This is a genomic window from Actinocorallia libanotica (assembly GCF_039525175.1).
GTDB lineage: Bacteria > Actinomycetota > Actinomycetes > Streptosporangiales > Streptosporangiaceae > Actinocorallia > Actinocorallia libanotica.
In genome coordinates this window covers 1-55910 of record NZ_BAAAHH010000042.1, presented here as the reverse complement: position 1 = coordinate 55910, position 55910 = coordinate 1, and the positions used below count along the sequence as shown (strand labels likewise).

Annotated in this window: 43 protein-coding genes and 1 tRNA gene; 15 read left to right on the top strand and 29 right to left on the bottom strand. The window is 72.1% G+C overall.

The features are described 5' to 3' along the window. Positions 1-252: hypothetical protein (locus ABD140_RS34030; protein WP_344245988.1), on the bottom strand; the 252-nt coding region annotated here is incomplete at its 3' end. Between the two features lie 1187 nt (positions 253-1439). Between ABD140_RS34030 and ABD140_RS34025 the strand changes: the two genes are divergently transcribed. After that, complete coding sequence (locus ABD140_RS34025; protein WP_344245986.1) at positions 1440-2936, top strand: TnsA endonuclease N-terminal domain-containing protein; 1497 nt, start codon at positions 1440-1442, stop codon at positions 2934-2936. Positions 2937-3493: 557 nt separating this feature from the next. Here ABD140_RS34025 and ABD140_RS34020 read toward each other — a convergent pair. The 3 genes from ABD140_RS34020 to ABD140_RS34010 form a co-directional block, all read right to left on the bottom strand. Continuing rightward, a tRNA-Gln gene (locus ABD140_RS34020) sits at positions 3494-3565 on the bottom strand. A 118-nt stretch (positions 3566-3683) separates the two neighbouring features. After that, positions 3684-4451, bottom strand: a complete 768-nt coding sequence (locus ABD140_RS34015) for a fumarylacetoacetate hydrolase family protein (protein ID WP_344245984.1) — start codon at positions 4449-4451, stop codon at positions 3684-3686. A gap of 31 nt (positions 4452-4482) precedes the next feature. Further along, positions 4483-5442, bottom strand: coding sequence for a cellulose binding domain-containing protein (locus ABD140_RS34010; protein WP_344245982.1), 960 nt, complete (start codon positions 5440-5442; stop codon positions 4483-4485). A gap of 314 nt (positions 5443-5756) precedes the next feature. Between ABD140_RS34010 and ABD140_RS34005 the strand changes: the two genes are divergently transcribed. Beyond that, a complete protein-coding gene (locus tag ABD140_RS34005) occupies positions 5757-6122 on the top strand; it encodes an antibiotic biosynthesis monooxygenase family protein (protein ID WP_344245992.1) in 366 nt (121 codons plus the stop codon). A gap of 48 nt (positions 6123-6170) precedes the next feature. On the opposite strand, the gene ABD140_RS34000 is transcribed toward ABD140_RS34005, so the two are convergent. The 7 genes from ABD140_RS34000 to ABD140_RS33970 all read right to left on the bottom strand — a co-directional run bounded on the left by ABD140_RS34000 (position 6171) and on the right by ABD140_RS33970 (position 15691). Next, complete coding sequence (locus ABD140_RS34000; RefSeq protein ID WP_344245980.1) at positions 6171-6449, bottom strand: GNAT family N-acetyltransferase; 279 nt, start codon at positions 6447-6449, stop codon at positions 6171-6173. Positions 6450-6467: 18 nt separating this feature from the next. Beyond that, entirely contained in the window at positions 6468-8042 is a 1575-nt protein-coding gene (cimA, locus tag ABD140_RS33995) for a citramalate synthase (RefSeq protein ID WP_344245978.1), read from the bottom strand. A gap of 280 nt (positions 8043-8322) precedes the next feature. Beyond that, on the bottom strand, positions 8323-9414 hold the full coding sequence (locus tag ABD140_RS33990) for a branched-chain amino acid aminotransferase (protein ID WP_344245976.1): 1092 nt from the start codon (positions 9412-9414) through the stop codon (positions 8323-8325). 151 nt (positions 9415-9565) lie between these two features. After that, entirely contained in the window at positions 9566-10615 is a 1050-nt protein-coding gene (locus tag ABD140_RS33985; protein WP_344245974.1) for a 3-isopropylmalate dehydrogenase, read from the bottom strand. A gap of 71 nt (positions 10616-10686) precedes the next feature. Beyond that, a complete protein-coding gene (locus tag ABD140_RS33980; protein WP_344245972.1) occupies positions 10687-12747 on the bottom strand; it encodes an AAA family ATPase in 2061 nt (686 codons plus the stop codon). Positions 12748-13253: 506 nt separating this feature from the next. Beyond that, a complete protein-coding gene (serA, locus tag ABD140_RS33975; protein ID WP_344245970.1) occupies positions 13254-14843 on the bottom strand; it encodes a phosphoglycerate dehydrogenase in 1590 nt (529 codons plus the stop codon). A 92-nt stretch (positions 14844-14935) separates the two neighbouring features. Beyond that, positions 14936-15691 (bottom strand): hypothetical protein, encoded by a 756-nt coding sequence (locus ABD140_RS33970; RefSeq protein ID WP_344245968.1) that lies wholly within the window; start codon positions 15689-15691, stop codon positions 14936-14938. Positions 15692-15822: 131 nt separating this feature from the next. On the opposite strand from ABD140_RS33970, the gene ABD140_RS33965 reads away from it, so the two are divergent. From ABD140_RS33965 to ABD140_RS33950, 4 genes are all read left to right on the top strand, one after another. Beyond that, the gene (locus ABD140_RS33965; protein WP_344245966.1) at positions 15823-16398 is read left to right on the top strand and encodes a PadR family transcriptional regulator; all 576 of its coding nucleotides are present in this window, start codon (positions 15823-15825) and stop codon (positions 16396-16398) included. After that, positions 16376-17089: an ABC transporter ATP-binding protein gene (locus tag ABD140_RS33960; RefSeq protein WP_344245964.1), complete on the top strand. Its 714-nt coding sequence runs from the start codon at positions 16376-16378 to the stop codon at positions 17087-17089. Before ABD140_RS33965 ends, ABD140_RS33960 begins: the two co-directional genes overlap by 23 nt. Next, a complete protein-coding gene (locus tag ABD140_RS33955) occupies positions 17086-19050 on the top strand; it encodes an FtsX-like permease family protein (protein ID WP_344245962.1) in 1965 nt (654 codons plus the stop codon). Before ABD140_RS33960 ends, ABD140_RS33955 begins: the two co-directional genes overlap by 4 nt. A 157-nt stretch (positions 19051-19207) precedes the next feature. Then, positions 19208-20335: a hypothetical protein gene (locus ABD140_RS33950; RefSeq protein WP_344245960.1), complete on the top strand. Its 1128-nt coding sequence runs from the start codon at positions 19208-19210 to the stop codon at positions 20333-20335. Positions 20336-20394: 59 nt separating this feature from the next. Here the strand turns inward: ABD140_RS33950 and ilvC are convergent, their stop codons facing one another. The 10 genes from ilvC to ABD140_RS33900 form a co-directional block, all read right to left on the bottom strand. Continuing rightward, positions 20395-21378, bottom strand: a complete 984-nt coding sequence (gene ilvC, locus ABD140_RS33945) for a ketol-acid reductoisomerase (protein WP_344245958.1) — start codon at positions 21376-21378, stop codon at positions 20395-20397. 35 nt (positions 21379-21413) lie between these two features. Then, complete coding sequence (gene ilvN, locus ABD140_RS33940; RefSeq protein WP_344245956.1) at positions 21414-21944, bottom strand: acetolactate synthase small subunit; 531 nt, start codon at positions 21942-21944, stop codon at positions 21414-21416. Further along, a complete protein-coding gene (locus ABD140_RS33935; RefSeq protein ID WP_344245954.1) occupies positions 21944-23758 on the bottom strand; it encodes an acetolactate synthase large subunit in 1815 nt (604 codons plus the stop codon). The genes ilvN and ABD140_RS33935 overlap by 1 nt, the downstream gene beginning before the upstream one ends. Positions 23759-23947: 189 nt before the next feature. Further along, positions 23948-26626 carry a putative bifunctional diguanylate cyclase/phosphodiesterase gene (locus ABD140_RS33930; protein ID WP_344245952.1) on the bottom strand — a complete coding sequence of 893 codons (2679 nt, stop codon included), beginning with the start codon at positions 26624-26626 and terminating at the stop codon, positions 23948-23950. 436 nt (positions 26627-27062) lie between these two features. Next, positions 27063-28559, bottom strand: a complete 1497-nt coding sequence (gene gatB, locus ABD140_RS33925) for an Asp-tRNA(Asn)/Glu-tRNA(Gln) amidotransferase subunit GatB (protein WP_425544181.1) — start codon at positions 28557-28559, stop codon at positions 27063-27065. Then, complete coding sequence (gatA, locus tag ABD140_RS33920; RefSeq protein ID WP_344245950.1) at positions 28556-30040, bottom strand: Asp-tRNA(Asn)/Glu-tRNA(Gln) amidotransferase subunit GatA; 1485 nt, start codon at positions 30038-30040, stop codon at positions 28556-28558. The genes gatB and gatA overlap by 4 nt, the downstream gene beginning before the upstream one ends. Continuing rightward, entirely contained in the window at positions 30040-30336 is a 297-nt protein-coding gene (gene gatC / locus ABD140_RS33915; protein ID WP_344245948.1) for an Asp-tRNA(Asn)/Glu-tRNA(Gln) amidotransferase subunit GatC, read from the bottom strand. Before gatC ends, gatA begins: the two co-directional genes overlap by 1 nt. A gap of 118 nt (positions 30337-30454) precedes the next feature. Next, positions 30455-32518: a putative bifunctional diguanylate cyclase/phosphodiesterase gene (locus ABD140_RS33910; protein ID WP_344245946.1), complete on the bottom strand. Its 2064-nt coding sequence runs from the start codon at positions 32516-32518 to the stop codon at positions 30455-30457. A gap of 179 nt (positions 32519-32697) precedes the next feature. Continuing rightward, positions 32698-34854 carry an NAD-dependent DNA ligase LigA gene (ligA, locus tag ABD140_RS33905; RefSeq protein ID WP_344245944.1) on the bottom strand — a complete coding sequence of 719 codons (2157 nt, stop codon included), beginning with the start codon at positions 34852-34854 and terminating at the stop codon, positions 32698-32700. 94 nt (positions 34855-34948) lie between these two features. Continuing rightward, entirely contained in the window at positions 34949-35947 is a 999-nt protein-coding gene (locus ABD140_RS33900; protein ID WP_344245942.1) for a methionine synthase, read from the bottom strand. Positions 35948-35983: 36 nt separating this feature from the next. Between ABD140_RS33900 and ABD140_RS33895 the strand changes: the two genes are divergently transcribed. Continuing rightward, positions 35984-36541 carry a hypothetical protein gene (locus tag ABD140_RS33895; protein WP_344245940.1) on the top strand — a complete coding sequence of 186 codons (558 nt, stop codon included), beginning with the start codon at positions 35984-35986 and terminating at the stop codon, positions 36539-36541. Between the two features lie 104 nt (positions 36542-36645). Next, the gene (locus ABD140_RS33890) at positions 36646-36957 is read left to right on the top strand and encodes a SemiSWEET family sugar transporter (protein WP_344245938.1); all 312 of its coding nucleotides are present in this window, start codon (positions 36646-36648) and stop codon (positions 36955-36957) included. On the opposite strand, the gene mnmA is transcribed toward ABD140_RS33890, so the two are convergent. Next, entirely contained in the window at positions 36897-37964 is a 1068-nt protein-coding gene (mnmA, locus tag ABD140_RS33885) for a tRNA 2-thiouridine(34) synthase MnmA (protein ID WP_344245936.1), read from the bottom strand. The two genes, ABD140_RS33890 and mnmA, sit on opposite strands and share 61 nt — an antisense overlap. A 67-nt stretch (positions 37965-38031) precedes the next feature. Here mnmA and ABD140_RS33880 point away from each other — a divergent pair, with 67 nt between their 5' ends. Together ABD140_RS33880 and ABD140_RS33875 are read left to right on the top strand one after the other, a co-directional pair. Next, positions 38032-39045: a DUF695 domain-containing protein gene (locus ABD140_RS33880; protein ID WP_344245934.1), complete on the top strand. Its 1014-nt coding sequence runs from the start codon at positions 38032-38034 to the stop codon at positions 39043-39045. A 226-nt stretch (positions 39046-39271) separates the two neighbouring features. After that, complete coding sequence (locus ABD140_RS33875; protein WP_344245932.1) at positions 39272-40261, top strand: DUF6879 family protein; 990 nt, start codon at positions 39272-39274, stop codon at positions 40259-40261. Here ABD140_RS33875 and ABD140_RS33870 read toward each other — a convergent pair. Continuing rightward, on the bottom strand, positions 40221-41408 hold the full coding sequence (locus ABD140_RS33870; protein WP_344245930.1) for an NAD(P)/FAD-dependent oxidoreductase: 1188 nt from the start codon (positions 41406-41408) through the stop codon (positions 40221-40223). The two genes, ABD140_RS33875 and ABD140_RS33870, sit on opposite strands and share 41 nt — an antisense overlap. Before the next feature lie 22 nt (positions 41409-41430). After that, the gene (locus ABD140_RS33865; RefSeq protein ID WP_344245928.1) at positions 41431-42582 is read right to left on the bottom strand and encodes a cysteine desulfurase family protein; all 1152 of its coding nucleotides are present in this window, start codon (positions 42580-42582) and stop codon (positions 41431-41433) included. 108 nt (positions 42583-42690) lie between these two features. Between ABD140_RS33865 and ABD140_RS33860 the strand changes: the two genes are divergently transcribed. After that, positions 42691-43206 carry a TetR/AcrR family transcriptional regulator gene (locus ABD140_RS33860; protein ID WP_344245926.1) on the top strand — a complete coding sequence of 172 codons (516 nt, stop codon included), beginning with the start codon at positions 42691-42693 and terminating at the stop codon, positions 43204-43206. Positions 43207-43812: 606 nt separating this feature from the next. Beyond that, entirely contained in the window at positions 43813-45006 is a 1194-nt protein-coding gene (locus ABD140_RS33855; RefSeq protein WP_344245924.1) for an MFS transporter, read from the top strand. A 72-nt stretch (positions 45007-45078) separates the two neighbouring features. On the opposite strand, the gene ABD140_RS33850 is transcribed toward ABD140_RS33855, so the two are convergent. The 5 genes from ABD140_RS33850 to ABD140_RS33830 form a co-directional block, all read right to left on the bottom strand. Next, the gene (locus ABD140_RS33850; protein WP_344245922.1) at positions 45079-46023 is read right to left on the bottom strand and encodes an electron transfer flavoprotein subunit alpha/FixB family protein; all 945 of its coding nucleotides are present in this window, start codon (positions 46021-46023) and stop codon (positions 45079-45081) included. Between the two features lie 13 nt (positions 46024-46036). Further along, positions 46037-46816 (bottom strand): electron transfer flavoprotein subunit beta/FixA family protein, encoded by a 780-nt coding sequence (locus tag ABD140_RS33845; RefSeq protein WP_344245920.1) that lies wholly within the window; start codon positions 46814-46816, stop codon positions 46037-46039. A 187-nt stretch (positions 46817-47003) separates the two neighbouring features. Then, positions 47004-48929 carry a serine/threonine-protein kinase gene (locus ABD140_RS33840; protein WP_344245918.1) on the bottom strand — a complete coding sequence of 642 codons (1926 nt, stop codon included), beginning with the start codon at positions 48927-48929 and terminating at the stop codon, positions 47004-47006. Positions 48930-49058: 129 nt separating this feature from the next. After that, on the bottom strand, positions 49059-49991 hold the full coding sequence (locus ABD140_RS33835; protein ID WP_344245916.1) for an acyl-ACP desaturase: 933 nt from the start codon (positions 49989-49991) through the stop codon (positions 49059-49061). A 184-nt stretch (positions 49992-50175) separates the two neighbouring features. Continuing rightward, positions 50176-50943 (bottom strand): SDR family NAD(P)-dependent oxidoreductase, encoded by a 768-nt coding sequence (locus ABD140_RS33830; protein ID WP_344245914.1) that lies wholly within the window; start codon positions 50941-50943, stop codon positions 50176-50178. Between the two features lie 66 nt (positions 50944-51009). Here ABD140_RS33830 and ABD140_RS33825 point away from each other — a divergent pair, with 66 nt between their 5' ends. The 3 genes from ABD140_RS33825 to ABD140_RS33815 all read left to right on the top strand — a co-directional run bounded on the left by ABD140_RS33825 (position 51010) and on the right by ABD140_RS33815 (position 55789). Beyond that, on the top strand, positions 51010-54330 hold the full coding sequence (locus ABD140_RS33825) for a DEAD/DEAH box helicase (RefSeq protein WP_344245912.1): 3321 nt from the start codon (positions 51010-51012) through the stop codon (positions 54328-54330). Further along, a complete protein-coding gene (locus ABD140_RS33820) occupies positions 54330-55142 on the top strand; it encodes an SWIM zinc finger family protein (protein WP_344245910.1) in 813 nt (270 codons plus the stop codon). The genes ABD140_RS33825 and ABD140_RS33820 overlap by 1 nt, the downstream gene beginning before the upstream one ends. Positions 55143-55246: 104 nt before the next feature. After that, on the top strand, positions 55247-55789 hold the full coding sequence (locus ABD140_RS33815; protein WP_344245908.1) for a SigE family RNA polymerase sigma factor: 543 nt from the start codon (positions 55247-55249) through the stop codon (positions 55787-55789). Positions 55790-55910: the final 121 nt, after the last annotated feature.

Sequence of the window (55910 nt, the reverse complement as noted above, 5' to 3'; positions counted from 1 at the left end):
GATCGAGCCAAAATTAAACACCTTCCGGACAATCCCATTGTAGTGGGACCACTGTCCGGAACCTTCGGGGCGCTTCATGTCGATGGCGTGCAGAGCCAGCTCCGCCATCGGATAAACCCGCGCGTCCGACCAGGTGACGAGGCCCTTTCTCTCATCGAGCTCATGCAGCGGCCGGGTGAGCGCCAACGCCTTGACCCTCTCGCTGAAGCTCCGATCAGATGATCCACCTGATTCCACGACATCTTCCGTCACGGCAGAAACTGTAACTATCAGAGCCGAGCGCAGCATGGTCATCTTTACTTTTGGCATCCAGCACCTCATGGAATTTTGCTGAGTGAGCGTTTTATCCCATTTCTGCCGTCAGCTCCTGAGGCCGGTGTGACACCAGATGGGATTGATGCCTCTGTGAGTTGGCAAGCCGCTCGGCTATCCCCGGCCAGCCCTGGCGAGAAGCACCAAGATCGGCAATTTTGGATCAAACAGACTTAAGGTACATAGCGATACCTCGGCAATCCCAAGATCCCCTCAAGGCTACAGATACCTCTGTCGCCATGCTCCAGGACACTTCTCCTGGTCGCGAAAATCGCCATTTAATACCCACACAGGGATCAAACACCCACCCAATGCGTGCTTGACAGGTGATCGCGATGAGATGGTTGAGTCGGGTATGGGCGATAGGAGCATGCTCCTACCTATCCTTCGGGTTTGACCGATGAGCAGTGGGTGTTGATCGAGCCATTGCTGTCGCCCGAGGGGCGTTAGCAGGCCGCGTTGGCGTCCTGCCGTTCGCGGAGATGTTGGGCGCGACGCGCAACCACCAGCGGACGCCAACACTCGGCTGCGCCTCAACCCACAGGCCACTGGGATCAGTCTCGACTTCCCCCACCATGACGACTTCGCCCCGTTTCGCAACTCACTTCATCTTGGCACCGACGCTCTTGATCGTCACGCTGAGCCGGTCCTTTCCCGGCAACTCACAGTGGCTCGCATCACCCGGTTGACGACGGGATCCGTCTGGCAGACCAGGCTGGCGGTCTCCGCCTCGACCAACGAGACGGTCATCAGCCGTTTCCCGCCCACAGGCGTCGCCGTGGCTACGGCCGGGGACTTCGAGTTCCCGGTGACAACCGGGCCTGGTCGACCGTTCGGTCGACCACTACAACCAGCCAGCAACATGCCCCGGCACAGAAAGCGACCACCCCGAAGACTCGATCTTCAAGACCCGACACAACTCCCAGACGGCATGGAAACCGGCCAAAGATACCAGGGTGTGCTCACCAGCTCCACACGCCCATATGGCCGCTGACGGACCCCATACCAGGCCAGGAAGTCAGCAAAGTCACCATTGCTCTGTATAAAGTGCATTGGGTCTTCTAGAGACTCAGAACGAGCCAGGTGAGGAAGCCGACAGAATCCAAATCCTTTCCCAGGAGGAGTGAATGCAGACCGATGGGGAGCTCGAACCTCAACCCGTGGGACCCTCCGCGAACGTAGACCCCCTGGCGTCGGGCAACGGTTTCCGGCCGCGCAAGAGTCGAAGCAAGAGGCCTATCGACCCCCTGCCGGTGCTGGCCGCCTGGCAAGAGGTCACCGGGACCACACTGAACGAGCAGCATCGGGTCGAATTCCTGAGTCGGCCCGCGACCTCGGTGCTGGCCGATCAGCCTCTGAACGTCCTCCAAGAGGCAGGGCAGCGGCTCTGGCAGAGACGGGGTCGGCTCGACTTGCTGACATGGGTGCTCGAAGCCGATTGGCCGGGCCTACCGGATGTGACGGTCCGTGCCGCTGACCTTGTCACCTCTTCATCCGAGGCCGGTCTGGAATTGCGCGAACTAGTCGCTGCGGCGCTCTCCGGTCTGCGCCTGGCCCGAGACCGACGGGTTCTGGCCGCCCGGCTGGGGCTGGATGAGAGGGAGTCCTGGCGAACCTTGCAGGAGATCGGCGAGGAGTTGGGCGTCTCAAGGGAGCGGATCAGGACTCTGCAGGACAGAGCGCTGGAGACTCTGGGAACCAAGCGCAGTGTCGCTGTTCCGCGAGCCGGGGACTACTGCCGTCAGATGTTGGACGACCTGCTGACGGAGATCGACTCCAAGCATCGGGGCCGACGAGTCGAACTCTTGCTGGATGCGGCCGAGTCGGCCTTTCCCCAGGTGCCGCCCGGTCTGGCCGTCTCCGCCTTGGTGCGCTTGGCCGGCCGCGGCAAGAACGCGGGGAAGCAGGCGAAGTCTGAAGTATCCGACCTGATCAAGACCCGGAAGCAAGAACAGAAACGCGTTGACCGGGAGAAGGCCGCCCTGCAGCGAGCCGATGGCCGGGTGGTCGCGATCCTCGGCCACGTCGAATGGTCCGGCTACCGGGTAAGCGCCGAGACCATCGAGGGCTTCGTCCCACAGCGGACCGCCACCGAGGGACGTTGGTACTCCGGCAAGCTCGCCAGGGAGGTCTCCTATGACTCCGGATTGGAACTCTCCGTCATGCAGCTACTGGATCGATGCAGCCAGGTGGTCCAGTACTGCGAGCAGCCACTCACCGTCGAGTACGAAATAGACGGCAAGACCTACCCGTACTACCCAGACCTGCTCCTGCTGACCGACACCGGCGATGTGATTCTGGTGGAGATCAAACCGCTCGTCGACATGGGCTTTTTTGCCAACCGGGTGAAGTGGGACGCAGCGAGGCGGGAGTGCGCCCGCAGAGGATGGGGCTTCCTGGCGACCGACGGCTACCGAAGCTTCGCGACCGTCGCCGGGTTCCAGGTGCCGGACGAGATCCGGGACCGCTTCCGGCAGCGGCTGCAACAGGGCACCATGTACTGGCCAGACATCCGTTCCCTGCGAGGCGACCAGGAGCAGCGGTACCTCACCCTGCCAGCACTGGTGATCCAAGAGGGGTGGGATCTTCGCCGAGGCCCCTACCGACTATCTCTGGGGAGCTGAATCGGGAGCAGGCGAACCCCCACAAGCATCAGCGAGAGCCGGCCATAAACAGCCAGGTAACGATGCCACGGCCAGACGGATCGACGCACCGATCCGCCTGGCCGTCCAAGTTGCGCGGCCTAGAGCGCTTAGCTTCGGTTCAAGGTTCGTGGTGTCGCTGGCCGGATCAACGCGGACGAAGAGGTCTTGGCCATCAGCGCTGCGGACCAGCAGGTCTTCTCGGCCGTAGGGCCCGCCACGGCCCCCAGGACTGCGCCTGCCGGTCCCACGGCAAGAAGTCCAGGCCAACCCCCTACCAATCCTTCGGCGACGCCGACGGTCGGTGTCAACCACGCCGTTCGGTCGCCTCGGGTACGTCGTCCGGCAATGCCGGCTCCCTCTCGTCACGATCGCTGATCCGGGTCCGATCGTTAGGATGAAGGCGGCGAACTCGGGGTGCCAGGGCTGACGTCTGCCAGACCACTCACACCGGTCATTCCCCATGTGTTCCCAAACCTGGCTGGAGAAGACGAAAGGCGGGGTCTCAGGGAGACTCCCGCCGCAGGTCAGGCTACTTGCTGGGGTACCAGGACTCGAACCTAGAATAACTGAACCAGAATCAGTCGTGTTGCCGATTACACCATACCCCAAGGCGCTTCGGGTCTTTCCCTTTCGGGTTGTTCCCTGGCGACTTCGAGAAGCTTACAGGACTTCCGCGGCACTAGCCAAAACGATTGCCCGAAGCGCCGGAGCGGTGGTCGGGCGGGGTCAGTCGCGGGGGACGACGCGGTTGCGGAGTTCGCCGATGCCCTCGATCTGGACGCTCACCATGTCGCCGATCTGCAGGGGGCCGACGCCCTCGGGGGTGCCGGTGAGGATGACGTCGCCGGGGAGGAGCGTCATCACCTCGCTGACGTGGGCGATGAGGCGGGGGATGTCGTGGATCATGGCGGAGGTGCGGGAGACCTGGCGGACCTCGCCGTTGACGAGGGTCTCGATGCCCAGGTCGGACGGGTCGAGGACGGTCTCGATCCAGGGGCCCAGGGGGCAGAAGGTGTCGAAGCCCTTGGCCCTGGTCCACTGGCCGTCCTTGCGCTGCAGGTCGCGGGCGGTCACGTCGTTGGCGCAGGTGTAGCCGAAGACGACCTCGTGGGCGCGGGAGACGGGCACCTCGCGGCACAGGCGGCCGATGACGACGGCGAGCTCGCCCTCGTAGTCGACGCGCTGGGAGAGCTTCTCGGGGTAGCGGATCACGTCGTTCGGGCCGGCCACGGCCGTGGAGGGCTTCATGAAGAACAGCGGTTCCTCGGGCGCCTCCGAACCCATCTCGCGGGCGTGCTCGGCGTAGTTCCTGCCGATCGCGATCACCTTGCTGGGCAGGATCGGCGCCAGCAGGCGCACCTCCTCCAGCGGGTGCCTCGCCCCCGTGAAGCGGATCTCGCCCAGGAACGGGTGGCCCGAGACCTCCGCGATCTCCTCGCCTTCGACGACCCCGAAGGACACTTCCTCACCTGCGGAAAACCTTGCGATACGCACGATCTCAGCCTCTCACACCGGCGCCGCGCACTCAGAAGCCGCAGGCCGCGCCGTTCACGGTGCAGCCCTGCGGCCGGGACGGCGTCCCCGAGCCGCCGAACCGCACGCTCACCCACGCGCCCGCCGCGACCGGCGTGCTGTCCCCGTTCCCGGTGACGACGACCGTCCCGTCCTCCCGCGTCCGGAAGTCGCCGCCCCACACGTTCCGGATCACGGCCCCCGGATAGGTGAAGGACACCGTCCAGGCGGGCAGCGGCGCGCCCGTGGCGTTGACGAACCGCACCTCGCCCTCGAAGTACCCCTCCGCCGTCTCGACCGTCCGGTACGTCACCTCGATCCCCTGCGGCGTCCTCCCGGACAGCACCGGCCCGCTCCCCACGGCCCCCGGATCAGGCCCCGCGGGATCCACCGCGTCCGCGGGGCTCCCCGGGCCCACCGGATTCCCCTGTCCCGCGCGATTCCCGGGATCCGTGGAATCCGCCGGCTTCGCAGGATCTCCCGTGCCGGGATCCGGCTCCGCGCCATCTTCCGGGACCGCCTGCCGCGGCGCGTCCGGCCCGTTCCCGGGCCCCGCCCCCGGCTGTGCGGCCGCCGGAGCCGACGCGGTCTGCCGGACCCTCCCGTCGCTTCCGGACGGCCACACCGCCACCGCCACCAGCGCCACGACCAGCGCGCCCGCCAGCACGACCGCCGCCAGCAGGGCCACCCTCCGCCGGTGCGCGCCCCCGTCCTCGGAGACCGCGACGGGCCGTTCCGTGAACGCCGCGTCCACCACGGGCTGCGGCCCCGTGACCTCCCCCGCCCCCACCGCGCCCCCCGGCGCCTCGACGGGCTCCCGTGACGCGGGGGCGACCGGTTTCGGAGCGCCGAACATCACATCGGGCAGCGGCCGGGACGACAGGGTGAGCGGCGTGGGCGTCCACTGCTCCTCCGACGGCCCCCCGTCCCGAGGCCGCCGTACGAAACCCGCCTGCTCTTCCTCCGCGTCCAAGACGTTCCCCTCCACCGGCACGAACGATCACTCGGTTCGGACGTCGCGATCACGCCTCCGGTTCACCCCCACCGGTGACCCCGGGTGATCCGCTCCGGACCGACCGCGGCCGCTCCGCGCACTCCGCTCGTCCACAGCCCCTCTTCCCCCACCCGTCCCGCTGACACAGGAACCTCCGCGGCCATCGAACGCATCGGTGGCCGCCGACGGCCGAGCGGGGCGGGGCGAAGGTCATCTTCCTCGGTGTCCCAGTACCGTGGGAGGTCCGAGACCGACCTGATCGACGTCAGGTCCTGATGGAGGAGGCGGTAACGATTTCGGTCGTGAAGATCAACGCGCTGACCGTGCCCGAGGGCATGGGGCCCGAGCTGGAGAAGCGCTTCGCCGCCCGCGCCGGGCTGGTCGAGGGCTCGGAGGGCTTCGAGGGGTTCGAGCTGCTGCGGCCCACGGACGGCACCGACAGGTACCTGGTGTACACCCGGTGGAGCAGCGAGGAGGCGTTCCAGGCCTGGACCAAGAGCCAGGCCTTCTCCCAGGGGCACGCCAAGGCCGCCGCGGACGCCCAGCAGAACGCCGGGCAGGGCGCCGGGCACGGGCACGGCCACGGGCACGGCGGGCCCGCCGCCTCCGGGGCGGAGCTGTGGGGCTTCGAGGTGATCCAGAAGGTCGAGCCCAAGTAGGCGGCGAGGGCAAGGGCCCGCTCCCGCATGGCGGGGAGCGGGCCCTTGTCACGCGCGCAGGCCGTCGAACTCCAGGTGGCGTTCCAGGTACTCCAGCACGTACGGGCAGCGGGGCACGACCTTCAGGCCGCGGGCGCGGATGTCCTCCAGCGCGCCGCGGACCAGCGCGCCGCCCAGGTTGTGGCCCTCGAACCCGGCGGAGATCTCCGTCGTCCAGAAGACGAGGTGGTCGTCCCGGCGGGTGTAGGTGGAGAAGCCCGCCAGGGCGCCCTCGTCGGTGAAGATCTCGTACCGGGACTCGGCCGGGTTGTCGGTGATTCGAGGCATCACCCCTGGTCTACCCGGTCAGGACGGGTCGTATCCGGCGCGCAGCAGGCTGTAGGTGACCGCCTCCTCCAGGGCCTGCCAGGACGCGGCGATGACGTTCTCGCCGACGCCGACGGTGCCCCACTCGGCCTTGCCGTCGGAGGAGTCGATGAGCACCCGGGTGATCGCGTCGGTGCCGTGCGAGCCCTCCAGGATGCGGACCTTGAAGTCCACCAGCTCCAGGTTGGCCAGCTCGGGGTAGAGGCGCTCCAGCGCCACCCGCAGCGCGGTGTCCAGCGCGTTGACCGGGCCGTTGCCCTCGCCGGTGGCGATGATCCGCTCGCCCTTGGCGTGCACCTTGACGGTCGCCTCGCTGATCTGCGTGCCGTCGGGGCGCTGCTCGGCGATGACCCGCCAGGACTCGACGGTGAAGTAGGACGTGCGGGCGCCCGCGAGCTCCTCGCGCAGCAGCAGCTCGAAGGAGGCGTCGGCGGCCTCGAAGGTGTAGCCCTGGGACTCCAGGTCCTTGACCCGGGAGACGACCTCGGCGGCCTTCTCCCCGGACAGGTCGTAGCCCAGCTCCCTGCCCTTGAGCTCCACCGAGGCCCGGCCGGACATGGACGAGACCAGCATGCGCATGTCGTTGCCCACGACCATCGGGTCGATGTGCTGGTACAGGTCGGGGTCGACCTTGATCGCCGAGGCGTGCAGGCCGGCCTTGTGCGCGAAGGCCGAGTGGCCGACGTAGGGGGTCTGCGAGCTGAGCGTCACGTTGGTGACCTCGGAGACGGCGTGCGCGATCCGGGTCATCTCCGCGAGCTGCTCGTCGCCGACGAGCTGCATGCCGCGCTTGAGCTGGAGGTTGCCGATGACGGTGAAGAGGTTCGCGTTGCCCGACCGCTCGCCGTAGCCGTTGGCGCAGCCCTGGACGTGCGTGGCGCCCGCCCGCACCGCGGCCAGCGAGTTGGCGACCGCGCAGCCGGAGTCGTCGTGGCAGTGGATGCCGACCCGGGCGCCGAGGTCGACGACCTCGTGCACGACGTCGGCGAGCTCGTCGGGGAGCATCCCGCCGTTGGTGTCGCACAGCGCGACGACGTCGGCCCCGGCCTCGGCGGCGGCCCGGACGACCTCCAGCGCGTAGGCGCGGTTGGCCTTGAACCCGTCGAAGAAGTGCTCGGCGTCGACGAAAACGCGCTGGCCCTCCGCGCGAAGGTGGGAGACGGTGTCGCGGATCATCGCGAGGTTCTCTTCCAGCGTCGTGCGGAGGGCCAGCTCCACGTGCCGGTCGTGGCTTTTGGCCACCAGGGTGACGACCGGGGCACGTGATTCGCGCAGGGCGGCCACCTGAGGATCGTCGGCGGCCTTCAGACCGGCCCGGCGGGTCGCGCCGAACGCGGCCAGCTGCGCGTGCTTGAGGTCGAGTTCGGTGCGGGCGAGCCGGAAGAACTCGGTGTCCTTGGGGTTGGCGCCGGGCCATCCGCCTTCGATGAAGCCCACGCCCAGCGAGTCCAGGTGCCGGGCGAGGACCAGCTTGTCCTGAACGCTGAGGTTCAGGCCCTCCTGCTGGGACCCGTCCCGCAGGGTCGTGTCGTAGACGTGGAAACCGTCGCTCATGGAGATGCCCCTTCGCGAAGAGCCCGGCGAAACAAAAAGACCCCTCACGGACGTGAGAGGTCTGCGCGCCGGCGATGCCCTTTAGCCGACGCGCCGTCTGATAATGATCAGGCCGGTGCTCATAACAGAGTCAGTGTGCCACAGCTGTGACACTCCCGTCACACGGCCGTCACGTGATCTGGGTCACCGGGGCCCCCTCGGACACCGGAGGTTCCGGGAGCACGCCGAGGGCACGGGCCCGGCCGCGGACGGCCGGACCCGGGTGCCCGGAGCGCGGCTCTCAGGCCAGCCGGGTGATCCAGCCGTACGGGTCGGGGCGCCGGCCGTACTGGATGCCGACCAGCTCCTCGCGCAGCCGCATGGTGACGGGGCCGCCCTCTTCGGAGATGGTGAACTCGCCCTCCTCGCCCTTGACCCGGCCGACCGGGGTGATCACGGCCGCGGTGCCGCAGGCGAAGACCTCGGTGAGCGCGCCGGAGGCCACGTCGTCACGCCACTGCTCGACGCTGATCGGCTCCTCGGAGACCGGGACGCCGAGCTCGGGGGCGAGCTTGAGCAGCGAGTCGCGGGTGATGCCCGGCAGGATGGTGCCGGCGGTCGGCGGGGTGACCACGCGCGCGTCGGGGCCGGTGCCGTAGACGAAGAAGAGGTTCATGCCGCCCATCTCCTCCACCCAGCGGTGCTCGGCGGCGTCCAGCCAGACGACCTGGTCGCAGCCCTTGGCGACGGCCTCCTGCTGGGCGACGAACGCCGCGGCGTAGTTGCCGCCGCACTTGGCGAACCCGGTGCCGCCGGGGGCCGCGCGGGTGTAGTCCCGCGACAGCCAGACCGAGACCGGCTTGATCGCGCCCGAGAAGTAGGAGGCCGACGGCGAGGCGATCACGCAGAAGAGGTACTTGGTGGAGGGGTAGTTGACGCCCATGCCGGTCTCGGTGGCGATGATGAACGGCCGCAGGTAGAGGCTGTGGCCCTCGCGGGTGGGCACCCAGTCGCGGTCGGCGTCGACCAGCAGCTCCAGCGCCTTCACGAAGGTCTCCTCGGGCAGCCGGGGCATGGCCATCCGGTCGCAGGAGGTGTTGAAGCGCGCCGCGTTGGCCTGGGGGCGGAAGCTGACGATCGAGCCGTCGGGCTGGCGGTAGGCCTTGAGCCCCTCGAAGAGCTCCTGGGCGTAGTGGAAGACCTTGGTGGCGGGGTCGAGGGAGAGCGGACCGTAGGAGCGCAGCTTCGCGTCATGCCAGCCCCGGTCGGCGTCCCACTCGATGGTGATCATGTGCTCGGTGAAGACCTGCCCGAAGCCGGGGTCGGCCAGCAGGGCCTCCCGCTCCTGGGCGGACTTGCGCTGCTCGGCGAGCTGGATCTCGAACTCGATCATGTCTGTACCTCTCCCGGATCACCGGTAAAGACCCTACCGGCTTCTCTCCATTGTGTGCTCTGAATCACGTTGGGGCGACGCGGCGCACACAAAAAAACGGGCACGCCGCGTCGGTTCGCGGCGCGCCCGTCACTCACCGGGTGGCTGCCGCCTACCCGGCTACTCGCTTGGCTATGTCGTCGCCGACCTGCTGGGTCGAGCGCGGGCCGGTGCGCTCGGTGAGGTCCTCGCCGACCGCCTTCTCGATCTTGCGCGCGGCCTCGGGCAGGCCGAGGTGGTCCAGCAGCATGGCGACCGACAGGATGGTGGCCGTCGGGTCGGCCTTGGCCTGCCCGGCGATGTCGGGGGCGCTGCCGTGGACCGGCTCGAACATCGACGGCACCGAGCGGTCGGGGTTGACGTTGCCGGAGGCGGCCAGGCCGATGCCGCCGGCGATCGCCGCGCCGATGTCGGTGATGATGTCGCCGAACAGGTTGTCGGTGACCACGACGTCGAACCGCTGCGGGTTGTTCACGAAGAACATCGTGGCGGCGTCGACGTGCACGTAGTCGGTGGCGACGTCGGGGAACTCGGCGGCGACCTTCTTCAGGGTCCGCTGCCACAGGTCGCCGGCGAAGGTCAGCACGTTGTCCTTGTGGACGAGCGTGAGCTTCCTGCGCGGGCGGGTGGCGGCGATCTGGAAGGCGTACCGGATGACGCGCTCGGCGCCGAAGGCGGTGTTGACGCTCTCCTGGGTGGCGACCTCGTGCGGGGTGCCCTTGCGCAGCACGCCGCCGACCCCGGTGTAGGGGCCCTCGGTGCCCTCCCGGACGACGATCATGTCGATGTCTTCGGGCGTGACGTCGGCCAGCGGGGACTTCACGCCGGGGAGCAGCTTGACCGGACGCAGGTTCACGTAGTGGTCGAGCTCGAAGCGCAGGCGCAGCAGCAGACCGCGCTCCAGCGTCCCGGAGGGGACGGTCGGGTCGCCGATGGCGCCCAGCAGGATGGCCTCCTGCCCGCGGATCTCCTCGATCACGGACTCGGGCAGCACCTCGCCGGTGCGGTGCCAGCGCGCGGCGCCCAGGTCGTAGGCGGTCTTCTCGATCGTCAGATCGTACTGACCTGCGATCACGTCAAGGACTTTGAGACCCTCGGCCACGACCTCGGGGCCGATACCGTCACCTGCGATGACGCCGAGTCGGATGTTGCGGGAAGCCATGGGGGCATCGTAGTGCATGTGTCTCACACACCGGGCATCCATCTCACATACCAGGACGGAAGCCCGGTGGATCACGGTCCGGGCGCCAGCAGCACGGCCAGCCGCTCGGGTCCGGAGACCCCGAGCTTGGCGCAGATCTCCACCAGCTGGTCGGCGACCGTGCGGACCGGCAGCGACATCAGCCGGGAGATCTCCGCCTCGGGCGCTCCCCCGGCGACCAGCTCGGCGATCTCGTACTGGATCCGGGTGAGGTCGGGCACCGCGGCGGTGCGCAGTGCCGGGGTGCGCACCTGGTCGCAGCGCTGCACCATCACCCAGGCCCGGGTGCCGGCCGCGGCCGCCTGCTGCTTGTCCCAGTGCACCTCGGCGGCCTGGGCGGCGGCCTCGGCGGCGTGCAGGGTCATGCCGAGCCCCTCGAACTCCAGCGACACCCCGATCAGCCCGGACCAGTCGCCGGCCGCGGCGGCCTCGGCGTGCCGGGCGCACAGGGCGGCCAGATCGCCCTCAGCGTCCTCGGCGAGCCGGCACAGCCGGTCGACGACGACGCCCGCCGCGCCCAGGCGCACCACGTCGTGCAGCGCCGCCACCGCGTACGGGCGCAGCTCCAGTGCCTCGGCGGCGGCCGCGGCGTCGAGCAGCCCGTGCACCGCGGCGCCGACCGCGCCCTGGGCGACCAGCAGCCACGGCCGGGCCAGCGCCACCGGGAACCACAGCGCCCGCAGGGTGGGCAGGGCCCGCCGGTCGGCCTCGGCCAGCGCGTCGCGGGCGGTGGCCAGGTCCCCGGCGAGGGCGGCGGCGTGGGCGAGCTCGCCCAGGCACGGCCCGGCGAACAGCGAGTGGCCGCGGTTCAGCAGGCGGGCGCCGTCCCAGCCCTCGCGCAGCGCCGCCTGGATCAGGCCGCGGGCCTGCAGCAGCCGCGCCTGCGCGGCGGCGTGCGCGACCGGGTCGGCGGCGGGCGCGCCCTCCTCCCCGGCGGCGTCGGGGTCGCCGACCGACAGCCACACCCCGGCGCGGGCGAACTCCAGCAGGGGCGCGCACTCGGGCGCCCGGGGAAGCCAGTCGTCCAGCTCGCGCAGCCCGGCGCGGACCTTGTCCAGCGCGGCGGAGGCCTGGCCGGTCAGCGCGGCGGTGACGGCCTGGACGGCGGCGATCCGCGCGTCGGACGACGGCTGGGCGCCGCCGGTCGAGGCGGCGTCGTCGGCGAGGTCCAGCGCCGGGCGGCAGTCGGCCCGGTGCAGGGCGAACTCGGCGCGCTGCGCCAGGATCCGGCGGCGCTCGGCGGGCCGCGAGACCGTCTCCAGCGCGATGCCCAGCACCCTGTCGGCGTCCTCGGCGCGGCCCAGCCCGTAGGCGAGGTTGGCGGCCCTGGCCCGGGCGAAGGTGGCGCGGGCCCGGTCCTCGGGCCGGCGCGGCGCCGTGGCCAGCAGCTCCTCGGCCTCCTCGGCGCGGCCGAGCGCGGCCAGCAGCGCCGCCTGGGCCAGCGCCTCCTCCAGGGAGGCGGCCTTCTCTCCGGTGCGCGCGGGCGGGTCCTGCCAGTGGCCGCCGGCGAGCGCCCCGGTGGACCGGCCGACGCGCACCAGCTCGTACAGCAGCCGCAGGTCGCCCTGCGCGGCCTCGGCCAGGTAGGCGGCGGTCGGCTCGTCGACCTCCTCGAACAAGGTCACGTCGGTGAGCGGGGCCAGCACCACCGGGACGGGGGTGAGCGCGGCCAGCGGCTCGGGCAGGCACTCCCCCGCCGCCAGCAGCCGCATCCGGCCGGTCCCGGTCAGCGCGTGCAGCAGGAGCGCCGAGCGCTCGTCGAGCTCGTGCACGTCATCGGCCACCAGGAGGAACTCGCCGGGCCCGGCCTTGGCCAGGACCGCCTCCACCGCGGCCGCCGCCTCCCGCGCCTGGGAACGGACCGGCAGCAGGTGGGCGAAGGCGCCGAACGGCACGGCGGGCGCCTGCCCGGCACGCGCCTCCACGACGGGCAGGCCGCCGGCGTGCCGGAGCGCCACCTCGGCGAGCAGCCGGCTCTTGCCCGAGCCGGGGGCGCCGCTGACCAGCACCCCGGGTGCCTTCCGGTCTCCGAGCGCGGTCTCGATGGCGGCCGCCTCGGCGTCCCGCCCTGCGAAAGGCCAAGCCGTTCCCACACCAGGAGCGTAGATTCCCCACCGCGTCACGACCAGCCCTCAACTTTCCGCTGTCTCTTGGGGTCCGCGCCCCGCACCGGCACCGACGGCTTCGGATCTTCTGACGCCCGTCCCGCGGCGGCGGTTCGGAATTCCCGACCTTAGGGCTTGCAACTCTCCTTTTCGATCACCGACAAACCCCGCGGCGTACTCCCAGACCAGCTCATCGCCCTGGCTTTCCCCAGGTCAGGGCTTTTCCTGGTCCCGCCGCCGGCCCGGCCCCCGGCCATGGCGCCGCCCGCCGCCCAGACCGACCGCATTTCCCCCTCGGGGTATCCCTTTTCTTCCCCGCCGGAGATATCCCTGCAATTCCCACACCAATGGTCCCTCCCAGCACAAATGCCACCCGCGGCACCGGCCACCCGGCTCCGGGAAAGCCGAAACGCCCTCCCGGCGAGCCGGGAGGGCGTTCGTGTACTGGCTGTGTTCAGGCTACCCCGGGCGGGGTCCGGCCCGTCCCGGCCGTCTCAGTCGGCGAGCTCGATCTGGCGGACCAGGCCGGCGCCGATCTCGGTGGCGATGGTCTCCAGGTCGTCCTGGGCGATCGCCGAGTCGACGGTCAGCACGGTCAGCGCCTTGCCGCCCTTGGCGTCGCGGCCGACCTGCATGCCCGCGATGTTGACGCCGCGGTCGCCCAGCAGCTTGCCGATGACGCCGATGACGCCCGGCTTGTCGACGTAGCCCAGGACCGCCATGTGCGGGGCCGGGGTGAGCTCCACGTCGAAGCCGTTGATCTCCACGACGCGCTCCAGGTGGCGCGGGCCCGACAGGGTGCCCGAGACCGAGATGACCTCGCCGTCGGCCATGGTGCCCTTGACGGTGATGACGTTGCGCCACACCGGGGACTCCTCGCTGGTGGTCAGCGAGACCTCCACGCCGCGCTCGCCGGCGAGCAGCGGCGCGTTGACGAAGGTCACCGACTCCTCGACGACGCCGCTGAACACGCCCTTGAGCGCCGCGAGCTCCAGCACCTTGACGTCGTGGGCGGTGATCTCGCCGCGGACGATCACGTCCAGGCGGACCGGCACGCCCTGGGCCAGGGAGGTGAAGATGCGGCCGAGCTTCTCGGTCAGCGGCAGGCCCGGCTTGAGGTCCTCGGCCACGGCGCCGCCCTGGACGTTGACGGCGTCCGGCACGAACTCGCCGGACAGGGCGAGCTTCACCGACTTGGCGACCTGGGTGCCGGCCTTCTCCTGGGCCTCGTGGGTGGAGGCGCCCAGGTGCGGGGTGATGACCACGTTGTCGTGCTTGAACAGCGGGCTGTCGGTGCACGGCTCGGTGGAGAAGACGTCCAGGCCGGCGCCGGCGACGCGGCCCTCGGTCAGCGCCGCGTCCAGCGCCGCCTCGTCCACGATGCCGCCGCGCGCGGCGTTGATGATGCGCACCTCGGGCTTGACCAGGTGCAGCTCGCGGTCGCCGATGAGACCGAGGGTCTCCTTGGTCTTGGGCAGGTGGACGGTGATGAAGTCCGACTGCTGCAGCAGCTCGTCCAGGGTGACCAGGCGCACGCCGAGCTGGGCGGCGCGGGCGGCCTGGATGTAGGGGTCGTAGGCGATGATCTCCATGTCGAACGCCGCGAGCCGCTGCGCGGCCAGGACGCCGATGCGGCCCAGGCCCAGCACGCCGACGGTCTTGCCCTGCAGCTCGACGCCGGTGTACTTGGAGCGCTTCCACTCGCCCTGCTTGAGCGCCGCGTGGCCCTGCGGAACGTTCCGGGCGGTGGCCAGCAGCAGCGCGATGGCGTGCTCGGCGGCGGTGACGATGTTGGAGGTCGGCGCGTTGACGACCATGACGCCGGCCTTGGTGGCCGCCTCGACGTCGACGTTGTCCAGGCCGACGCCGGCGCGGGCCACGACACGCAGCTTCTTGGCGTGCTCGAAGACCTCGGCGTTGGCCTTGGTCGCGGAGCGGATGATCAGAGCGTCGACGTCGGCGACCGCCGGGAGGAGGGCGTCGCGGTCGGCGCCGTCGACGTACCTCACCTCGAAGTCGTTTTCCAGCACGGCGATACCGGCCGGGGAGAGTTCTTCGGCGACGAGGACGACTGGCTTACTCAACGTGGGATTCCTTGGGGTGAGAGATCTCTGCAGGTTGGAGGCCGCCACGCCCTCGTGCCGCGCCCGCGTCAAAGTCTATCCCCGCCCGGGGCTCACGCCCGACGCCCACGCCAGAACCGCCACGAGCGCGCGGGGTTCGCGGCCTCCCGCGGCCCGTAGGAGACGCGCAGCCCGTCGTCGAGATCGAAGGCGGCCCCCTCGCGCTCGGCGGGGAGCCGGAACCCCTCGGCCAGGTGGGTGCCGAACGCCGCGGTCCTGCTCAGGCCCAGTGTCCGCACCTCGACGCGGATCGTCCAGGAGCCGCGCTCGGGCAGGTCCAGCAGCGCCTCGAACCCCTCGCCGACGGGCTCGGTGTCGATTTCCAGCTCCTGCGCGCCGTCGCTCGCCAGCAGCCGCACGACCGGATCTTTCGCTTGGACCCGGGCGATTCGCGCCCAGCCCCTGACCTTCAGCAGCCCCTTGCTCCAGCCCATCGACTCCAGGCGGTGCTCGACGCCGACCTCGGTGGTGATGTCGGCGTCCTGGCGGGGCACTCCGCGCAGGTAGGGGTAGACGGCGTAGACCCGTCCCCCGACCACGACCGCGCCCTCCTTGCGCCCGGCGACCTCGTCGGCGATCAGCCGCTCCAGCTCCTCGAAGAGCTCGTTCTCGATGCAGAAGGCGCGCAGCCGCTCGCGCTCGGGCAGCTCCTGGCGCACCTCGGCGGTGAGCAGCCCGCAGAGCATGCCCTTGGTGGCCGTCACCACCTGCCGCCGCACGGGCTGCTCCACCTGGAGGAACCGCTGGTCGTACACGCGCAGGAGGTCGCGCGTGAGGCTGAGGACGGGCTTACGGGTGGGTGTGGTCACTGCTGCGGGCTCCCCGGGACTTGCCAGATCCCTGAACCGTATTGCGGCCGGCACCCGTGGCGCCGCAGCGACACGGACCGAAAAGCGAGAGTCCTTGCGCCATGCATACTCGGTATGCATACTCAGTATGCATGTCCATCCGCCACAGCCTGCTGGCCCTGCTCTCCCGGGGACCCCGCTACGGCTACCAGCTGCGCTCGGAGTTCGAGGCGGCGACCGGCAGCACCTGGCCGCTCAACATCGGCCAGGTCTACTCCACCCTCGGCCGCCTGGAGCGCGACGGCCTCGTCCTCGGCGGGGGCCAGGACGAGGAGGGCCGCTCGGTCTACTCCCTCACCGACAAGGGCGCCGCCGAGGTCCGAGACTGGTTCGCCACCCCCCTCACCCGCACCGAGCGCCCCCGCGACGAACTCGCGGTCAAACTCGCCCTCGCCCTGACCACGCCCGGCGTGGACGTGCGGGCCGTGGTCCAGGCCCAGCGCACCGCAACCCTGCGCGCCATGCGCGACCTGACCCGCCTCAAGGCCACCGCCGAGGGGCCGGCCTGGCCCCTGGTCCTGGAGTCCATGGTCTTCCAGGCCGAGGCCGAGATCCGCTGGCTCGACCACTGCGAGTCCACCCTGCTGCACGCCGCTCCACCCGCCGCGGCGCCCGCCGCGGCGCCCCCCGTAGACGAGGAGACCGATGAGCGTGCTCGAACTCGATGACGTCCACCGCGAACACGGCAGAGGGGCGGCACTCGTCCACGCCCTGCGCGGCCTGTCCCTGAGCGTTCTGCCCGGCGAGTTCGTCGCCGTGATGGGGCCCTCCGGATCCGGCAAGTCCACGCTGCTCAACCTCGCGGGCGGGCTGATCACGCCCTCCCGGGGCAGGGTCGTGGTCTCCGGCGTCGACCTGACCGGCCTGGACGTCCCGGCGCGGGCCGCGCTGCGCCGCCGCGCCGTCGGCTACGTCTTCCAGGAGCTCAACCTGATCCCCTCGCTCACCGCCGCCGAGAACGTCATGCTCCCCCGCGAACTGGACGGCGTGCGCGCCCGCAGGGCCCGCGCCGACGCCATGTCCGCGCTCGCCGAGGTCGGCCTCGTCGGCGAGGCGGGCCGCTTCCCCGAGGAGCTGTCCGGCGGCCAGCGCCAGCGCGTGGCCATCGCCCGCGCCCTGGTCGGCGAACGGCGGCTGATCCTGGCCGACGAGCCCGCCGGAGCCCTGGACTCCCGGGGCGGCGAGGAGATCATGCGGGTGCTGCGCGCCCGCTGCGACGCGGGCGCGGCCTGCCTGATGGTCACCCACGAGTCGCGGCACGCCGCCTGGGCCGACCGCGTGGTCTTCCTGCGCGACGGCACGGCCGTCGACTCCACCGAGCCCGCCCCCGGGCCCGAGGTCCTCCTGGAGAAGCGGTGAACGCGCTGCGCGCGGCGCTGCGCCTGGCCTGGCGCGACGCCCTGAGCTCCCGGCCGCGCTCCGCCCTGATCATCGCGATGATCGCCCTCCCGGTCGCCGCCTTCACCGCCCTCCCGCTGGTCGCGGGCACGACCATGATCGCGGGAGGGGGTCCCGAGGGGATGGCGGTGAACTCCCTGTTCATCGCACTGGTGGTGCTGGAAACGGTCCTGCTGGCGGGTCCCGCGTTCGCCGTCGGGTTGCGCCGCCAGAACCGGCTCCTTGCGCTGGTCTCGGCCGCGGGCGGCTCCCCCGGCCAGCTGCGCGCCCTGGTGCTCTGCTCGGGCCTGCTGCTCGGCGGCATCGCCGGGCTGGTCGGCACCGCCTTCGGTCTCCTCTTCGGCTGGGTAGGACGGTTGGCGCTGGCCGACCCGCCCCGGGGACGCGACCTGCCGCCCTGGGACGTGCCGTGGCTCTGGACCGCCGCCATCGTCCTCACGGCCGTGCTGAGCGGCCTGGCCGCCGCCTACGCCCCGGCACGCCAGGCGGGCCGCACCGACACCGCCGAGATCATGGCCGGGCGAAGGAGCACGCCGCCTCCCCGGCGCGGGCTTCCGGTCCTGGGCGCGCTGCTGGTCGTCGCGGGTGTGGCGCTGATACCGCTGGGCCTGGACGAACTGCGCGAGTTCAGCGCGGCGTTCGGCGCCGCGCTGATCATCATCGGCATCGTGCTGCTCGTCCCCGCGCTCATCGCGTTGACCGCCCGGTTCGCCGACCGGCTCCCGCTTCCGCTGCGCCTGGCGGTGCGCGACGCCGACCGCCACCGGACGCGGACCGCCCCGGCCATCGCCGCGATCATGGCGGTCACCGCCGCGCTGACCGCTCTGGCGATCGGCGGCGCCAGCGACTTCGCCCAGGAGCGGGCGGAGTACGAGCCGAGCCTGCCGACGGGTCAGACGATCGTCCGCCCGCTGCAGTCGGAGAGCCGCGTTCAGCAGGTGGAGGCCGCCGTCGGACGGGTGGTCCCGGGCCACCGGACCGCCCGCTTCGACCGCCTGGTCTTCCGGGCCGACGAAGACCCGGAAGCGGGCACGATGGTGAGCCTGCGGTGCGGTGAGCACCCGTGCACCACGAGCGGAGTCTGGCACCATCCCGCATCCGTCGGCAGCGGCCTGCTCGTCGGCGGGCCGGAGAGCCTCCCCCTCGTGCTGGGCCGGGACGACCCCGACGCCGCGGCCGCACTGGCCGGGGGCAAGGCCGTCGTCTTCGTACCGGGTGCGCTCGTCGACGGCCGTGTGGCGCTCGACATCGTGGACTTCGCGCACGAGACCCCCGCCGAACGCACCGTACGCCTGCCCGCCGTGCAGGCCGAGCCTCCGCCGCCCTCGGCGCACGCCCCGTTCGCGCTGCTCCCGCCGCAAGCCGCCGAACACCTCGGGGCGCGGGCGCTGCCCTTCGGCCTGATGATCGACGGCCCGCTCGGTCCCGACCGGGAGCGCCTGCTCGCCGGAGAGCTCGAGAAGATCGGCTCCGATCTCGGCATGCGCACCGAGCGCGGCTTCGACGAGTCGTTCACCTTGCCGCTGCTGGTGATGGGCGTCATCGCCGCCGTGCTCGTGCTCGCCGGAGCGCTGATCGCCACCGGACTGGCCGCCGCCGACTCCCGCCCGGACCTGGCGACGCTCACCGCCGTCGGCGCACGGCCCGTCACCCGGCGGCTGCTGCTCATGGCGCAGACCGGCTACATCGCGGTACTCGGCTGCGCACTGGGTCTGCTGGCCGGCATCGGACCGGGGATCGGGGCGGCTTATCCGCTGACCGCCAGCGGATGGCACCAGGGCAGGATCCCGACCGACGTGACCATCGACATCCCGTGGCTGCTCCTGCTCACCGTCCTGGTCGCCGTCCCGCTGGTGGCGTCCGCCGTGACGGCGCTGTCGACGCGCGGTAAGGAAGTCCTGCCCGAACGCACCGCCACCTGACCCGCGAAGAAGACGGCCGCCTGTACTCCCGCCGGGGGTGCAGGCGGTTCGCGTTCCGGAGTCCTGTGCCGGGACCGCGCGGATCTGCGATGATCGGGGCGGCCCCGCCAAGGTTCGCGCCCCTTACCCGATCGGCTCCCCGGATTCGAGGACGGGTGTGCGCGTGGGTGAGGGCGGTGCGGCGTCGAAGAGGCCGCGGATCGGAACGCGGGTCGTGCTCGTGGTGGTCTGGCTCGTCGTTGCGGGCTTCGCCGCTTCGGCGGTCGTCTCGGCCAGTGTGCTGCGGCTGGCGGAACTGGACCACGACCTGTGGATACCGGCGGGGCACACGCTCGTCCACGGGCTGGACGCCGAGACGGCGCCCGAGGTCCTCGCCGCGGTCGGGCGGGAGTTGCCGGGCGTCCCGGTGGCGCGGATCGACAGGGTCGACGAGCAGGCGCTGGAGCGGAAGGAACGGTGGTTCCACTACGCCAAGACCGGTGAAGGGTGTGCGACCGACCCGTGCGACAACGACCAGTGGCTGTTCGAGGAGATCCTGGTCGCCGACCCGGAGGAGGCGCTGCTCCTCGTCGGGGACGAACCCGAGGTCGCCGCTGCCCTGGCCGCGGGCAAGGCCGTGGTCTACGTGCCGGGCGTCGTCCGGGGCGGGGTCGCCCGCTTCGAGTTCGGCCGGTGGGACGAGCGGGACCATCCGGTGGTCCTGCGGACCTTCGACCTTCCCGCCGTGCACGCGGCTCCCGCGCTGGACGGCGTTCCCACCGTGATCCTTCCCCGGCGGACGGCCGCCGCCACCGGGCTGGAGGTCGGGCCCGCGATGCTGCTGACCGACGTTCCGCTCGACGAGACGCGGGCCGAGCGGCTGGACGGCGTGGTGGCCGGGCTCACCGGCTCCCGTGTCCGCTCGCATACCCAGGCGGCGTTCGACGGCTCCGGGACCGCGCCCTCGCCGCTGGTGCCGGGTGTCGTCGTGGCGGTGCTGGTCCTGGGCGCCGTCCTGCCCGCCGAGCGCTCGGCGGGGCGGGCGGCCTTCGTCTCGCTGCTGGGCTGCGGGACGGGTCTCCTCACCGGGATTCCGGCGGGCGCGGCGGCGGCCGTCCTGGCGACCCGGCCGTCGTCGCCGGGCTACACGTCCTCCGGTCCGCTCGTCGACGTCCCGTGGCTGCTCCTGCTCGGCGGCGCGGCGGCCGTGTCCCTGGCGGCGGCGTCGGGGGCGGCTCTCCTCTTCCGGGGACGCGGGGGACCTCCTGAAAGCCGCGGAAGGACCCTGAACGCGGAAGGACCCTGAAAAGGAATCGCCCGCGCCCCCCGGAGGGTGCGCGGGCGATCGCGAGCCGCGGGTGAACGTCAGTCGTTCAGCCAGGCGAACATGGGGCGGAGCTTGGAGCCGACCTGCTCGATGGGGTGGGCGCCCAGGTCCTCGCGGTACTTGAGGTGGTTGGGCTGGCCCGCGTCGAACTCCTCGACGAGCTCCTTCACGAACTGGCCGGACTGGATCTCGGCCAGGATCTTCTTCATCTCGGCCTTGGTGTCGGCGGTGATGACGCGCGGGCCGCGGGTGTAGCCGCCGAACTCCGCGGTGTCGGACACCGACCAGTACATCTTCTGGATGCCGCCCTCGTAGATCAGGTCGACGATCAGCTTGAGCTCGTGGAGGCACTCGAAGTAGGCGACCTCGGGCTGGTAGCCGGCCTCGACCAGGACCTCGAAACCGGTCTTGATCAGCTCGGCGGTGCCGCCGCACAGCACGGCCTGCTCGCCGAACAGGTCGGTCTCGGTCTCCTCCTTGAAGGTGGTCTTGATGCCACCCGCGCGCAGGCCGCCGATGCCCTTGGCGTAGGACAGGGCCAGGGCCCAGGCGCTGCCGGACTCGTCCTTCTCCACCGCCACGATGACCGGGACGCCGCGGCCGGCCTCGAACTGGCGGCGCACCAGGTGGCCGGGGCCCTTGGGGGCGACCATGGCGACGTCGACGCCCGCCGGGGGCTCGATCAGGCCGAAGCGGATGTTCAGGCCGTGGCCGAAGAACAGCGCGTCGCCCTCGGCGAGCTCGGGCTTGATGTCGTTCTCGTAGATGCCGCGCTGCAGGTGGTCCGGCGCCAGGATCATGATGAGGTTCGCCTCGGCGGCCGCCTCGCGGGGGGTGACCACGCGCAGGCCGTCGGCCTCGGCCTTGGCCCGGGACTTGGAGCCTTCGGGGAGGCCGACCCGGACGTCGACGCCCGAGTCGCGCAGGGACAGGGCGTGCGCGTGTCCCTGGGAGCCGTAGCCGATCACGGCGACGCTGCGACCCTGGATGATGCTCAGGTCGGCGTCGTTGTCATAGAACATCTCAGCCATGGTGGGGCTGTCTGCCTTTCTGGTGGTTACGCGCTGCGCGATTCGAGCGCGCGCAGCGAACGGTCGGTGATCGAGCGGGCGCCGCGGCCGACCGCGATCGCACCCGACTGGACCAGTTCCTTGATGCCGTACGGCTCGAGGCAACGGTACAGCGCATCCAGCTTGTCGCGGTTGCCGGTGGCCTCGATCGTGACCGCGTCGGGGGAGACGTCGACGACCTTGGCCCGGAACAGCTGCACGGTCTCCAGGACCTGCGAGCGCACGTCCGGTCCGGCCGCCACCTTGATCAGGACCAGTTCCCGCTGCACCGAGGCGGCCGGGTCCAGCTCGACGATCTTCAGCACGTTGATCAGCTTGTTGAGCTGCTTGGTGACCTGCTCCAGCGGCAGCTCCTGCTGCACGTCGACCACGATCGTCATCCGGGAGATCTCCGGGTGCTCGGTCGGGCCGACGGCCAGCGAGTCGATGTTGAAGCCGCGCCGGGCGAAGAGCCCCGCGATGCGGACCAGGACCCCGGGCTTGTTCTCGACCAGGACGGAGAGGGTGTGCCGGCTCATCAGTCTTCGTGCTCCCACTTCGGCGCCAGGTCGCGCGCGTACTTGATGTCGTCGTTGCTGGATCCGGCGGCGACCATCGGCCAGACCATCGCGTCGTCGTGGACGACGAAGTCGATGACCACGGGGCGGTCGTCGATCTCCATCGCCTTCTCGATCGCGGCGTCGACCTCGCCGGCCGACTCCACCCGCATGCCCTCGCACCCGTAGGCGTCGGCCAGCTTCACGAAGTCGGGGATGCGCTTGGAGTGCAGCCGGGTGTTGGAGTAGCGGCCGTCGTAGAAGAGCGTCTGCCACTGGCGGACCATGCCGAGGTTGCCGTTGTTGATCAGGGCGACCTTGATCGGGATGCCCTCGACCGCGCAGGTGACCAGCTCCTGGTTGGTCATCTGGAAGCAGCCGTCGCCGTCGATCGCCCAGACCGCCTTGTCGGGCGCGCCGACCTTGGCGCCCATCGCCGCCGGGACCGCGTAGCCCATGGTGCCCGCGCCGCCGGAGTTGATGAACGTGCCGGGGTTCTCGTAGGAGATGAACTGCGAGGCCCACATCTGGTGCTGGCCGACGCCGGCGCAGTACAGCGCCTCCGGGCCGACGATCTTGCCGAGCCGCTCGATGACGTACTGCGGGGCCAGCTCGCCGTTGTCCGGGGTGTCATAGCCCAGCGCGTAGGTGGACTTCCAGGCGTTGAGCTGCTGCCACCAGGCGGTGTAGTCGCCGATCCGGCCCGCGGCGTGCTCGGTCTGGATCGCGACGATCAGGTCGGCGATCACCTCGCGGGCGTCGCCGACGATCGGCACGTCCGCCTGCCGGTTCTTGGAGATCTCCGCCGGGTCGATGTCGGCGTGCACGATGGCCGCGTGCGGCGCGAAGGAGGCGAGGTCGCCGGTGACCCGGTCGTCGAACCGGGCGCCCAGCGCCACGATGAGGTCGGACTTCTGCAGCGCGCCGACCGCGCCGACGGTGCCGTGCATGCCCGGCATGCCCATGTGCAGCGGGTGGCTGTCGGGGAAGGCGCCGCGGGCCATCAGCGTGGTGACGACCGGCGCGCCGGTCAGCTCGGCCAGCACCCGCAGCTCGGCCGCCGCGCGGGCCTTGATGACGCCGCCGCCGACGTACAGGACGGGCCGCTGGGCGCCGACGATCATCCGGGCCGCCTCGCGGACCTGCTTGGAGTGCGGGCGGGTGACCGGACGGTACCCCGGCAGGCGCATCTCCTCGGGCCAGGCGAAGTCGAAGGTGGCCTGCATCGCGTCCTTGGCGACGTCGACCAGGACCGGGCCCGGACGGCCCGTGCCCGCGATGTGGAAGGCCTCCAGGACGGTGCGGCCGATGTCGCGGGGGTCGGTCACCAGGAAGTTGTGCTTGGTGATCGGCAGCGTGATCCCGGAGATGTCGGCTTCCTGGAACGCGTCCGTCCCGATGAAGCGGGAGGCGACCTGCCCGGTGATCGCGACCATCGGCACGGAGTCCATGTAGGCGTCCGCGATGGGCGTCACCAGGTTGGTCGCGCCCGGACCGGAGGTCGCCATGCAGACGCCCACCCGCCCCGTCGCCTGGGCGTACCCCTGTGCGGCGTGCCCGGCGCCCTGCTCGTGGCGGACCAGGATGTGACGCAGCTTCTGCGAGTCGTACAGGGGGTCGTAGGCCGGAAGGATCGCCCCTCCCGGAATCCCGAACACCGTGTCGACGCCGACGTTCTCCAGGGCCCGGACCAGCGCCTGGGCCCCGGTCATCTGCTCGGTCATCTTGCTACTTCCTTGGAAGGGAGGGAGAGGGTCACGGACGGCCCGCGCCGAGTCCGACCGTGATGAGGCCAACAAAAAACCCCTCGCGCCACCAATGGGCGATCGAGGGGAGCGCGCAAGCCTCAGAACTCGTTCAGGCCGCGCGCCTGCCGAGTACTACGAGGAGAAGGTTGCCGTTCTGCACGGACCTACTGTCGCCGATGACCCGCCCCCAGGTCAAATCGATGTTGCCGAGATCTCACGATCTGAGATATGGCCTGTTCAGCCCGCCTGCGCCCGCACCGGCACACCGCTGCCGTCGCCGCCCGGCCTGACCTCGGCGTCGATCCGCTCGGCCGGCATCGGCCGCGCCACCAGGAAGCCCTGGCCCCGCGCGCAGCCCATCTCGCGCAGCCGCTCCAGCTGGTCGGCGCACTCGATGCCCTCGGCCACCACGGTCAGCCCCAGCTCCGCGCCCAGGCGCACGATGGTGCGGGTGAGCAGGGTGAGGGTCTCGTCCCTGCCCACGCCCGAGACGAAGGACGGGTCGATCTTCAGCACGTCCACCGGGAGCTGGCCCAGATAGGCCAGCGAGGCGTACCCGGTGCCGAAGTCGTCGATGGCCAGCCGCACCCCCAGGTCGCGCAGCGCCGACAGCCGCGCCAGGTGCTGCTCGTCGCCCTGGAAGTGCTCGACGAGCACCTCCTCCCGCACCTCCAGGGTGAGGGCGTGCGGCGGCAGGCCGCTCTCGGCCAGCGCCTCGGCCACCGTCTCGGCGAACTTGGGGGCGGCGATCTGCCGGGCGGTGAGGTTGACCGACAGGCCGATCTGCCAGCCCTCGGCCCGCCAGCGGGCCGCCTCGCGGCAGGCCTCCCCCAGCATCCAGGCGCCCAGCGGGACGATCAGGCCGGATTCCTCGGCGGCGCCGATGAACTCCTCCGGCGGCACCGCGACGTCCTCGCGCCGCCAGCGCAGCAGCGCCTCCACCCCGGCGACCCGGCCGCTCTCCAGCTCCACCACCGGCTGGAACTCCACGGTGAACTCCCGCTCGGCCAGCGCCCGCTGCAGGTCGCTGCCGAGCTCCAGGCGGCGCACGACCGCGGCGTGCATCTGGGTGGCGAACACCTCGACCCGGCCGCCGCCCAGCTCCTTGGCCCGCGTCATGGCCAGGTCGCCGTTGCGGATCAGGGAGGCCGAGCCGGTCTCGTCCAGGGCGTGGACCTCGGCGGTGGAGGCCAGCGCCTCGTCGGCGAAGGCCACCCCGACGCTGGCGCTGAGCACGATGCCGCGCTCGCCCACCCGGTAGGGGTCGTCGGAGAGCGCGCGCAGCAGCCGTTCGGCCAGGTCCACCACGGTCTGGGCGTCGGCGGCGGTCTCCACCAGGACCGCGAACTCGTCGCCGCCCCAGCGCGCCACCGTGTCGTCGGCCGGCACGCACGCCCGCAGCCGCCGCGCGGCCTGGGCCAGCACCTGGTCGCCCGCGGCGTGCCCGGCCGAGTCGTTCACCGCGGTGAAGCCGTCGAGGTCGACGAAGACCACGGCGGTGACGGGGTTGCGGCGCGAGAGCACCTGGCGGGTGCGCTCCTCCAGGTAGGCGCGGTTGGGCAGGCCGGTCAGGCCGTCGTGGAAGGTCAGGTGGGTGACCTGGCGCTTGAGCGCCGCCTCCTCCGACAGGTCGCGGGCGGTGACCAGCAGGCTGCCGGGGGCGTAGCGGGAGAAGGACGAGTCGGTCGGCAGCCAGGTGCCGTCGGTGGTGCGCAGCCGGCAGCGCAGCCGCAGCGGCCCCCCGCGGGCGGCGGAGCACTCGCTCAGCGCCTTCTCGACGGCGGGGCGGTCCTCGGGGTGCAGGAACTCCTGCAGGGGGCTGCCCAGCAGGCCGTCCAGGGCGTGCGAGGAGCTCCACTGGTCGCCGGCGCTCATGTAGTGCACCGCGCCGGTCTCGTCGCAGATCAGGACGAGGTCGTCGACGCTCTCGGCCAGGGCGCGGAAGTGCTCCTCGGCGGCGCGCACCTCGCCGCGCAGCCGGTCGTTCTCGCGCAGCAGGTCGGTGAGGCGGACGATGAGGACGAGCAGCGCCGTGCCGGTGACCACCAGCACGATCGGCTCGATCGGCTCGCCGCCGGTGAGGGTGTGCCCCGCCACGAACATCGCGGCGGCGCCCGCCAGCACCGCCGGCGCGAAGCCGGGGCCGACCAGGCGGCCCCGCAGCTCGCCGCGGCGGGCGTCGCGGCCCAGCCAGGGGGCGGCGCCCAGCAGCAGCACGCCGCCGAAGCGCAGGACCTCGCCCAGGCCGCTCTCCTCGCCGCCGAGCCGCGCCGCGGTGCCCGTCACGTCGCCCGCGGCCATCAGCAGCAGCGCCAGGTAGGCGGTGACGGCGGTGGGCCGCTGGCGGCGCGCGGCGCCCAGCACGAACGGCAGCAGCGCGCACAGCAGGCCGATGTCCAGCAGCGGGTAGCGCAGCTCCAGCAGGAAGTGGGCCGGGGAGTCGCCGTTCTCGCGGAACAGCCGCCCGAAGAGGGAGTCCCAGCCGATCACGAACAGCGCGGCGCCGCACACGTAGGTGTCGGCCGCGTACATGAGCCACTTGCGGGCGGTGCGCGGCAGCCGCGTCGGGGCGATGAAGCCCATGGCCATGGGCAGGAGCGCCGCGAGGTAGAAGAGGTCGCCCAGGGACGTGGCCATCGTGACGTCCAGGACGGCGCGGGAGATCGCGCTGGTGGCCGCGCCCACGCTCCAGCAGGCGGCCGCGGCGGCGAACCAGCGCCAGGACTCGGCGCCGGGCATGCTCCGGGAGGCGTACACCAGGCTCGCGCAGGCGGCGGCGCTCGCTCCCGCGGCGAACCAGTCGCTGCTCCAGCCCAGCAGCAGGGAGCACAGGACGTAGAGGACGCCCAGCAGTGACACCAGACCCAGCGGCAGCGCCCGCGCCGCGGACCGGTGCCGCTCCTTCTCGCCCGTCATCTTCGCTCGTGCTCCTGGTTCACTGAGCCTGTCGGCGAGGATCCGGCCCCCACCCTCGGGCTCGACGGCTGGCTGCGTCCACGCTCGGACGGCGTCCGGGCGTCATGAGGTCGGGGATCTCGTCGTGCTCCTCAATGTACGTTCCGTAGGTCACGGAGCGATTGAGGGTCAGCCCCCATCCGGCGACAAACTCTCACGGCCAGTAATCACCCCTGGGCAACGCGTGCGCCTGATTGCCGATCTGTGATCCGCCGGACACCCCGGTACCACCGCGCGGACAGCCCCGGATCACTGTCCGCGACCGCCCTCTCGCCTTCCGGCGCTCCGGCCGCCCCCCGCGCTCCAACCCCGCAAACCCCCTGCGGCCCGCGGGGGCCGAGGGGGTGGAGGGGTGGAGGCGGGTGCCCGGCCGCCCCCGGGGGGCGGCCGGGCCGGGTCAGGACTGGCCGAGCCGCTCGAGGATGATCTCGCGGGCGCGGGCGGCGTCGGCCTGGCCGCGGCTGGCCTTCATGACGGCGCCGACCAGGGCGCCGGCGGCGGCGACCTTGCCGTCGCGGACCTTCTGGGCGGCGTCGGCGTTGTCGGCGATCACCTTGTCGACGATGGCGACCAGCTCGCCCTCGTCGGAGACGACCTTGAGGCCGCGGGCGGCGACGACCTCGTCGGGGGTGCCCTCCCCGGCGAGCACGCCCTCGAAGACCTTGCGGGCGAGCTTGTCGTTGAGCTCGCCGGCGTCGACGAGCGCCTGGATGCGGGCGACCTGCTCCGCGGTGACCGGCAGCGCGGACAGCTCGACGCCCTGGGCGGTGGCGGTGCGCGACAGCTCGTTCATCCACCACTTGCGGGCGGCGGCGGGCGAGGCGCCGGCGGCGATCGTCTCCTCGATGAGGTCGAGCGCGCCCGCGTTGATCACGTCGCGCAGCTCCTCGTCGCTGAGCGACCAGGCGGCCTTGACGCGGACGCGGCGCGCGGCCGGGAGCTCGGGCAGCGCCGCCCGGATCTCCTCGACCCACTCGCGCGCCGGGGCGACCGGCACGAGGTCGGGCTCGGGGAAGTAGCGGTAGTCCTGCGCGTCGGCCTTGGACCGCCCCGGGCTGGTGGTGCCGGTGTTCTCGTGGAAGTGGCGGGTCTCCTGGAGGACCGGGCCCCCGGCGTCCAGCACGGCGGCCTGCCGCTCGATCTCGTGGCGGACCGAGCGCTCGACGCTGCGCAGCGAGTTGACGTTCTTGGTCTCGGTGCGGGTGCCCCACTCCGAGGCGTCCTTGAGCATGAGCGAGACGTTGACGTCGCAGCGCATGGAGCCCTCCTCCATGCGCACGTCCGAGGCGCCCAGGGCGCGCACGAGCTCGCGCAGCTCGGTGGCGTAGGCGCGGGCGACCAGCGGCGCCTTCTCCTCGGTGGCCTCGATCGGCTTGGTGACGATCTCGATCAGCGGGATGCCGGCCCGGTTGTAGTCCACCAGCGAGTGCGAGGCGCCGTGGATGCGGCCCGTCGCGCCGCCCACGTGGGTGGACTTGCCGGTGTCCTCCTCCAGGTGGGCGCGCTCGATGCCGATCCGGTACGTCTCGCCCTCGACCTCGACGTCCAGGTAGCCGTCGAAGCAGATCGGCTCGTCGTACTGCGAGATCTGGAAGTCCTTCGGCATGTCCGGATAGAAGTAGTTCTTCCGGGCGAAGCGGCACCACTCGGCGATCGAGCAGTTCAGCGCGAGGCCGATGCGGATCGCGTACTCGATGGCCTTGGAGTTGACGACCGGCAGCGAACCGGGCATGCCCAGGCAGACCGGGCACACGTGGGTGTTGGGCGCCCCGCCGAACTCCGTGGGGCAGCCGCAGAACATCTTGGAGGCCGTGCCCAGCTCGATGTGGGTCTCGATGCCCAGCACCGGCGAGTACTTGGCCAGGGCCTCGTCAAAGGGAACAAGCGTCGTCACAGCGCGGGAGCCTTTCCGAGCAGCGGGCCGCCCCAGCGGTCCTCCAGTGCCTTCTCCACCGCGGCGCCGACCCGGTAGCAGCGGTCGTCGGCCAGCACGGGGGCCATGATCTGCAGGCCGACCGGGAGGCCGTCCTCGTCGGCCAGACCGCACGGGACGGAGATGGCCGCGTTGCCCGCCATGTTCGACGGGATGGTGCACAGGTCGGCCAGGTACATGGCCATCGGGTCGTCGGCGCGCTCGCCGATCGGGAACGCCGTGGTCGGCGTGGTCGGCGAGATGAGCACGTCGACCTGCCCGAAGGCGGCCTCGAAGTCGCGGGAGATGAGCGTGCGCACCTGCTGGGCCTTGCCGTAGTAGGCGTCGTAGTAGCCCGAGGACAGGGCGTAGGTGCCCAGGATGATGCGGCGCTTGACCTCGGGCCCGAACCCGGCGGCGCGGGTGAGGGCCATGACCTCCTCGGCCGAGCGGGTGCCGTCGTCGCCGACGCGCAGGCCGTAGCGCATCGCATCGAACCGGGCCAGGTTGGAGGAGGCCTCGGACGGGGCGATGAGGTAGTAGGAGGACAGCGCGTAGGTGAACGCCGGGCAGGAGACCTCGACGACCTTGGCGCCCAGGGACTCCAGCAGCTCGACCGCCTCGTTGAAGCGGCCCAGCACGCCGGCCTGGTAGCCCTCGCCGGCGAACTCCTTGACGACGCCGACGCGCAATCCCGCCACGTCGGCGCGGCGGGCGGCCTCGACGACCGGCGGGACCGGCTCGCGCACCGAGGTGGAGTCGCGGGGGTCGTGGCCGGAGAACGCCTCGTGCAGCAGCGCCGCGTCCAGCACGTTGCGGGCGAAGGGGCCGGGGGTGTCCAGCGAGGAGGCGAACGCCACCAGGCCGTAGCGGGAGGAGCCGCCGTAGGTGGGCTTCATGCCGACCAGGCCGGTGACCGCGGCGGGCTGGCGGATCGAGCCGCCGGTGTCGGTGCCGGTGGCCAGGGGAGCCTCGTAGGCGGCGACCGCCGCCGAGGAGCCGCCGGAGGAGCCGCCGGGGATGCGGGAGAGGTCCCACGGATTGCTGGTGGGGCCGTAGGCGCTGTTCTCGGTGGAGGAGCCCATCGCGAACTCGTCCATGTTGGTCTTGCCCAGGATCACCAGGCCGGCCTCGCGCAGCCGGGTGGTGATGGTGGCGTCGTACGGCGGCACCCAGCCCTCGAGGATCTTCGAGGCGCAGGTGGTGGGCATGTCCCGGGTGGTGAACACGTCCTTGTGCGCGACCGGCACCCCGGCCAGCGGCCCGAGCTCCTCGCCGGCGGCGCGCCGGGCGTCCACGGCCCGCGCCTGCTCCAGCGCGCTCTCGGCGGCCACGTGCAGGAACGCGTTGACCTTGCCCTCGACCTGCTCGATGCGCTCCAGGTGGGCCTGGGCCACCTCGACGGCGGTGGTCTCGCCGGCGGCGATCAGGGCGCCCAGCTCGGCTGCTGTCTTGTGGATCATCAGTCCTCCTCCTCCAGGATCCGCGGGACCCGGAAGCGCTCGTCCTCGGCGGCGGGCGCGCCCGAGAGCGCCTCGGCGCTGCTCAGCGACGGCTGGACCGCGTCGGGCCGGAAGACGTTGGTGATCGGCAGGGCGTGGGTGGTCGGCGGGATGTCCTCGGCCGCCACCTCCTGCACCCGCGCGACCGCGGAGACGATCGCGTCCAGCTGGACGGCGAGGTGGTCGAGTTCCTCCTCGCCGAGGGCCAGCCGGGAGAGCCGGGCGAGGTGCGCTACCTCGTCACGGGTGATGGACATAGGAGAGCCGTTTCGGAAAGTGATCGACGGGATGCCCACCCATCCTATGGCCAACCCCGACTCGGCCTCTTCGGCTCGGGCGTCCGCGCCCCTCATCGGGCGGGGGAAGGCGGGTGTTTCAGGTCACCGGCTCGGGGGCGCGGCGGAGCCTGCCGCGCAGCCACTCGGTGGCGGCGGCGCCCTCCATGGGGCGGCCGAAGTGCCAGCCCTGGCCGGTGTCGCAGCCCATCTCGCGCAGGCTCGCGGCGATCTCGGCGTTCTCCACGCCCTCGGCGACCGAGCGCAGGCCCAGGGTGCGCACCAGCTCCACGATCGAGCGCACGATCACCGCGTCCTCCGCCGAGGAGGTCAGCCGCCGGATGAACGAGGCGTCGATCTTGACCTCGCGGACCGGCAGGCGCTTGAGCCTGACCAGCGAGGAGTAGCCGGTGCCGAAGTCGTCGAGGCTCAGCGGGATGCCCAGGTCGGCCAGGGTGCGCACGGTCTCGGAGGCGTAGGCGGACTCGTTCATCAGGATCCGCTCGGTGATCTCCAGCCCGAACGCCTCGGGCGGCAGGTCGCGCGCCAGCAGCTCGGCGGTGATGGTCTCGGCGAGCTGCCCGTCCAGCAGGTCGCGGCCGGAGACGTTGACGGTCACCGGGGCGCGCAGCCCCGCCCGCCACCAGGCGTGCGACTGGGCCAGCGCCTCGCGCACCACGTAGTGGGTGATCGACTTCATGAGGTAGGTCTGCTCGGCCAGCGGCAGGAACTCCTCGGGCCCGATCAGCCCGCGCTCGGGGTGGCGCCAGCGCAGCAGCCCCTCCATCCCGGCCAGCCGCCCGTCGCGCAGCCCGACCTTGGGCTGGTAGTGCAGCTCCAGCTCCCGCCGGTCGATGCCGCGGCGCAGGTCGCCCAGCAGGCCCAGCCGGGCCGGGGAGTTGCGGTCGCTGGCCGGGCTGTAGATCTCCACGCCCGAGCGGCCCTCCTTGGCCACGTACATGGCGACGTCGGCGCGCTGCAGCAGCAGCTCGAAGTCGGGGGCGTGGTCGGGGCAGAGCGCGATGCCGACGCTGCCCTCCAGGTCGAAGGTCATGCCGTCCAGGCGCACCGGCTCGCTGAGCGCGGCGCGCAGCCGCACCGCCACCTCGCGGGCGGCGTGGACGTCGCGGACGGACGGCAGCAGCACCGCGAACTCGTCGCCGCCGAGCCGCGCCACCAGGTCGCCGGGGCGGACGCTGTGCGTCAGGCGGTGGGCGATGATCTGCAGCAGCCGGTCGCCGGTGGCGTGGCCCAGGGTGTCGTTGACCTCTTTGAAGCGGTCCAGGTCGATGAGGAAGAGCCCCACCCTGCGGCCGGCGTCCCCCCGGTCGCGGCGCTGCCGGGCGGCGGCCAGCGCCTCCTCGGAGCGGGCGATGAGCAGCTTGCGGTTGGGCAGGCCGGTGAGCCCGTCGTGCAGCGCCTGGTACTCCCGGCGGACCGAGGCCGAGGCGGTGAGGTAGACGGCGGTGAACGGCAGCACGATCAGCGGGACGAACGCCGGCGAGCGGTCCATCGCCACCACCACGATCGGCGCCAGGCCCAGCAGCGCCAGGTGGGCCAGCAGCTGGTAGCCCAGGTCCCAGCGCAGCACCCGCTGCAGGGAGACCCGCTCGTGCAGCGCCACCGCCCCGCCGACCAGCACGTCGTTGACGGCGAAGTACACCATCCCGGCCAGCATCACCGGGCCCAGGTCGGCGCCGGCGGGCACCCAGAGGTCGTCGGGGGAGGCCCGGACGCCGAACGCCCACAGGACGGCGCCCGCCGCGCTCTGGGCCAGCGCGAACTGCGCCACGTTGAAGGCGGTCCGGTGCGCCGACCTGCGCCGGAAGACGCCGCGGATCACCAGCGCGATCGACTGCAGGAGGAGCGACAGCGGCAGTCCCGCGTACAGCAGCGCGGCGAAGGTGAACGTGGTGGAGGTGGTGGCGCTGTTGTCCTCGGTGGCTCCGGGCGTGATGATCGGCTTCAGCTCGCCGAAGACGATGAAGGCGCCCAGCAGCCAGAACACCGGGTTGGCCAGGCCCGCCTCGAGGTCCCAGGCGGCCAGGCCGGTCAGCGTCGCGGCCAGCACGGCGAACCCGACCGCGGTGACCGCGCTCAGGTAGATCCACAGGGGCGAACCGGCCCGGGGCCGGGTGTCCCGGGTGTTGTTCGGGTCCTTCATTCAGCTTCCTCGAGGGGCACACCGGTTCGAGGGTCGGAACAGGTGCTCCTGAGGAGAGTACGGCTTCAACTCAGCTTTACGAAACCGGATGCGTACGTTCTGTTACAGATTGGCCGACGGTGATATCCCCTTTTGGGGGATATCACTACCGCTTCCTACAGTTCACAGAGCGCTCCTGTTCACTCCCGGTTCAGCGTTACACCTCTGGCCACATCCGGCCCCTGCTCCAACAGGACGCGAAACCCCGCCTCGTCCAGGATCGGCACGCCCAGCTCCAGCGCCTTGTCGTGCTTGGACCCGGCGTTCTCCCCCACCACCACGAACGAGGTCTTCTTCGACACCGAGCCCGCCGCGCGCCCGCCGAGGTTCTGGATCGCCTCCTTGGCCGTGTCGCGGCTGAAGCCCTCCAGCGAACCCGTCACCACGACGCTCAGCCCCGCCAGCGGCCGGGGGCTCTCCTCGGCGGCGGCGTCCTCCAGCCGGACGCCCGCCTCCTTCCACTTGCGGACGATCTCGCGGTGCCAGTCCACCTCCCACCAGGCGGTGATCGACTTCGCGATGGTCGGGCCGACGCCGTCCACGGCCGTCAGCTCCTCCTCGGTGGCGCTGAAGATCCGGTCGAAGGAGCGCATCTCCCGCGCCAGGTCCTGGGCGGCGCGCGGCCCCACGTGCCGGATGGACAGCGCCACCAGCCACCGCCACAGCGGCTTGGTCTTGGCCTTGTCCAGCTCCTCCAGCAGGGTGCTGACGATCTTCTTGGCCTCGCCGGCCTGCTTGCTGGCGAAGAGGGTGACCGTCTTCTCCTCGCCGGTGTCCGGGTCGGTCTTCGGGGTGCCCGACTCCCGGTCCAGCACCAGGTTGCGGATCGGCAGCAGCTGCTCGGCGGTCAGGTGGAAGAGGTCGCCCTCGTCCTTGACCGGGGGGTCCGCCGGCTCCAGCGGCTGGGTCAGGGCGGTGGCCGCCACGTACCCCAGCGACTCGATGTCGAGCACCCGGCGGCTGGCCACGTAGTAGATCCGCTCCCGCAGCTGCCCGGGGCAGGACCGGGTGTTGGGGCAGCGGATGTCCTTGTCGCCCTCCTTGGCGTAGGCCAGCTCGGTGCGGCACTCCGGGCAGCGCTCGGGCATCCGGAACTCGCGCTCGGTGCCGTCGCGCAGCTCCACGACCGGGCCGACGATCTCCGGGATGACGTCCCCGGCCTTGCGCAGCACCACGGTGTCGCCGATGAGCACGCCCTTGCGCGCCACCTCGAAGGCGTTGTGCAAGGTGGCCCGCTCCACCGTGGAACCGGCCACCGAGACCGGCTCCATCAGGCCCCACGGGGTGATCCTGCCGGTGCGCCCGACGCCGACCTTGATGTCGAGCAGCTTCGTGCGCACCTCCTCCGGCGGGTACTTGAAGGCGATCGCCCAGCGCGGGGCGCGGCTGGTGGAGCCCAAGCGGCGCTGGAGGGCGCGGTCGTTGACCTTCACCACCACGCCGTCGATCTCGTACGCGGGGTCGTGCCGGTGCTCGCCGTAGTGGGCGATGTACTCCTTGACTCCCTCGATGTCGGGGACCACCCGGTACAGCCCGCTGACCGGCAGCCCCCAGGCCTGGAACAGCTCGTACGTCTCGCTCTGGCTCGCCGGGACCCTCGGGCCGCCCTCCCAGGCGCCGTACCCGTGGACGATCATGTCCAGCGGACGCTGCCGGGTGATCCTCGGGTCCTTCTGGCGCAGCGAGCCCGCCGCGGTGTTGCGGGGGTTGCGGAAGGACTCCTCGCCGTCGGCGGCGCGCTGCTCGTTGAGCTTCTCGAAGGTCTCGACCGTCATGAACACCTCGCCGCGGATCTCCACCAGGTCGGGCACCTCCGCGCCGGCCAGCCGCGTGGGGATCGAGGCGATCGTCCTGATGTTGTGGGTGACGTCCTCGCCCTGGACGCCGTCGCCGCGGGTGACGCCGCGCACCAGCTCGCCCCGCTCGTACGTCAGCGCGATCGCCAGCCCGTCGATCTTCAGCTCGCACAGGTAGCCGCCGGACGGGACGCCGCCCAGGCCCGCCTCCAGGCGCTCGGCCCACACGCCCAGCTCGGCGAAGTCCATCGCGTTGTCCAGGCTCTGCATGCGCTCCAGGTGGCGCACCGTCGCGAAGTCCGTGACGATCGCGCTGCCGACCGTCTGCGTCGGCGAGTCGGGGGTGACCAGCTCGGGGTAGGTCTCCTCCAGCTCCTGCAGCTCGCGCAGCCTCAGGTCGTACTCGATGTCGCTGAGCACCGGCTGGTCCAGGACGTAGTAGCGGTAGTTGGCGTCCCGCAGCTCACGCACCAGCTCGGCATGCCGCTCCACGCTGCTCAACTCTTCCGACCTCCCGGCTCGCTCCCGGCCCCCGCCTCGCCGCGGCCGGCCGTCCCCCTCATCTTCCCGCCCGGCACCGACACTTTCCGTCACTTCATTCGGGGGTTTCGGCCAGTGTCCGGGCCGCCTTCGCGCAGTGGGCGAGCACCTGTCGGACATACCGTGGCGAAGCTCCCGCCAGCCCGCAGGCGGGGGTGACCACGACCTGACCCGCCATGCCGCCCGGGGCGAAGCCCAGCCGCCGCCACAGCTCCCGCACCGGGGCGACGGAGCGCGCCGGCTCCGGCAGCGGGGCGTCCGTACCCGGCGCGACGCCGAAGAAGAACGCCACGCCGTCCTCGATCGCCTCGCCGATGACCTCGTCGCCCTTGACGGGGATCGCCGAGACCTCCACCGACAGGCCCCGCGCGCCCGCGCCCAGGAGCACCGGGAACGGGACGTTCCGGGCGCAGCAGTGCACGATCGGGAAGGCGTCCGTCGCCGCCAGGACCTTGCGCAGGCCCTCCTGCGCGACCGGCGCGGCCACCGACCGCAGGGTGCGAAAGCCGCTGGCCGTCGGCACCCGCCCGGCCAGGACGGCCGGGAGCGAGGGCTCGTCGACCTGCAGCAGGATCTCCGCCCGCGGCAGCCGCCTGCGCACCTCGGCCACGTGCTCCCGGACCCCCTCGACCAGGGACTCGGTGATGTCGCGGACGGCGCCGGCGTCGCGCAGCGCCCGCTCGCCGCCGGGCAGCTCGATCGAGGCCGCCAGCGTCCACGGGCCGCAGACCTGGAGCTTGACCGGGCCCTCGGGCGCCTGCTCCTCCAGGAGGTCGAGATCCCGGCGAAGGTAGTCCAGGGCGCGCCGCAGGTCGACGCCGGGCCGGTCGGCGAAGCGCCAGCCGGACGGCTGCAGGTGCACCGGCAGCTCCACCAGGAACGCCGCGCCGCGGCCGATCAGGTCGGCGCCCGGACCGCGCGCGGGCAGTTCGGGCAGATGGGGCAGGGACAGCTCACCGAACACGACCTCCGTGGTCTCCGCCGCGTCCGTTCCCGGATACGACCCCACCCCCGTCGCGCTCGCCTCAGGCCAGGGAAAACTCACAGGGCCCATTCTGCCGGGCGCGGGGGGTGCCCTATCCTGCGCGGCATGCGCGCGCGCCCGGTGATCGCGGTCCTCCTCGCCCTGACGGCCGCCTGCGGCGGGTACTCCCCTCCGGGCTCCCGCTCCCTGCGCGTGCTGCCGCGCCCCGACGGATGCGGGGAGCTGCCCCGCAAGGCCGTGGAGGGCGCGCTCGGCGGCCCGGTCGGGACGTGCTCCGCCGACGCCCAGGAGGAGACGCACGGCATGCGCTTCCAGAGCGCCTCCATGAAGAAGCCGGTGGCGCTCGTCGTCTCCTACCAGCGGCGGTACGCGCCGAAGACCGGTCTGGACCTGTGGGAGGTCCACGGCTTCATCGAGGGCGAGAAGGCGCTGCTCATCGGCGTGGGGGAAGGCGCGCTCTTCGACCCCGCAACGGCCACCGCGGTGGCCGTCTCCGCGCACCTGCTCGTCACGGTGGGCGTCCAGGCGGCGGAGAGGATCCCCAAGGAGGGGCTCGCCGACCGGCTGCTGCCCGTCCTGGAGGCGGCGCTGGAGCTGGGCGAGGCGACGGTCGAGGTGACGCCGCCGCCGACTGCTCCTGTGGGCGCTCGTCCCGTTTCTTAGCGTCTTCTCAGGCTTTCTCGGGCTTTCTCCAGACAAGAGAATGTGACGCGGGTTACTCTCCTGGAACGGTCCGACAAGCGTTGTGAAGGGGTTCCACGACAGTGATGACCATCCTCGGGCTGGTCGCGGGCGCGCTCACCACCGGCTGCTGGCTGCCCCAGCTGCTGCGGACCTGGCGGACCCGGTCCACCGACGACTTCTCCTGGGTCTACCTGGCCCTGCTGACCTGCGGGGTGGGCCTGTGGCTCGCCTACGGCCTGGCGCGGGGCGACGCCGCGATCGCCGTCGCCAACGCGCTCACCCTGCTGGCCCTGCTGGCCATCACGGCCTTCAAGACGCGGTCCGCGGCGCGGGCTCAGGCCACCGGGGCCGCGGACGAGATCGTCGCCGAGCCCAGCACGGTGTCGCCGTCGTAGAGCACCGCCGCCTGGCCCGGGGCCACGCCCTGGGCCGGCGTCAGCAGCCGCAGCCGCAGCACCCCGCCGGAGACGGCCGGCTCGCAGTCGTGGACCGAGCCGTGGGCGCGCAGCTGCACCTGGCAGCGCGCGGGCAGCGGCCCCTCCAGGCCGACCAGCCCCTCGCCCCGGATCTCGTGGACGTCCAGCGCCTCGCGCGGCCCGACCCGCACGGTGTTGGTGACCGGCGAGATGTCGAGCACGTACCGCGGCTTGCCGTCCGGCGCCGGAGTGCCGATCCGCAGGCCCTTGCGCTGGCCGACGGTGAAGCCGTACGCGCCCTCGTGCTCGCCGACGACACGGCCCTCCTCGTCGACGATCTCGCCCTTCGCGCTGCCCAGCCGCCCGGCCAGGAACGCCCGGGTGTCGCCGTCGGCGATGAAGCAGATGTCGTGGCTGTCGGGCTTGTCGGCCACCCGCAGGCCGCGCCGCTCGGCCTCGCGCCGGATCTCGGCCTTGGTGGTGCCGCCCAGCGGGAAGATCGCGTGCCGCAGCTGCTCGCGGGTGCACACCGCCAGCACGTAGGACTGGTCCTTGCCCTCGTCGACGCCGCGCCGCAGCACGCCGTCGGCCACCTGGGCGTAGTGGCCGGTGCAGACCGCGTCGAAGCCCAGGGCCAGCGCCCGGTCGAGCAGCGCGGCGAACTTGATCTTCTCGTTGCAGCGCAGGCACGGGTTGGGCGTGCGGCCCGCGGCGTACTCGGCGACGAAGTCCTCGACCACGTCGCGGTCGAAGCGCTCGGCCAGGTCCCACACATAGAAGGGGATGCCGATCACGTCGGCGGCGCGGCGGGCGTCCCGGGAGTCCTCCAGGGTGCAGCAGCCGCGCGCCCCCGTCCGGTAGGACTTCGGGTTGGCCGACAGGGCCATGTGGACCCCGGTGACGTCGTACCCGGCCTCGACGGCACGGGCCGCGGCCACCGCGGAGTCGACGCCGCCGGACATGGCGGCGAGCACGCGAAGAGTCATGGTCCGGCCAGGATATCCGGCGGCGCCCCCCTTCGCGCCGCCCGGAGGCCGTAGCATGGTCGGCGATATGGGCATCTTCAAGCGATCGCGCGGCGGCGCCTCGGCGGCCGCGGCCGTCAGCGCTTTCTGGGAGCAGTGGCCGGACCTTCGGGAGCAGCTCGAGAACGCGGGCGAGACCGTCCCCGACGGGCCGCGGGAGCGGCTCGACGCGCTGGTCCGGGCCATCCACCCGGAGCTGGCGTGGGAGGCGGACGCCGAGCGCCGCGTCCTCACGCTCACCGGCGGCGGCCTGGCCGAGCCCCGCGGGGCGGCCGAGCGCTGGCGCAAGAAGCGGCCCAAGCGCGACACGTGGACCTTCCACGCCGCCCGCCAGGCCGACCCGGAGGCGCTGTCGGGCCGGCTCGCGTTCGGCGACCACGAGTTCGACCTCTCCTACGTCAAGCTCGGCATGCGCGTCGACTCCGCCCGCGCCCGCGTCGACATCTCCGCCTACCACCCCGACTTCCTGTTCGTGGACGAGGACGTGCGGCTCAAGGTCGCCTTCCGGGTGCTGGACCTGGCCCTGGGCGAGGACGACGTGGCCCGCTGGATCGGCGACGTCTCCCTCGCCGTCGAGCCGCCCATCGACTCCCTGCCCCCCAGCCTCCTGGCCTCGGTCGTGGAGCAGATAGCAGAGCCTTTTAAACAGGGGGCGTGGCTCACGGGCGAAGGCCGCACCCCCCGAGGCCACCCCGCCCACCTGGCGGTCCGCTTCCCCCTGCACCGCCAGGACCACCCGCTGTGCGACGTCCACGTCGCCCTCACCCTGCCGTACGCGCACAGCAACCCCGACCTCCTGCCCGTGGAGCCCTCCGCCTCGGCCCTCCGCCGCGCCGAGGCCGAGCTGGAGTCCCTCCCCGGCGCCGTCCTGGCCCTGCGCGAGACCGGCGACGGCCGCCGCGTCCTGCACTTCTACGCCGACCCCGACGCCGGCGCCCTGCCCGCCCTCGACCAGTTCGCCGCCTCCTGGCCCGAGGGCCGCGCCAGGGTCGAGTCCCGCCTCGACCCCGCCTGGCAGACCCTCGCCCCCTACCGCACCTGACGTTTCCCTTCGCCTTCCCCGACGAGGGTCTTACTTCTTTGACCACATTCGGTCAATCTGCCGCAATACTCATTTATCCGACTGCCGCCCGTCTGGTTCGTCTGTAGATTTACGCGAAGACCGAGAATCACCAGATCTCGAGCACGTGGGCCTCTTTGTAGTACGCTTCGCCCTTCCTTTTTCTTGAAGCCGGCGTCTCAAACTCCTGGGAAGGCCAGTCCGGAGCATGACCGCATCCCCCAGAGAATCGCATCGATTCGAGCTGCCGCCGGTGGCCCGTAAAATTCTCATCTCGCTTCTCAGCGGCGGCATCGCCTACATGATCACCCAACTGGCCCCCAGAACCGACGACTCCCCAGATACCACTCTCTGGCAGTTGACGATCGCGATCTTCATCGCGGGGGTGGTCCTCGTCGTCCAGTTCATCGTCTCCCTTGATGAGCGGATGACCGGCATGGAGGCTCGGCAGGAGGGTCACCACTCCAGGGTGAAGGCGCTGGTCGAGCAGAAATTCTCCGAGATCAATGAGGCCACCGCCCTCTTCGGACTGGTAGAGAATTCCGCCTTGGAGCCCCGCGGGGTCATCCAGCTGATCCACAACTCCACGAAGATCGGAGAGGCGACCACGCCTATCGCACGCAAACTCGCCGATTCCGAGATCGAGCGGATCTCATCTTTTCTCAAGGAACTCGGCAACAGCGGCGTCGCCTCTTACAACGGCGAGGACCAGGACTGGATACTCGCTCTCACCACGCACGCGAAGCACACCCTGGATGCGACCAGCCCGAGTACCGTCGATGGCGACGGGGACGGTTTCGACGGCGGTTTCTGGTTCACCGAACTGGGCCAGCGCTATCTGAGCCTTCAACGGGACCTCGTCCGTCGCGGAGGCCAGGTGCGACGGGTGTTCATTCTCAGTTCCCGCCACCTCGAGGACCCTTCCTTCCTCAAGGTCTGCCGATCCCAGAAGGAGGCGGGGGTCCAGGTCCGAGTCCTCACGCCCTCGATGTCCACGGACATTCCGCGCAGTGCGGTGGCCGGCTTCATCGTCTTCGACGAGGAACTGAATTACGAGGTGACGCCCTCTCCCACCGTCACCGAAGTCGAAGGGCCGACCATCGTTCATACCCGGTTGGTGACCCAGACGGCGCAGGTCGCGGAGCGGGTACGGCACTTCACCCTTCTCTGGGAGAACGCTCAAGAAGTCGACTGCTGAATCTGTCCGGCCTGCACAGATCCAGGCAGCGGCGCTCGTCCGCCGCCGGTTCGCTTTCCGTGACCGCCTTGGCCGCCAGCCTGGCCGTGATCGGGGCCAGCAGGATCCCCGATCCTCCATGCCCCGTAGCCGCGTAGATCCTTTGGTGCTCATCCGCGTAGCCGAGAACCGGTACGCCGTCTTTGCTCGCGGGGCGGACACCCGCCCAGTGCCGGTTCACCGGTAGGCGCTCCACCCCGGGGAAGACCCGGGAAAGGGAGCGCAGCAGCGCGGCTCGCCCTTCGCCGGTCGGTTCGGTGTCCCCTCTGTTCTCCTCAAAGGTCACACCCGCCACGACCCGGCCGTCAGGACGCGGCAGAGCTATGGCGGCCTCGATGCCTCCACCGTTTTGGATGAGGGTGTCGCAGACGACCGAGAGCCGCTTTCCCCCGAAGACCCCCGGCGCGTATTCCACCGCCTGGCCTTTGATGGGCAGCAAGGCGCCCTGGGGCAGGTTCAGGAGCTCGGCACTGCGGTGGCCCGCCGCGATCACCACCTTGTCCGCCTGCAGCCTGCGACCGTCCTCGAGAACCACGAAAGCGCCTGTCCTGGTCGAACCGACCTCCGCGGCGGCCTCGGTCCGGAGCTCGACCCGCCGGTTCCGGTTCAGGATGAGCCGCAGGGCCGACATGAGCTTCTCGGGTTCCACCGCCAGATCCTGATCGGTCAGCAGGCCTCCCATGACGCCCGGACCGACCAGGGGTTCACGCCTCCGTACCTGTTCCCCGTCCAGGAGCCACGCCTCGACTCCCCGCCTCCGCAGGACCGGCAGGACCTCATCGGCCAGCCTCGACAGTTCGGTCTCGTCGACCGCCGCCCGGATGAGACCGGTGGAGAGAAGGGGGATCCGCACCCCGGACAGTTCGGAGAGCCCGGAGATCCAATTCCGGAAAAGGTCGAGGCTCAGCTGGAGCATCTCGCCGAGGGGCACCTGTTCCCCCTCGTCCAGGTGCGCGCTCAACGCCCCCAGCGCGGCCGATGAGGCGTCCGTGGAATGGCCGTCGTGCGCGTCCAGCAGAAGGATCCGCGAGAAGTCCCCGGCGAGCGCCTGAGCCAACGAGCTCCCGACCACTCCGCCACCGATCACGATGAGGTCGTGGGAAGACATCGATCCTCCTTCGGGAAGCCCTTCAGGTGAGGCCGGCGCGGCGGGCTCGGTCGACGGCGGCGGGGAGGGCTTCGGTGAGGGGGGCCAGGTCGGCGGGGGTGGAGGTGTGGCCGAGGGAGAAGCGGAGGCTGCCGCGGGCCTCGTCGGAGGTCAGGCCCATGGCGAGGAGGACGTGGCTGGGCTGGGCGACGCCGGCGGAGCAGGCGGAGCCGGTGGAGCAGGCGATGCCCTGGGCGTCCAGGAGCATGAGGAGGGCGTCGCCCTCGCAGCCGGGGAAGGTGAAGTGGGCGTTGCCGGGGAGGCGGTCGGCCGGGTCGCCGTTGAGGACGGCGTCGGGGACGGCGGCGCGGACGCGGGCGATGAGGTCGTCGCGCAGGGCCGTCAGGCGGCGGGCGGTCTCCTCGCGGCGGGAGACGGCGGCCTCCACGGCGGCGGCGAAACCGGCGATGGCGGGGGTGTCGAGGGTGCCCGAGCGCACGTCGCGCTCCTGGCCGCCGCCGTGCAGGACGGGGACGGGGTCGACGCCGCGGGCCAGCAGGAGGGCGCCCACGCCCAGCGGGCCGCCGAGCTTGTGCGCGCTGATCGTCAGGGCGTCGGGGGCCGGGCCGCCGTCCAGGCGCACGTCCAGGACGCCGGCGGCCTGCACGGCGTCGGAGTGGAACGGGACGCCGCGGGCGCGGGCGACCGCGGCGAGCTCGGCGACGGGCTGGACGGTGCCGACCTCGTTGTTGGCCCACATCACGGTGGCCAGGGCGGTGTCGTCGGTGAGGGCCTCGGCCAGGGTCTCGGGCAGGATGCGGCCGTGCCGGTCCGGCGGCAGCAGCACCACCTCGGCGCCCTCGTGCTCGGCCAGCCAGTGCACGGCGTCCAGCACGGCGTGGTGCTCGACGGCGCCCGCGACGACGCGGTTGCGCCCCTCGGCGCGGCCCTTCCAGTACAGGCCCTTGACCGCGAGGTTGTCGGACTCGGTGCCGCCGCTGGTGAAGACCACCTCGGACGGGCGGGCGCCGAACGCCGCGGCGATGATCTCGCGGGACTCCTCGACGACGCGGCGGGCGCGGCGGCCGGGGGCGTGCAGCGACGAGGGGTTGCCGACCCGGCCGAGCTGCCCGGTCATCGCGGCGACGGCCTCGGGGAGCATCGGCGTCGTCGCCGCATGGTCGAGATACGGCACGGCGCTTCCCTCCTCCTCCAGAGTCGTCCAATCCTACTCGCTGCCCGAACCCGGCGCGGAGGCGGCGGTTTGCCGACTGTACCGTCCGGACGGTACAGTCGGCGGGACATGAAACGTGAAGCCCTTCTCGGCGCCGCCGAGGCCGTGCTGCTGGAGCACGGCACCCAGGCGCTGACGCTGAACGCCGTCGCCGAGCGCGCCGGGGTCAGCAAGGGCGGGCTGCTGTACCACTTCCCCACCAAGGAGGCGCTGGTCACGGCCCTGGTGTCCCGGGTGATCGCCGAGTTCGACGAGCTCGTCGCCCGCTACGACGAGGGCTCGTTCACCCGCGCCTTCGTCGAGGCGACCTTCGCGATCATCGCGGACCCCGGGGGGGAGCGCTCCGAGCGCCGCTGGGCGGCGATCACCGCCGCCGCCGCGACGCCCGAGCTGGCCGCCCCGCTGCGCGAGGCCATGGACCGCTGGCACCGCCGGGAGGAGCACGAGGACGCCGACCCGCTGACCGCGATGGTCGTCCGCCTGGCCGCGGAGGGCCTGTGGGAGGTCGTCGCCCACGGCTCGGGCAGGTTCTCCCCCGAGCAGTACACGGCGCTGCGCAAACGCCTCCTCGACCTCCTCGGCTGACCCGTCCGGACGACGGGTCCGCGCGGAAGGCGACCGGCCCGGCGCCTCCGGTCGAGGACGGCCGCCCCGGCGGACGGCCCGTTCGGCGGCCGCCGAACGGCCGGCGGGGCCCTCCTGACGGCCTCGAAGCCCAACTGAACCCACGGAAGAACTTCCCGCCGGGCCCGCGTTCCCTCCCCCACGGAATGGAACGGTCCCCGACGGGAACCACCGCCGTCCGCACGCCCCCGCGGGCCGCGGCAGCAGCCCGCCCCACGGGCGAACGGCCGGGACCCCGCCCGGAACCGCCGCGTCGCGGCCGACCGGTCCACACCCCGAAACCACCCGTTCCGGACCCGGTTCCGCCACGGGACCCGGTTCCGGAACGGGCGCGCCTCGCCACGGGCATCAGCCTCGCCACGGGCCGTGCCCGGCCGCAGGCGACGCCTCGGTGCGGACCGTGCCCCACCGCGGGCGACGCCTCGTCGTGGGCCGTGCCGCACCAAGGCCCCGGCCCCGGTGTCCGTCCCCCGTCCCCTCCACCGCCCGGCCGTCACGCCGGACGGAACCCCACTGCCCGGCGGTCGTGCGCCGCCGGGCGCGACTTCGCGCAAGGAGAGATCGATCATGTTGTTCCGCGCCCGTACGGGCACGTTCCTGACCTTCGCCGTCGCCGGTCTGATGACCGGCGTGTGGGTGGTGCGGATGCCCGCGTTGAAGGAGAGGTTCGACCTGGACGCGGGCGGCATCGGGATCGTCCTGCTGGTGTGGGGCGTGGCGGCCGTCGTGGCCATGCAGGGGCTGCGGGCGGTCATCTCCCGGTTCGGCAGCCGGCCCGCGCTGCGGGTCGCCGCGCCGCTGACCGCGGTCTCGGTCGGGCTGGTCGCGCTCGCCCCGTCCCACGGGCTCCTGCTGGGCGCCGTCGCCCTGTTCGGCATGGCCTTCGGTGTGACGGACGTCGCGATGAACGCCCAGGCGTCGGTGGTCGAGCGGGCGCACGGCCGCCCGCTGATGAGCGGGATGCACGCGGGCTGGTGCGCGGGCGCGATGGCCGGCGGCCTGCTGGGGTCGGGCACGGCCGCGCTCGGGTGGTCGTTCACCGCGTCGGTGCTGGCCGCGGGCCTGGCGGCGCTGCCGCTGACGGTGCTGCTGGGCCGTTCCTACCTGGCCGACCCGCCGTCCCTCCAGGAGGTCTCCGGCGGCCGCCGCGCGCGCCTTCCGCTGCTGGTCTACCTGCTGGGCGCGCTGACGTTCCTGGCGTTCATGGCCGAGGGCGCGATCGCCGACTGGAGCGGCCTGCTCCTGCACGACGACCTGCACGCGAGCGAGGCGCTGGCCGCGCTGGGCTACCCGCTGTTCGAGGCGGCCATGCTCTGCGGCCGCCTCTTCGGCGACCGCCTGCGCGTCCTCCTGGGCACCCGCTCCCTCCTGGCCTGGGCGGGCGCGGGCACCGCCGCGGGCATGGCGGTGGTGCTGCTGGCGCCGGGCCTCCCGGTGGCGCTGGCGGGCTTCTTCCTCACCGGCCTGGCGGTCTGCACGATCGTCCCGACGATGCTCTCGCTGGCGGGCACGGCGGCTCCGGGCCGCTCCGCGGCGTCCGTCGCCCAGGTCGGCGCGATGGGCTACGGCGGCCTGCTCCTCGGCCCCGTCGCCGTCAGCGCCGTGGCCGAGGCCTCCTCCATCCGCACGGGCCTGTGGCTGGTCGTCGCCCTCTCCGCCGTCATCGCGGTCTCCGCCCGCTTCCTCCCCCTCCGCCAGAGCACCGACCTGGCCGCGGCCGCCCCCGAGCCCGTCCGAGAGCCCGCCTCGCTCGCGGCCTGACCCCGCGCCGTCCCCGGGACGGCGAACGCCCCCGAGCGAGGGCTCGGGGGCGTCCGGACGGATCGGCAAGCGTCACTTGCGCTTGGTGATCTCCTCGGTCAGCTGCGGGACGACCTGGAAGAGGTCGCCCACGACGCCGAAGTCGACGAGCTCGAAGATCGGGGCCTCGGGGTCCTTGTTGACGGCCACGATGGTCTTCGAGGTCTGCATGCCGGCCCGGTGCTGGATCGCGCCGGAGATGCCGGCGGCGACGTACAGCTGCGGGGAGACCGTCTTACCGGTCTGGCCGACCTGGAACTGGTGCGGGTACCAGCCGGCGTCGGTCGCGGCGCGGGAGGCGCCGACGGCCGCGCCGAGGGAGTCCGCCAGGCCCTCGATGACCTTGAAGTTCTCCGCGCCGCCCACGCCGCGGCCGCCGGAGACGACGATCGAGGCCTCGGTGAGGTCGGGGCGCTCGCCCTTCTCCTGCACCACGCGGTCGGTGATCTTCGCGCCCTTGGCGGCGTCCGACAGGGCCACCGAGACCTGCTCGACGGCCGGGGAGCCGGGAGCGGCCTCCAGCGCGATGGCGTTCGGGCGGACCGCGATGACCGGGGTGCCCTTGGTCACCTTGGCGTGCGCGATGACCGAGCCGCCGAAGACGGAGTGCTCGGCGACCAGGTCGGGGGTCACGCCCACGACGTCGGTCAGCACGCCGGAGTCCAGGCGCACCGCCAGGCGGCCCGCGATCTCCTTGCCCTCGCCGGTGGCGGCGACCAGGACGGCGCCGGCGCCGGCGGCGAGCTGCTGGAGCACCTCGACCTTGGGGGCCACCACGTAGCCGGTGAGCTCGGCGTCGGCGGCCACGTAGACCTTGGCCGGGCCGTACTCGGCGATCTTGTCGGCGGCGGCCTCGTAGCCCGGGCCGATCCAGACGGCGGCGGCCTCGCCCAGGCTGCGCGCCAGGGTCAGCAGCTCGAACGACACCTTCTTGACCTCGCCGTCGGCGTGGTCGATGAGGACGAGAATCTCTGCCATGTCCCTATCCCCCTTACACGAACTTCTTGCTGGCGAGGAAGTCGGCGATCTTCGTGCCGCCGTCGCCCTCGTCGGTGACGATCTGGCCCTTGGCGCGGGCCGGGGCGTCGGCGTGGTCGACCACGGCCGAGTAGGCGTTGGCGACGCCGACCTTGTCGGCCTCGATCCCGGCGTCCGCGATGGACAGGGACTCGACCGGCTTCTTCTTCGCCGCCATGATGCCCTTGAAGGACGGGTAGCGCGGCTCGTTGATCTTCTCGACCACGGAGATGACCGCCGGCAGCGAGGCCTCGAGCTTGTCGAAGCCGGTGTCGGTCTGGCGCTGCGCGGAGATCGCGGTGCCGTTGATCTCGACCTTGTTGACCATGGTGACCTGCGGCCAGCCCAGGCGCTCGGCCAGCATGGCGGCCATCACGCCGGTGCGGGCGTCGGTGGACTCCGAGCCGAGGATCACCACGTCCGCGCCGGCGCGGGTGATGAGCTGCTGCAGCGCGTAGGACGTCTGCAGCGCGTCCGAGCCGACGAGCGCGTCGTCGACCAGGTGGACGGCCTTGTCCGCGCCCATCGCCAGAGCCTTGCGGATCGACTCGGTGGCCTTGTCCGGACCCATGGTCAGGACGGTCACCTCACCGCCGTGCGCCTCCTTGATGAGCAGCGCCTCCTCGATGGCGTACTCGCAGAGCTCGTTGATGACGCCGTCCGCCGCAGCGCGGTCGAGGGTGTTGTCATCGGACTTCAACTTACGCGGGCTCTCCGTGTCGGGAACCTGCTTCACGCATACGACGATGTTCATGGCCGCTGGCCGACCTCCCTGCACTCATCTCATCAGGCTGATGCTGGACCACAGCCTGCCAAATAGCCGAAACCGGTTCTGACCCGGGTCCGGGTCAAGCCCCACTCCGAATGTTACTCACGGGTAGCCCCATCCCCGAATCCGGGGGTGCGCCACCTGCGCTGTTCGATACCCGAAGTGATGCGGATCACCCGCCGAAGCGGTCGATCCAGCCCTTCACCGTGCTGCGCGCGTCGTCCAGCCAGTCCGCGAATCCGCCCAGCACACCCGGGTCGGGGTCCTGGTCGAGGACGAGGAGCAGCAGGACCGCCACGCCCGCGCCCAGGCACAGTACCGCGATCATCGCAGCTTCCTGCCGCGGCAGGAAAGCGCCCCAGATCCGGGCGGTCTGCCGCCGCGGCGCGGTGCCGCCCGGACCGAAGATCTGCAGGACGACCGCCAGCAGCGAGCCGAAGGCGAGCGCGCGCGCCGCCGGGGTGCCGCCGCCGACGAGCGCCAGCGTCAGCACCAGGCCCGCGCCCAGGCTGATCGGGACGACCATCGCGGAGGTCATCAGCGCGCCCGGCAGCTGCAGCGGGGAGCGCAGCAGCGTGCCCACGAAGTCGCTCGCCCGCTCGCCGCGCCGCACCCGGCGCGACTCCAGGCCGCGGGCCGCCTTGTCCCCCGCGCGCAGCACGAGCACCGTGACGAGCACGACGCACAGCCCGGCGACCGGCACGGCCCAGGTGATGCCCAGCGCGGCGGCCAGCAGCAGGAGGCTCAGCACCTTGTACAGGCCGTACGGCTTGGGCCGGTCGTCGGCGCGGGTGGCGTGGCCGTCGTCGCGGCGCTCGTCGGCCGGAGGCCCGCCCCGCGCGTCCTGCGGCCGGTGCGGCTGCGGGTGGTGCGGCCCGGGGTGGTGCGGCTGCGGGTGGTGCGGCCCGGACCACGGCAGCGGCCCGGCCGGCCGCCGCCCGTCGTCCATCGTCGGGACGTCCGCGGGCGCGCTGGCGTACAGGGCGCCCGAGGGCCCGTACGGCGAGCGCCGGGGCGGGTCGTTCACCGTGGCGTGGGGCTGGGACCCGGTGCCCCGGTCCGGCTGGTAGAGGTCCTGGTAGGGGTCCGGCGGCGGGGCCACCGGGGGGAGCATCCCCATGAAGTCGCTCGGCTGCGGCAGCGGCGTGCGGCCCGAGGCCCCCGGCAGGCCGCGCATCTCCCGCACCTCCGGCGGCGGGCCGACCGGGGAGACGGGCGGGAAGGCGCGCGTGGGCGGGTCGTCGGCGATGGTGCCGTGGTCGATCACGGTCATCTCGAGGTCGAGCCGTCCGCACAGGTGCGCCAGGTCGCGGGCGGTGGGCCGCTCGGCCGGGTGCTGGGCCATCGCGGCCCGCAGCACGGGCAGCAGCGGCGCGGGCACGCCCGACAGGTCGGGCTGCCCCTGGAGGATCTTGGAGAAGATCTGCTCGAAGGTGCCGCCGCCGAAGGGCGGCCGGCCGGTCGCGGCGTAGATGACGGTGCCCGCCCAGGCGTGCACGTCGGCGGGGGCGCGGAAGTCCTCGCCGCCGAGGATCTCCGGCGACAGGTAGCCGGGGGTGCCGATGACCATGCCCGCCGAGGTCAGCCGGGTGGCGTCCACCGACTGGGCGATGCCGAAGTCGATGAGGACCGGGTCGCCGTTCTCGGCGAACATGACGTTGCCGGGCTTGAGGTCGCGGTGCACGATGCCCGCGGCGTGGATCGCCGCCAGGGCCTCGGCCAGCCCCTCGGCCAGCCGCTTGAGCGCGCCGCCGTCCAGCGGGCCCTGCTCGGTGACCTGCTTCTCCAGGGTCGCGCCCGGCACGTACTGGGTGACGATGTAGGGCGGGTCCGCGGTGACGTCGGCGTCGACGATCTGGGCGACGAAGGGGCTGCGCACCCGGCGCATGGTGTCGACCTCGCGGGCCAGCCGCCGCAGGGCGATGGCGTCGCCGGTGCCCCCGCGCAGCAGCTTGACAGCCACGGACCGCCCCACCGGGTCGATGCCGCGGCGCACGACGCCCATGCCGCCCTCGCCGAGCACCTCGGCGAGCCGGTACGGGCCGATGCTCTCCCCGGACGTGGCACTACCCCAATCCTGATATTTCGTCGTCGCCAACCCTACCCCCGAACCGTGTGCGGGGCGTGGCGCAGACCACGGCCCCGGGTCCCGTCTCAGGTAAGACGGGAAACCGGGGCCGTTGGTTTCAACGTGAGCGAATTATCACGAACGAGGGTGTCCGCGGACTCAGGCGCGGGCGGCGATCCGGGCGCGGCGCGCCTCGCGGCGCTCCTCGAACCTGCGCGCGGCGGCGTCGAGGTTGGCCAGGAACTCCGACAGCTCGGTGCGGGCCTTCTCGCCCTCGCCGTCCAGGCCCTCCATCTCGAAGACCTTCCACTTGCGCAGCACCGGCATGAGCACGTCGTCGTGGTGCAGGCGCAGGTCGTAGATGCCGGCGTTGGCGATGGCCACGGACTTGCGCAGGAAGCCGTCGATCGTGTAGCCGGGCATCTGGAAGCCCTTGACCACCTCGAGGACCGCCTTCATGGCCTCGTTCGGGACGACCTCGAAGGCGGCGCCGATGAGGTTCCGGTAGAAGATCATGTGCAGGTTCTCGTCGGCGGCCACGCGCTGCATCATCTGCTCGCAGAGCGCGTCGCCGGAGGCCTTGCCGGTGTTGCGGTGCGAGACCCGGGTCGCCAGCTCCTGGAAGGAGACGTAGGCCAGGCCGTGCAGCATCTTGTCGCCGTGGTCGGGCTCGTAGCCGATCTCCATGTGCTGCATGCGCGCGCGCTCCAGCAGCACCGGGTCGATGGCCCGGGTGACGGTGAGGAAGTCGCGGATGACGATGCCGTGGCGGTTCTCCTCGGCGGTCCAGCGGTGCACCCACTGGCCCCAGGCGCCCTCCTTGCCCATGATCCGGGCGATGGCGGCGTGGTAGCCGGGCAGGTTGTCCTCGGTCAGCAGGTTGACCAGCAGCGCCTCACGGGACTCCGGGGAGACCTTGGAGTCCTCGGGGCTCCAGTCCTCGCCGCCGAGGAACGCGAAGTCGCGGCCCTGGCTCCAGGGGACGTACTCGTGGGGGAACCACTCCTTGGCCATCGACAGATGCCGGTTGAGTTCCTTCTCGACGACACCGTCGAGTTCGTGTAGCACCTTGATGTCAATAGCTTCCGGCATACCAGGACCTTTCCGGATTCATGGGATCGGCGCGGCCGAGGGGATTCCTGCGGGGGACACCACGGCGCGTCCCCTGTGACGCCATGACCCATGCTAGGCGCGGACGCCAAGCACAGATATGCGCAAGTGCTACAAGTGATCCGATCAGGCTTTGGGGAGAGCGCACAAGAAGTGGACCGCCTCTTCATGCATCGGTGCCGCCGTGGGTCCGGACGGCCCTGTCCCACACCGCGGACGAGACGGTGCGCAGGACTCCCCTTGGCGCGAGCTTCATCGCGGGCAGCAGAACCTTGTACTGGGCGCCGGGGACGCACAGGGCGTGTCCCCGCCGGACGGCCTCCAGACCGGCCCGCGCCACGGCGTCGCGGGCCAGCCACATGAGGTTCGCCGGCCGGTCGTCCTCGGTACGGGTGAAACCGGGGCACAACGCCGTGACGTGCACGCCGGCGGGCTTCAGCTCGGCGTGCAGGCTCTCGGTGAAGGACAGGACGAACGCCTTGGTCGCCCCGTAGACGGCGCTTCCGGGAGAAGGGGCGTAGGCCGCCACGGACGCGACGTTCAGCACCCCGCCCCTCCCCCGCTCGACCATCGACGGCACCGCCGCGTGCGTCAGCCGCATCAGCGCCGTGGTGTTGAGGGCCACCTCCTTGGCCTGGTCGGCGTAGGAGAGCTCGTGGAAGGCGCCGAAGGCCCCGTACCCGGCGTTGTTGACCAGCAGGTCCGTCCCGGCGGCCCGTTCGGCCGCGCGCTCCAGGCCCTCCGGCGCGGTGAGGTCGGCCGCCAGCGCCTCCGCCCGCACCCCGAACCGTCCGGACAGCTCCCCGGCGAGCTTCTCCAGCAGGTCCCCGCGCCGCGCGACCAGCACGAGGTCCGTCCCCCGCGCCGCCAGGGTCCGCGCGATGCTCTCGCCGATCCCGCTGGACGCGCCCGTCACCACCGCTTCACGCCACATGGCCCTGCACCTTAGGCGGAAAAGGAGCGGCCGGGGAGTGTCGGACGCTGCTGGTAGCTTCGGGGGATGCTTGTCGCCCACGCCACCTGGCACGGGGGCGCGCTGTGTCTGTGGGCCGAGCACGACGGGCCGCGTCCGGTCGGCGGGGACGGCGTCCATCCGTTCGCCACGCGGGACTTCGCCGGGACGTCGTACGAGCCGCTGCTGCGCGGCGCCGCCCGGGTCGCCCTGGAGCTGCTGCTGCCCGGCACCGGGGAGCGCCCGCTGCCTTCGGGCGAGCTGGGGCCCGAGCCCTTCGACGGCGTGCCGGTGCTCGCGCCGTGGCGGGTGCCGGCGCTGGTGCTGGAGCCGTTCCAGGCGATGGAGCTGCTGCGCACGGCCGAGGACCGCGCGGACGTGGTGCCCGGCACGGACCTGCGCTTCCTCGGGCTGGCGCCCGCCGACGCCGGGGCGCTGGCCGCCGCCGGGCGGGTGCTGCCCGCGCTGCGCGAGGAGGACGGCGACCTGCTCGCCCGCTGGCGCCCGGTGCTCGACCCCACCCGGTTCGCCCGGCTCGCCGGGGCGATGCCGCCCGCCTGCCGTGCCGTCGCGCCCGGCCGGCCCCCCGCCGAGGTGCTCGCCGCGGCGCTGGACGCGCTCACCGACACCGTGGTGCGGGGCGCGGTGCCCCACCCGCTGCTGCCGCCGCGCACCGGGAGGACGCCCGAGCACGTCTCCCTCGCCGAGCGCTGGCTGACGGCCCTCACCGGCCCGGACCCCCGGGTCCCCCGCGAGCCCGGCGACGACCCGGCGGAGCTGCGCGCCGAACTCGACGCCTGGCACCGCGCCGCCCGACCCTCCCACGGCCCGCTGCGCCTCACCTTCCGCCTCGTCGAGCCCAAGGCCCCCGAACCCGAACCCGGCGAGACCGTCCTCCCGCCGGTCCCGGGACTCCGGCACGCTTCGGAGCCCGCACCGCGCCCGGAGGCTCCGACGGCTCCCGCTGCCTCGGCGGATCCGCCGGACCCCGCGGCACCGGCGGATCCCTGGGCCGTCGAGGTCCCGGCGGAGCCTCCGGCGAGGTCGTTCGCGGAGTCGCCGTGGCGGGTGGAGTTCCTGCTGCAGGGGACCGATGACCCGAGCCTGCTGGTGCCCGCCGCGCGGATCTGGAGCGGTGACGCGCTGCTGGAGGGGGCGGAGGAGACGCTGCTGGGCGGGCTCGGGCGGGCGCTGCGGCTCTTTCCCGAGCTGAACCGGGCGCTGGACACCGCCGTTCCGGCCGAGCTCGTCCTGGACACCGCGGGGGCGTTCCGGTTCCTGCGGACGGCGGCGCCGCTGCTGGCGGCCGCCGGGTTCGGAGTGCTGCTGCCGACATGGGCGGGCAGGTCCCGGCTCGGGCTGAAGCTGCGGACCGCCGAGGCGGACGGCGAGCAGGAGGGCGGCGCGGCCAAGGGCTCGGGTTTCGGGCTGGGCGACCTGGTGGAGTTCCGCTGGGAGCTGGCCGTCGGCGAGGAGTCCCTCGACGAGGACGACCTGGCCGAGCTGGCGCGGCTCAAGGCGCCGCTGGTCCGGTTGCGCGGCCGGTGGGTGGAGCTCGACGAGGAGCAGCTGGAGTCCGCGCTGGAGTTCCTGCGCTCGGGCCGGGCCGGGACGATGACCGCGGGCCAGGCGGTCCGCGCCGTCGTCCACGCGGGCGAGCGGACGCTGCCGCTGGTCGCGGTGGAGGCGAAGGGGCCCCTGGGCGACCTGCTGTCGGGCGAGGCCGACCGCCGCCTCGCCCCCGTGGCCGCCCCCGCCGGCATCGAGGCGGTCCTGCGCCCGTACCAGGAGCGCGGCCTGGCCTGGCTGTCCTTCATGGAGGGCCTCGGCCTGGGCGCGCTCCTGGCCGACGACATGGGCCTCGGCAAGACCCTGACCGTCCTGTCCCACCTCGTCCACGCCGGCGCGGGCGCGCACGATGCGGCCGGTGCGGCCGGGCCGACGCTGGCCGTCGTGCCGATGTCCCTGGTGGGCAACTGGCAGCGGGAGGCGGCGCGGTTCGCGCCCAAGCTGCGGCTGTACGTCCACCACGGGGCCAAGCGCCACAAGGAGGAGGACCTCGTCCGGGCGGCGGGCGCGGCCGACCTCGTGCTCACCACCTACGGGACGGCCGCGCGGGACGCGGGCCAGCTGGCCCAGGTGGCGTGGGCGCGGATCGTCTGCGACGAGGCGCAGGCGCTGAAGAACAGCGGGACGCGGCAGGCCAGGGCCGTGCGGTCCATCCCGGCGCGCAGCCGCATCGCGCTGACGGGGACGCCGGTGGAGAACCACCTCACCGAGCTGTGGTCGATCATGGAGTTCGCCAATCCGGGGCTGCTGGGGCCGCGCGAGTCCTTCCGCGAGCGCTTCGCCGTGCCGATCGAGAACGAGGGGGACGAGCGGGCGGCGGCCGCGCTCAAGCGCGCCACGCAGCCGTTCATCCTGCGCAGGCTCAAGACCGACCGCAGCATCATCACCGACCTGCCCGAGAAGCAGGAGATGAAGGTCTACTGCAACCTCACCGTGGAGCAGGCGTCGCTGTACCAGGCGACGGTCGAGGACATGCTGGAGGAGATCGCCGAGGCCGACGCCCGGCAGCGGCGCGGGCTCGTCCTGGCGGCCATGGCGAAGCTGAAGCAGGTCTGCGACCACCCGGCGCTGCTGCTGAAGGACGGCTCGCGCCTGCAGGGCCGCTCGGGCAAGCTCGAGGAGCTGGAGCGGTTGTGCGCCGAGATCCTCGACCGGGGCGAGAAGGTGCTGGTCTTCACCCAGTACGCCTCCTTCGGCTCGATGCTCCAGCCGTACCTGGCCGCCCGCCTCGGCTGCGCTTCTCCGGGGGACGACCCCCGGGCCCCCGAAGGGCGGTCCGGCCGATCCTCGCTTCGCTCCGGTCGTCCGGACCGTGCTCTGCTGGGGGACGACCCCCAGACCCCCGAAGGGCGGTCCGGCCGATCCTCGCTTCGCTCCGGTCGTCCGGACCGGAGCGTCCTGTGGCTGCACGGCGGCACCTCCAAGGAGCAGCGGGACGAGCTCGTGCAGCGGTTCCAGAACGAGGGGACGCCGTCGGTGTTCCTGCTGTCGCTGAAGGCCGCGGGCACCGGGCTGACGCTGACCGCCGCCAACCACGTCGTGCACTTCGACCGCTGGTGGAACCCCGCGGTGGAGGACCAGGCCACCGACCGGGCGTTCCGCATCGGGCAGACCCGCGACGTGCAGGTCCGCAAGTTCGTCTGCGTCGGCACCATGGAGGAGCGGGTGGACGAGATGATCGAGCGCAAGAAGGCGCTCGCGGAGTCGATCGTCGGCACCGGCGAGGAGTGGCTGACCGGCCTGTCGGTGGCCGAGCTGCGCGACGTGCTGCGCCTGTCGCCGGACGCGGTGAGCGCCTGATGGACGGCGACTACTTCGCGGCGGCCAAGCCCCTGCGGGTGCGGGGCGGGCCCGGCTCGCCTCTGCTGCGCGAGCCCGCGGGCCGGTGGACGCACCGGTTCGTCGGGGCGCTGGAGTCCTTCCTCGACGTCGAGCGGCTGCGCCGGGGCCGCGCGGCCGCCGAACGCGGCCAGGTGCTGCGGCTGGACGTCCGCCCCTACGAGGTGACCGCCTACGTCTCGAACGCCGGCGGCGCCGACGAGCCGTACGAGGTGACGCTGAGCCTCACCGCGATCGACGGCTGGGAGGAGATCGAGGGCGAGCTGGCGCGCCGCGCGGTGTTCCGGGCCCGGCTGCTCGCCGGGGAGGTGCCCCCCGACGTCGAGCGCGTCTTCGGCGACTGCGGGGTGGGCCTGTTCCCCGAGGCCGCCGAGGAGCTGCACCTGATGTGCGGCTGCGCCGACTGGGTCGACCCGTGCGTCCACACCGCGGCCGCCCTGCACTTCCTGGCCCGCGCGTTCGACGACGACCCGTTCCTCGTCCTGGCCTGGAACGGGCGCACCCGCGACGAGCTGCTCACCGCGCTGCGCCGCCGCCCCGTGGAGACCGAACTCCCCCCGGTGGTGGAGAGCCCGCTGCAGGCCGAGGGCTTCTGGACGCCCCCGGACGGGCTCGCCGCGCTGAAGGACCGGACGGCGCGGCCGCCCGCCCCGCCCGGCCTCCTCCTGCGCCTGCTCGACCCGCCCGCCGTGAAGATCCGGCGCCGCCCCCTGGTCGACGTGCTGGAGCCCGCCTACCGCGCCCTCGCCGAACACGGCGAACCCCCGGAATGAATTCTTCGAGAGGCACGCAACGTTCGAGGCGGTCCGGCGGGTAGTCGTCGGCGGAGCCCGGCCGCCACCCCCGGAGCCGGGCTCGGAACGAGGGAGGCCGGCCGATGGCGAAGCCACCGGAACCCGCGGGCGGGAGCGATCGCCCCGAGTTCGGGACGTACGTGACGGAGCGGTCGCCGCGGCTGCTGCGCACCGCGTTCCTGCTGTGCCGCGACTGGGGCACCGCCGAGGACCTGGTGCAGACCGCGCTGACCAAGGCGTGGCTGGCCTGGCCGAGAGTGGGCGACGACCCGGACCCGTACGTGTACCGGATCCTGGTCAACACCCACCACTCCTGGTGGCGGCGGCGCTGGCGGGGCGAGGTGCCCACCGGCGAGCCGCCCGAGCTCCCGCTTCCCGAAGGCCAGGGGATCGAGGACAGGGATGTGCTGTGGAAGGCCCTCGGCGGGCTCGGCCGGCGCGAGCGCGCCGCGATCGTACTCCGGTATTTCTGCGACCTGGAACATGCCGTGATCGCCCGGATCCTCGGCTGCTCCCCGGTCACCGTGCGCAGCCAGATCAGCAGGGCGCTGGCCAAGCTCCGCGTCGACCCGGCCCTGCGCGACTCCTTCCCGGCCCCGGCCGCGTTCCAGGAACAGGGGGTATGACCATGCCCTTCACCGAAAAGGACCTGCGGGCCATGCTCGAAGACAACAGCTCCACCCCGCCCCCCACCGGCGACCTCGCCGCCAGCGACCAGGCCCGCGCCCGCCGCGTGCGCCGCCGCCG

Excerpts from the sequence above, each read along its gene's own strand:
- ABD140_RS34025 (WP_344245986.1), top strand. The coding sequence starts at position 1,440 with ATGCAGACCGATGGGGAGCTCGAACCTCAACCCGTGGGACCCTCCGCG.
- ABD140_RS34000 (WP_344245980.1), bottom strand. The coding sequence starts at position 6,449 with ATGCCTCGAATCACCGACAACCCGGCCGAGTCCCGGTACGAGATCTTC.
- cimA (WP_344245978.1), bottom strand. The coding sequence starts at position 8,042 with ATGAGCGACGGTTTCCACGTCTACGACACGACCCTGCGGGACGGGTCC.
- ABD140_RS33990 (WP_344245976.1), bottom strand. The coding sequence starts at position 9,414 with ATGATCGAGTTCGAGATCCAGCTCGCCGAGCAGCGCAAGTCCGCCCAG.
- ABD140_RS33985 (WP_344245974.1), bottom strand. The coding sequence starts at position 10,615 with ATGGCTTCCCGCAACATCCGACTCGGCGTCATCGCAGGTGACGGTATC.
- ABD140_RS33965 (WP_344245966.1), top strand. The coding sequence starts at position 15,823 with ATGTCCATCCGCCACAGCCTGCTGGCCCTGCTCTCCCGGGGACCCCGC.
- ABD140_RS33960 (WP_344245964.1), top strand. The coding sequence starts at position 16,376 with ATGAGCGTGCTCGAACTCGATGACGTCCACCGCGAACACGGCAGAGGG.
- ilvC (WP_344245958.1), bottom strand. The coding sequence starts at position 21,378 with ATGTTCTATGACAACGACGCCGACCTGAGCATCATCCAGGGTCGCAGC.
- ilvN (WP_344245956.1), bottom strand. The coding sequence starts at position 21,944 with ATGAGCCGGCACACCCTCTCCGTCCTGGTCGAGAACAAGCCCGGGGTC.
- ABD140_RS33930 (WP_344245952.1), bottom strand. The coding sequence starts at position 26,626 with ATGACGGGCGAGAAGGAGCGGCACCGGTCCGCGGCGCGGGCGCTGCCG.
- gatA (WP_344245950.1), bottom strand. The coding sequence starts at position 30,040 with ATGATCCACAAGACAGCAGCCGAGCTGGGCGCCCTGATCGCCGCCGGC.
- gatC (WP_344245948.1), bottom strand. The coding sequence starts at position 30,336 with ATGTCCATCACCCGTGACGAGGTAGCGCACCTCGCCCGGCTCTCCCGG.
- ABD140_RS33910 (WP_344245946.1), bottom strand. The coding sequence starts at position 32,518 with ATGAAGGACCCGAACAACACCCGGGACACCCGGCCCCGGGCCGGTTCG.
- ABD140_RS33900 (WP_344245942.1), bottom strand. The coding sequence starts at position 35,947 with ATGGGCCCTGTGAGTTTTCCCTGGCCTGAGGCGAGCGCGACGGGGGTG.
- ABD140_RS33895 (WP_344245940.1), top strand. The coding sequence starts at position 35,984 with ATGCGCGCGCGCCCGGTGATCGCGGTCCTCCTCGCCCTGACGGCCGCC.
- ABD140_RS33890 (WP_344245938.1), top strand. The coding sequence starts at position 36,646 with ATGACCATCCTCGGGCTGGTCGCGGGCGCGCTCACCACCGGCTGCTGG.
- mnmA (WP_344245936.1), bottom strand. The coding sequence starts at position 37,964 with ATGACTCTTCGCGTGCTCGCCGCCATGTCCGGCGGCGTCGACTCCGCG.
- ABD140_RS33880 (WP_344245934.1), top strand. The coding sequence starts at position 38,032 with ATGGGCATCTTCAAGCGATCGCGCGGCGGCGCCTCGGCGGCCGCGGCC.
- ABD140_RS33875 (WP_344245932.1), top strand. The coding sequence starts at position 39,272 with ATGACCGCATCCCCCAGAGAATCGCATCGATTCGAGCTGCCGCCGGTG.
- ABD140_RS33870 (WP_344245930.1), bottom strand. The coding sequence starts at position 41,408 with ATGTCTTCCCACGACCTCATCGTGATCGGTGGCGGAGTGGTCGGGAGC.
- ABD140_RS33860 (WP_344245926.1), top strand. The coding sequence starts at position 42,691 with ATGAAACGTGAAGCCCTTCTCGGCGCCGCCGAGGCCGTGCTGCTGGAG.
- ABD140_RS33855 (WP_344245924.1), top strand. The coding sequence starts at position 43,813 with ATGTTGTTCCGCGCCCGTACGGGCACGTTCCTGACCTTCGCCGTCGCC.
- ABD140_RS33850 (WP_344245922.1), bottom strand. The coding sequence starts at position 46,023 with ATGGCAGAGATTCTCGTCCTCATCGACCACGCCGACGGCGAGGTCAAG.
- ABD140_RS33845 (WP_344245920.1), bottom strand. The coding sequence starts at position 46,816 with ATGAACATCGTCGTATGCGTGAAGCAGGTTCCCGACACGGAGAGCCCG.
- ABD140_RS33835 (WP_344245916.1), bottom strand. The coding sequence starts at position 49,991 with ATGCCGGAAGCTATTGACATCAAGGTGCTACACGAACTCGACGGTGTC.
- ABD140_RS33830 (WP_344245914.1), bottom strand. The coding sequence starts at position 50,943 with ATGTGGCGTGAAGCGGTGGTGACGGGCGCGTCCAGCGGGATCGGCGAG.
- ABD140_RS33825 (WP_344245912.1), top strand. The coding sequence starts at position 51,010 with ATGCTTGTCGCCCACGCCACCTGGCACGGGGGCGCGCTGTGTCTGTGG.
- ABD140_RS33820 (WP_344245910.1), top strand. The coding sequence starts at position 54,330 with ATGGACGGCGACTACTTCGCGGCGGCCAAGCCCCTGCGGGTGCGGGGC.
- ABD140_RS33815 (WP_344245908.1), top strand. The coding sequence starts at position 55,247 with ATGGCGAAGCCACCGGAACCCGCGGGCGGGAGCGATCGCCCCGAGTTC.